The 55,797-nt window shown below is 72.0% G+C and carries 53 protein-coding genes (1 of these 53 running past the window's edge); 21 read left to right on the forward strand and 32 right to left on the reverse strand.

What is annotated here, in order from left to right:
* The 11 genes from OO62_RS06135 to OO62_RS06185 form a co-directional block, all read right to left on the reverse strand.
* Nucleotides 1–557 carry the 5' portion of a hypothetical protein gene (locus tag OO62_RS06135; RefSeq protein WP_033266188.1) on the reverse strand. It extends 28 nt beyond the left edge of the window, so only the first 557 of its 585 coding nucleotides appear in the window; its start codon is at nt 555–557; its stop codon lies off the left edge, out of view.
* A gap of 60 nt (nt 558–617) precedes the next feature.
* Nucleotides 618–1,334, reverse strand: a complete 717-nt coding sequence (locus OO62_RS06140) for a pilus assembly protein TadG-related protein (RefSeq protein ID WP_033266189.1) — start codon at nt 1,332–1,334, stop codon at nt 618–620.
* Nucleotides 1,335–1,354: 20 nt separating this feature from the next.
* Nucleotides 1,355–1,519 (reverse strand): membrane protein, encoded by a 165-nt coding sequence (locus OO62_RS39900; RefSeq protein ID WP_033266190.1) that lies wholly within the window; start codon nt 1,517–1,519, stop codon nt 1,355–1,357.
* Nucleotides 1,520–1,963: 444 nt separating this feature from the next.
* Nucleotides 1,964–2,857 (reverse strand): DUF5936 domain-containing protein, encoded by an 894-nt coding sequence (locus OO62_RS06150; protein WP_033266258.1) that lies wholly within the window; start codon nt 2,855–2,857, stop codon nt 1,964–1,966.
* An 8-nt stretch (nt 2,858–2,865) separates the two neighbouring features.
* Nucleotides 2,866–3,813 carry a type II secretion system F family protein gene (locus OO62_RS06155; RefSeq protein WP_033266191.1) on the reverse strand — a complete coding sequence of 316 codons (948 nt, stop codon included), beginning with the start codon at nt 3,811–3,813 and terminating at the stop codon, nt 2,866–2,868.
* Nucleotides 3,810–5,150 (reverse strand): TadA family conjugal transfer-associated ATPase, encoded by a 1,341-nt coding sequence (locus OO62_RS06160; protein ID WP_033266192.1) that lies wholly within the window; start codon nt 5,148–5,150, stop codon nt 3,810–3,812. The genes OO62_RS06155 and OO62_RS06160 overlap by 4 nt, the downstream gene beginning before the upstream one ends.
* Entirely contained in the window at nt 5,147–5,596 is a 450-nt protein-coding gene (locus OO62_RS06165; RefSeq protein ID WP_033266193.1) for a TadE family protein, read from the reverse strand. Before OO62_RS06165 ends, OO62_RS06160 begins: the two co-directional genes overlap by 4 nt.
* Nucleotides 5,593–5,976 carry a TadE/TadG family type IV pilus assembly protein gene (locus OO62_RS40470; RefSeq protein WP_033266194.1) on the reverse strand — a complete coding sequence of 128 codons (384 nt, stop codon included), beginning with the start codon at nt 5,974–5,976 and terminating at the stop codon, nt 5,593–5,595. The genes OO62_RS06165 and OO62_RS40470 overlap by 4 nt, the downstream gene beginning before the upstream one ends.
* A gap of 3 nt (nt 5,977–5,979) precedes the next feature.
* Nucleotides 5,980–7,422, reverse strand: a complete 1,443-nt coding sequence (locus OO62_RS06175) for a CpaE/TadZ family protein (protein WP_033266195.1) — start codon at nt 7,420–7,422, stop codon at nt 5,980–5,982.
* A gap of 13 nt (nt 7,423–7,435) precedes the next feature.
* Nucleotides 7,436–8,152 carry a Flp pilus assembly protein CpaB gene (gene cpaB, locus OO62_RS06180; RefSeq protein ID WP_173675780.1) on the reverse strand — a complete coding sequence of 239 codons (717 nt, stop codon included), beginning with the start codon at nt 8,150–8,152 and terminating at the stop codon, nt 7,436–7,438.
* Nucleotides 8,153–8,235: 83 nt separating this feature from the next.
* Entirely contained in the window at nt 8,236–9,783 is a 1,548-nt protein-coding gene (locus tag OO62_RS06185) for a hypothetical protein (protein WP_033266197.1), read from the reverse strand.
* Between the two features lie 311 nt (nt 9,784–10,094).
* Between OO62_RS06185 and OO62_RS06190 the strand changes: the two genes are divergently transcribed.
* Entirely contained in the window at nt 10,095–11,165 is a 1,071-nt protein-coding gene (locus OO62_RS06190; protein WP_078617035.1) for a chitinase, read from the forward strand.
* A 77-nt stretch (nt 11,166–11,242) separates the two neighbouring features.
* Here OO62_RS06190 and OO62_RS06195 read toward each other — a convergent pair whose 3' ends face one another.
* Nucleotides 11,243–12,118 carry a S1 family peptidase gene (locus OO62_RS06195; RefSeq protein WP_033266198.1) on the reverse strand — a complete coding sequence of 292 codons (876 nt, stop codon included), beginning with the start codon at nt 12,116–12,118 and terminating at the stop codon, nt 11,243–11,245.
* A 245-nt stretch (nt 12,119–12,363) separates the two neighbouring features.
* Between OO62_RS06195 and OO62_RS06200 the strand changes: the two genes are divergently transcribed.
* Nucleotides 12,364–13,713: a M14 family metallopeptidase gene (locus OO62_RS06200; protein WP_078617036.1), complete on the forward strand. Its 1,350-nt coding sequence runs from the start codon at nt 12,364–12,366 to the stop codon at nt 13,711–13,713.
* A gap of 82 nt (nt 13,714–13,795) precedes the next feature.
* Here OO62_RS06200 and OO62_RS06205 read toward each other — a convergent pair whose 3' ends face one another.
* Together OO62_RS06205 and OO62_RS06210 are read right to left on the reverse strand one after the other, a co-directional pair.
* Nucleotides 13,796–13,987, reverse strand: a complete 192-nt coding sequence (locus OO62_RS06205) for a hypothetical protein (protein ID WP_033266200.1) — start codon at nt 13,985–13,987, stop codon at nt 13,796–13,798.
* Nucleotides 13,988–13,997: 10 nt separating this feature from the next.
* A complete protein-coding gene (locus OO62_RS06210) occupies nt 13,998–14,849 on the reverse strand; it encodes a helix-turn-helix domain-containing protein (RefSeq protein ID WP_033266201.1) in 852 nt (283 codons plus the stop codon).
* 270 nt (nt 14,850–15,119) lie between these two features.
* Here OO62_RS06210 and OO62_RS06215 point away from each other — a divergent pair, with 270 nt between their 5' ends.
* The gene (locus tag OO62_RS06215; RefSeq protein WP_033266202.1) at nt 15,120–15,608 is read left to right on the forward strand and encodes a hypothetical protein; all 489 of its coding nucleotides are present in this window, start codon (nt 15,120–15,122) and stop codon (nt 15,606–15,608) included.
* 65 nt (nt 15,609–15,673) lie between these two features.
* Here OO62_RS06215 and OO62_RS06220 read toward each other — a convergent pair whose 3' ends face one another.
* From OO62_RS06220 to OO62_RS06235, 4 genes are all read right to left on the reverse strand, one after another.
* Entirely contained in the window at nt 15,674–17,137 is a 1,464-nt protein-coding gene (locus OO62_RS06220) for a GntP family permease (protein WP_033266203.1), read from the reverse strand.
* A 128-nt stretch (nt 17,138–17,265) separates the two neighbouring features.
* Nucleotides 17,266–17,676 (reverse strand): RidA family protein, encoded by a 411-nt coding sequence (locus OO62_RS06225; RefSeq protein ID WP_033266204.1) that lies wholly within the window; start codon nt 17,674–17,676, stop codon nt 17,266–17,268.
* The gene (locus OO62_RS06230) at nt 17,673–18,434 is read right to left on the reverse strand and encodes an IclR family transcriptional regulator (RefSeq protein WP_033266205.1); all 762 of its coding nucleotides are present in this window, start codon (nt 18,432–18,434) and stop codon (nt 17,673–17,675) included. Before OO62_RS06230 ends, OO62_RS06225 begins: the two co-directional genes overlap by 4 nt.
* A gap of 73 nt (nt 18,435–18,507) precedes the next feature.
* On the reverse strand, nt 18,508–19,590 hold the full coding sequence (locus tag OO62_RS06235) for a sugar kinase (RefSeq protein ID WP_063738977.1): 1,083 nt from the start codon (nt 19,588–19,590) through the stop codon (nt 18,508–18,510).
* Nucleotides 19,591–19,826: 236 nt separating this feature from the next.
* Here OO62_RS06235 and OO62_RS06240 point away from each other — a divergent pair, with 236 nt between their 5' ends.
* Entirely contained in the window at nt 19,827–21,116 is a 1,290-nt protein-coding gene (locus OO62_RS06240; RefSeq protein ID WP_033266206.1) for an amino acid deaminase, read from the forward strand.
* A gap of 97 nt (nt 21,117–21,213) precedes the next feature.
* Nucleotides 21,214–22,848, forward strand: a complete 1,635-nt coding sequence (locus tag OO62_RS06245; protein ID WP_033266207.1) for an N-acyl-D-amino-acid deacylase family protein — start codon at nt 21,214–21,216, stop codon at nt 22,846–22,848.
* Nucleotides 22,849–22,867: 19 nt separating this feature from the next.
* On the opposite strand, the gene OO62_RS37670 is transcribed toward OO62_RS06245, so the two are convergent.
* A complete protein-coding gene (locus OO62_RS37670; protein WP_078617037.1) occupies nt 22,868–25,405 on the reverse strand; it encodes a P-loop NTPase fold protein in 2,538 nt (845 codons plus the stop codon).
* Between the two features lie 188 nt (nt 25,406–25,593).
* Here OO62_RS37670 and OO62_RS06255 point away from each other — a divergent pair, with 188 nt between their 5' ends.
* Complete coding sequence (locus tag OO62_RS06255; protein WP_033266208.1) at nt 25,594–26,805, forward strand: pyridoxal phosphate-dependent aminotransferase; 1,212 nt, start codon at nt 25,594–25,596, stop codon at nt 26,803–26,805.
* A gap of 85 nt (nt 26,806–26,890) precedes the next feature.
* Nucleotides 26,891–27,334 (forward strand): SCO4983 family protein, encoded by a 444-nt coding sequence (locus OO62_RS06260; protein ID WP_033266209.1) that lies wholly within the window; start codon nt 26,891–26,893, stop codon nt 27,332–27,334.
* Nucleotides 27,335–27,383: 49 nt separating this feature from the next.
* Here OO62_RS06260 and OO62_RS06265 read toward each other — a convergent pair whose 3' ends face one another.
* Nucleotides 27,384–28,544, reverse strand: a complete 1,161-nt coding sequence (locus tag OO62_RS06265; RefSeq protein ID WP_051732792.1) for an L-talarate/galactarate dehydratase — start codon at nt 28,542–28,544, stop codon at nt 27,384–27,386.
* Between the two features lie 168 nt (nt 28,545–28,712).
* Nucleotides 28,713–30,551, reverse strand: a complete 1,839-nt coding sequence (locus OO62_RS06270; RefSeq protein WP_033266210.1) for a phosphoenolpyruvate carboxykinase (GTP) — start codon at nt 30,549–30,551, stop codon at nt 28,713–28,715.
* Between the two features lie 238 nt (nt 30,552–30,789).
* Between OO62_RS06270 and trhA the strand changes: the two genes are divergently transcribed.
* Nucleotides 30,790–31,506: a PAQR family membrane homeostasis protein TrhA gene (gene trhA, locus OO62_RS06275; RefSeq protein ID WP_033266211.1), complete on the forward strand. Its 717-nt coding sequence runs from the start codon at nt 30,790–30,792 to the stop codon at nt 31,504–31,506.
* 187 nt (nt 31,507–31,693) lie between these two features.
* Nucleotides 31,694–32,329 carry an acyl-CoA-like ligand-binding transcription factor gene (locus tag OO62_RS06280; RefSeq protein WP_397681593.1) on the forward strand — a complete coding sequence of 212 codons (636 nt, stop codon included), beginning with the start codon at nt 31,694–31,696 and terminating at the stop codon, nt 32,327–32,329.
* Here the strand turns inward: OO62_RS06280 and OO62_RS06285 are convergent.
* The 3 genes from OO62_RS06285 to OO62_RS06295 form a co-directional block, all read right to left on the reverse strand.
* A complete protein-coding gene (locus OO62_RS06285; protein WP_033266213.1) occupies nt 32,319–33,665 on the reverse strand; it encodes an amidase in 1,347 nt (448 codons plus the stop codon). The genes OO62_RS06280 and OO62_RS06285 overlap by 11 nt on opposite strands.
* An 87-nt stretch (nt 33,666–33,752) precedes the next feature.
* Complete coding sequence (locus OO62_RS06290) at nt 33,753–34,757, reverse strand: MDR family NADP-dependent oxidoreductase (protein WP_033266214.1); 1,005 nt, start codon at nt 34,755–34,757, stop codon at nt 33,753–33,755.
* Nucleotides 34,758–34,948: 191 nt separating this feature from the next.
* On the reverse strand, nt 34,949–36,994 hold the full coding sequence (locus OO62_RS06295) for a thioredoxin domain-containing protein (RefSeq protein ID WP_033266215.1): 2,046 nt from the start codon (nt 36,992–36,994) through the stop codon (nt 34,949–34,951).
* Between the two features lie 202 nt (nt 36,995–37,196).
* Here OO62_RS06295 and OO62_RS06300 point away from each other — a divergent pair, with 202 nt between their 5' ends.
* Complete coding sequence (locus tag OO62_RS06300) at nt 37,197–40,481, forward strand: tetratricopeptide repeat protein (RefSeq protein ID WP_033266216.1); 3,285 nt, start codon at nt 37,197–37,199, stop codon at nt 40,479–40,481.
* Nucleotides 40,482–40,750: 269 nt separating this feature from the next.
* Here the strand turns inward: OO62_RS06300 and OO62_RS06305 are convergent, their stop codons facing one another.
* Nucleotides 40,751–41,002 carry an RAMP4 family protein gene (locus OO62_RS06305; RefSeq protein WP_033266217.1) on the reverse strand — a complete coding sequence of 84 codons (252 nt, stop codon included), beginning with the start codon at nt 41,000–41,002 and terminating at the stop codon, nt 40,751–40,753.
* Nucleotides 41,003–41,006: 4 nt separating this feature from the next.
* Nucleotides 41,007–41,879 carry a mycothiol conjugate amidase Mca gene (gene mca, locus OO62_RS06310; protein WP_033266218.1) on the reverse strand — a complete coding sequence of 291 codons (873 nt, stop codon included), beginning with the start codon at nt 41,877–41,879 and terminating at the stop codon, nt 41,007–41,009.
* Between the two features lie 130 nt (nt 41,880–42,009).
* Between mca and OO62_RS06315 the strand changes: the two genes are divergently transcribed.
* A complete protein-coding gene (locus OO62_RS06315) occupies nt 42,010–42,420 on the forward strand; it encodes a DUF4307 domain-containing protein (RefSeq protein ID WP_033266219.1) in 411 nt (136 codons plus the stop codon).
* Nucleotides 42,421–42,676: 256 nt separating this feature from the next.
* Nucleotides 42,677–43,174, forward strand: coding sequence for a transcription elongation factor GreA (gene greA, locus OO62_RS06320; protein ID WP_033266220.1), 498 nt, complete (start codon nt 42,677–42,679; stop codon nt 43,172–43,174).
* Nucleotides 43,175–43,303: 129 nt separating this feature from the next.
* Here the strand turns inward: greA and OO62_RS06325 are convergent, their stop codons facing one another.
* The 3 genes from OO62_RS06325 to ilvA form a co-directional block, all read right to left on the reverse strand.
* Complete coding sequence (locus OO62_RS06325) at nt 43,304–44,182, reverse strand: ABC transporter permease (RefSeq protein ID WP_033266221.1); 879 nt, start codon at nt 44,180–44,182, stop codon at nt 43,304–43,306.
* Nucleotides 44,179–45,228, reverse strand: a complete 1,050-nt coding sequence (locus OO62_RS06330) for a daunorubicin resistance protein DrrA family ABC transporter ATP-binding protein (protein ID WP_033266222.1) — start codon at nt 45,226–45,228, stop codon at nt 44,179–44,181. Before OO62_RS06330 ends, OO62_RS06325 begins: the two co-directional genes overlap by 4 nt.
* A 291-nt stretch (nt 45,229–45,519) precedes the next feature.
* Nucleotides 45,520–46,797, reverse strand: coding sequence for a threonine ammonia-lyase (gene ilvA / locus OO62_RS06335; RefSeq protein ID WP_033266223.1), 1,278 nt, complete (start codon nt 46,795–46,797; stop codon nt 45,520–45,522).
* Between the two features lie 163 nt (nt 46,798–46,960).
* Here ilvA and OO62_RS06340 point away from each other — a divergent pair, with 163 nt between their 5' ends.
* The 3 genes from OO62_RS06340 to OO62_RS06350 all read left to right on the forward strand — a co-directional run bounded on the left by OO62_RS06340 (nt 46,961) and on the right by OO62_RS06350 (nt 48,586).
* Nucleotides 46,961–47,461: a MarR family winged helix-turn-helix transcriptional regulator gene (locus OO62_RS06340; protein ID WP_033266224.1), complete on the forward strand. Its 501-nt coding sequence runs from the start codon at nt 46,961–46,963 to the stop codon at nt 47,459–47,461.
* A 193-nt stretch (nt 47,462–47,654) separates the two neighbouring features.
* Nucleotides 47,655–48,167, forward strand: coding sequence for a sigma factor-like helix-turn-helix DNA-binding protein (locus OO62_RS06345; protein WP_051732794.1), 513 nt, complete (start codon nt 47,655–47,657; stop codon nt 48,165–48,167).
* Nucleotides 48,168–48,268: 101 nt separating this feature from the next.
* The gene (locus OO62_RS06350) at nt 48,269–48,586 is read left to right on the forward strand and encodes a hypothetical protein (protein ID WP_323135813.1); all 318 of its coding nucleotides are present in this window, start codon (nt 48,269–48,271) and stop codon (nt 48,584–48,586) included.
* 75 nt (nt 48,587–48,661) lie between these two features.
* Here the strand turns inward: OO62_RS06350 and OO62_RS06355 are convergent, their stop codons facing one another.
* On the reverse strand, nt 48,662–49,822 hold the full coding sequence (locus tag OO62_RS06355; protein ID WP_033266225.1) for a cystathionine gamma-synthase: 1,161 nt from the start codon (nt 49,820–49,822) through the stop codon (nt 48,662–48,664).
* 206 nt (nt 49,823–50,028) lie between these two features.
* Between OO62_RS06355 and OO62_RS06360 the strand changes: the two genes are divergently transcribed.
* The 4 genes from OO62_RS06360 (at nt 50,029) to OO62_RS40475 (ending at nt 53,012) form a co-directional block, all read left to right on the forward strand.
* Nucleotides 50,029–51,153, forward strand: coding sequence for a hypothetical protein (locus tag OO62_RS06360; RefSeq protein ID WP_033266226.1), 1,125 nt, complete (start codon nt 50,029–50,031; stop codon nt 51,151–51,153).
* 178 nt (nt 51,154–51,331) lie between these two features.
* Nucleotides 51,332–52,006, forward strand: a complete 675-nt coding sequence (msrA, locus tag OO62_RS06365; protein ID WP_033266227.1) for a peptide-methionine (S)-S-oxide reductase MsrA — start codon at nt 51,332–51,334, stop codon at nt 52,004–52,006.
* Nucleotides 51,999–52,337 carry a hypothetical protein gene (locus tag OO62_RS39480; protein WP_129322859.1) on the forward strand — a complete coding sequence of 113 codons (339 nt, stop codon included), beginning with the start codon at nt 51,999–52,001 and terminating at the stop codon, nt 52,335–52,337. Before msrA ends, OO62_RS39480 begins: the two co-directional genes overlap by 8 nt.
* Nucleotides 52,338–52,871: 534 nt before the next feature.
* Nucleotides 52,872–53,012 carry a hypothetical protein gene (locus OO62_RS40475; RefSeq protein ID WP_228332523.1) on the forward strand — a complete coding sequence of 47 codons (141 nt, stop codon included), beginning with the start codon at nt 52,872–52,874 and terminating at the stop codon, nt 53,010–53,012.
* 93 nt (nt 53,013–53,105) lie between these two features.
* Here OO62_RS40475 and OO62_RS06380 read toward each other — a convergent pair whose 3' ends face one another.
* Together OO62_RS06380 and OO62_RS06385 are read right to left on the reverse strand one after the other, a co-directional pair.
* Nucleotides 53,106–53,576 carry an NUDIX domain-containing protein gene (locus OO62_RS06380; RefSeq protein WP_033266228.1) on the reverse strand — a complete coding sequence of 157 codons (471 nt, stop codon included), beginning with the start codon at nt 53,574–53,576 and terminating at the stop codon, nt 53,106–53,108.
* A 3-nt stretch (nt 53,577–53,579) separates the two neighbouring features.
* Entirely contained in the window at nt 53,580–54,323 is a 744-nt protein-coding gene (locus OO62_RS06385) for a helix-turn-helix domain-containing protein (RefSeq protein WP_033266229.1), read from the reverse strand.
* 340 nt (nt 54,324–54,663) lie between these two features.
* On the opposite strand from OO62_RS06385, the gene OO62_RS41895 reads away from it, so the two are divergent.
* Together OO62_RS41895 and OO62_RS39485 are read left to right on the forward strand one after the other, a co-directional pair.
* A complete protein-coding gene (locus OO62_RS41895) occupies nt 54,664–54,909 on the forward strand; it encodes a DUF7848 domain-containing protein (RefSeq protein ID WP_033266231.1) in 246 nt (81 codons plus the stop codon).
* 274 nt (nt 54,910–55,183) lie between these two features.
* Nucleotides 55,184–55,465 carry a hypothetical protein gene (locus OO62_RS39485; protein WP_129322858.1) on the forward strand — a complete coding sequence of 94 codons (282 nt, stop codon included), beginning with the start codon at nt 55,184–55,186 and terminating at the stop codon, nt 55,463–55,465.
* Nucleotides 55,466–55,797: the final 332 nt, after the last annotated feature.

Raw genomic sequence — 55,797 nt, forward strand, 5'->3', positions numbered from 1 at the left:
GGCATGGTCGGCAGCTGGAAGTCGACCTCGGTCACCTTGGCCGGCGGCGCCGGGAACTGCGCGAAGATCGGGCGGCTGGCGCCCGGCATGAGGCCGCTCAGGCCGGTCGTGCACAGGCATTCGCCGTTGGTGTCGCGCAGCACCAGATAGCGCTTCTTCCCCGCCTTGTCGACGAGGGTGGCCCCGGAAATGGAGGAACGGGAGCGCAGCTCGGTCTCGTTGGAGCGCCAGTCGATGGCGTTGAAGGCGCGGCTGCCGTGGTTGGCGACCGTACCGCTGACGGTGACGAACCCTCCGGAGTCCCGGACGACGGAGTTCAGGGTGACCACGACGCCGTCGGGGCCCTTCATCTCGCCGATCACCTTGCTGGAGTCGGCCGCCGGGGTGCCGGGGCCGCCGTCCTTGGGGGTGGCGCTGCGGGACGGCGGGTTCTTGCCGTCCGTCTGCCCGCCGCCGTCACCGCCACCACCGCAGCCGGCCACGACGAGAGCCAGGCCGACAGCGCTCGCCATGGCGACCGCTCCCCTGGCGGCCTTCGTGGTGCGCCGAATGCTCATGGATGCGATTCCTTCGATCGTCGTGTGCCCGGTGAGGGTCGGTGTGGTGTCGGTGGGCGGTCAGTGGGCCAGCCGTACGGAGAACAGGTCGGAGGCGTCGGGCGGATCCTGGAGGTGGGCGGGGTCGAGGGTCCACTCCTTGCCGTCGCAGCGGAGCTTGACGGGGGCGGAACCGGGGCTGTCCTTGCCGCCGTCGCCGCCCTTGCCCCCCTTGCCGCCCTTGCCGTCTGTTCCGCCGCTTCCGCCACCGTCACCCTTCCCGCCGTCGTCGCCGGTGGCGGGTGCCGCGGTGCAGCGGGGGCCGACGACGGCCTTCGCCTCCGCCTCGCCGTGCGCGGTGCTGGTTGCGGGGATGACCGAAGGACCCACCGCCTTGCGGGTGGTGACCTTGACGGCGAACGACGTCGGCCAGGAGTCCGGGGTGCAGGCGTCGAGCCCGGCGTCGTTGCGCCCGGCGAACCAGCGCGCGCTGTCGCAGGCCGCCGGGGACATGGCGCCGCGCCCGTTCAGCAGGTCCTCCCAGGCGGCCCGGTCGCTCTGGTAACTCCCGTCGCGCAGCCCGTCGAGAAGGTCCTCGGTCAGCAGGTCGCGGTACTTCTGCCCGGCGGCGAGCGCGGCCGCGTCGGCGGCGGTCTGCGCGCCGTTGCGGGTGGCCGCCGCCTGCCCGACGGCGAAGAAGGCGAGCGCGAGAAAGAGCAGGCCCCCGACCGCCACGATGTAGAGCGGGAAAGCCTGCCCGGCGTCGCGCCCACTGCGGCGCGTGCGTGTGGCCGTCACGGCGGTGGCGGCGCTACGGCCTAGATTCCGACGACGTCGGAGATCTTGTTGGCGATGGCATTGGCGATCTGACTGCCGAAGTCCGTGGTCGACAGGACCAGAACGATCGCCACGACCACCGCGATGATGCCGAGGTACTCGATCGAGGTCTGTCCCCGGTCGTTCCCCAAAACCCGCTTCGCCATCGTCTTCCCCTCCATGGGCCGCCGTACCGCTCCGGTCCGGCTGGTCTGCCCCCGTGGTGTCGGCGCGGTCGGCCGCGCTCATGACACGAGAAAAGTACGCCGGAACGGTGGTCCTGGAACAGGGCTTCCGTACCCAATCCTCTTTCGGGGACACCGGCGGATCGCACAACGGCGCGTTTCGGCCACTCAGCCGCACCCTGTCCACCCCCGCTCCCCCTCCGGGACGCCGTCCCGTTTCCGTCGCCCATGCGGACGGCCGGCGCCGGGTACGTGGCGCTCGGCCGACCATCGGTCCACCCACTGTGACACAACTCGTTGCTCCTGCGAAGGCGTTGACGGGAAGCGGGCCGTACAGCGGCCGCATCCGGCCGGTCACCGAGCGGCCCGGCGGCCCCGCCGCACACCGCGCCTCAGGTGCCGTGCCCGGGCAGCGGGCGCGGCTCCTCAGTCGCCCATCAGGGACCCGAAGTTGGTGCCCGAGCCGAGGAAGAAACCGGCGATGAGCAGGATCATCGTGGCCGGGACCATGAACGTGGTGACCACCATGGTGGCCTTGGGGACCGCCCGGGCGGCGCGGCGCCGGGCGTTCTGGGCGTCCGTACGGCGCATGTCGTTGGCGATCTGGATCAGCGTCTCGACGATCGGCGAGCCCAGCTCCTCGCCCTGCTGGAGGGCGGTGACGAACTGGGCCACCTGCTCGGAGTCGTTGCGTTTGCGCAGTTCGTCGAAGGCGGCGCGGCGGCTGACGCCCATGTCCATCTGCCGGAGCGTGATGCGGAGTTCGTCGGCCCAGGGGCCCTCGTACTTCTCCGCGACCCGGTCCAGTGCCTGCCGGAAGCTCAGGCCCGCGCTGACGACGACCGCCAGCACGTCCAGAAAGTCCGGAAGGGTGCGTTCGATGGTGTCCTTGCGCTGGCGGATGGCCGCCCAGATGCCGACCTCGTTCCAGAAGAGGCCGAAGAGCACCATCAGGACGCCGAGAACCGGCTGGCCGCGCAGGAACATCACCAGCGCGCCGACGAAGCCGAGGAGGCCGTAGACCGCGCGGCGGGCGGCGTACCGGTCGACGGTCAGCCCGCCGGGGTTGCCGGCCAGGTCGATGCGGCGGCGGATGCGGGCGGTGCGCTTGTCCCCCATCAGCCGCAGGACCAGCGGGGCGTAGCGCATCCCGGCGCGGTCCACGGCCGAGCCGACGGCCGTCGTACGGGTCGCGCCGACCTCCAGCGACAGCGCCAGGTCGGGTGGCAGCCGGGCCTCGCGGCGGTAGAGGGCGATGCCGCAGCAGATGCCGACGACGGAGAGGGCGAAGGCCGCGGCCAGCAGAATTCCGATTCCCATACCCATGCCTAGACGTCGATCTTGGAGAGGCGGCGGATGAAGAAGAAGCCGAGCCCGTAGAGGACGAAGGCCGCCACGACCGCGAGCTGCCCGAGGAAGGAGGAGGTCATCCGGTCGATGGCGCCCGGAGCGATGCGGTTCATCAGCAGCAGGGTGCCGATGCCGAGCAGCGGCACGACGTAGGCGGTCACCACGACCTGGGAGAGCTGGGTGCGGACCTCGCGACGGGTCTCCTTGCGCTCCTCCAGGGTCTTGGTGAGGTTGCGCAGCGAGCCGACGACGGTGCCGCCGGCGCGGTTGGAGAGCACCAGGGTGGTGACCAGGACGACCAGTTCGCGGGAGGGCAGGCGCTCGGCCAGCTCGCCGAGCGCGTCGTCGACGGAGTGGCCGACCGCCAGCTTGTCGGAGACCATGGCCAGCTCCTCACCCGCCGGCGCCTCCAGCTCCTCGGCCGCCATGCCCAGCGCGGTCCGCAGCGCCAGTCCGGCCTGGGTGGCGTTGGCGAGGATCCGGGAGAGCTCGGGCAGCTGGTTGATGAACTTCTCGATCCGCTTCTGCCGTTGCCAGTTGAGGAAGGCGAAGGCCGCCCAGACCGCGACCAGCGCCGCGATCGGGCCGAAGAACGGGGCGAGGGTGGCCTGGGCGATCAGCCACAGCGCGAGGACCGCCCCGAGCATGCCGACGAAGAACTCACCGGGGGTGACGTCCAGGCCGGTGGCGGTCAGCCGCAGGGCGAGCCGGCGGCCGAAGCGGGTGGCGCGCAGGGTCCGGTCGACGGAGGGGAAGCGGCGGCGCCGGCCGGTCACCGGCAGCCCGCGCTCGTCGGCGAGCCGGTCCACGACGGCCTGCCGCTGGGCGCGCCCGGCCGCGTACGTCCGTACGCCGGCGATGGCGAGCACCCCGCACAGCAGCGTGGCCCCGACGGTGAGCAGGGCGAGGTGGCTGCCGCCGGTCATGAGGTGGCCTTCCGGGTGGCGAGCTGGGCTTCGGTGGCCGCCACCCCGAAGGCGGGCGGGACGGGCTCGCTGGCCATGAAGAGGCGTTCGGCGACCCGTCGGGGCAGCGGGAAGTAGCGGAAGCGGCCGTGCACGACGCGGTCGGCGCCCATGGGTTCGGCGTCGAAGCGGCCGACCGTCGCGATCCGGTAGTCCTCGTGGCCGCGCGAGTCGAGGAGAGCGATCTCGCTGATCCGGCGGGAGCCGTCGGCGTGCCGGGTGAGCTGGACGATGCAGTCGACGGCGCTGTTGATCTGGTCCCGCAGCGCCTCGAAAGGGATCTTGACGTCCGACATGGAGGCCAGGGTCTGCAGCCGCATCAGGGCGTCCTCGGCGCTGTTGGCGTGCACGGTGGCCAGCGAGCCGTCGTGTCCGGTGGACATCGCCTGGAGCATGTCGAGCGTCTCGCCGCCGCGCACCTCACCGACGATGATGCGGTCGGGGCGCATGCGCAGGGAGTTGCGTACGAGGTCGCGGATGGTGATCCGGCCCTTGCCCTCCACGTTGGGCGGGCGGGACTCCAGCCGGATGACGTGGGACTGCTGGAGTTGGAGCTCGGCGGCGTCCTCGACGGTGATGATCCGCTCCCCGTCCGGGATCAGGCCGGAGAGCGCGTTGAGGAGCGTGGTCTTGCCGGCGCCGGTGGCTCCGGAGACCACCACGTTGAACTTGGCGCGCACCAGTCCCGCCAGCAGCATCAGCATCTGCTCGTCGAGGGTGCCCATGCCGATGAGTTCGGCGAGGGTGTAGGCGCGGGGGAAGCGGCGGATGGTGAGCGTGGCGCCGTTCAGGGCGAGCGGCGGGATGATGACGTTGACGCGCTCGCCGGACGGCAGCCGGGCGTCGACCATCGGATTGGACTCGTCCACGCGGCGGTTGACGGTGGAGACGATCCGCTCGATGGTCTGCATCAGCTGCTCGTGCGAGGCGAAGCGGACGGGGACCAGCTCGACCCGGCCGGACCGCTCCACGTACACCTGGTCCGGGCCGTTGACCATGATCTCGGTGACCGAGGCGTCCTCCAGCAGCGGCTCCAGGACGCCCAGGCCCAGCGCCTCGTCGACCACCCGCCGGATGAGCTGGGCGCGTTCGGCGGTGGACAGGACCGGTCCCTCGCGGCTGATGATGTGGCCCAGCACCCGCTCCAGCCGCGAGCGGCGTTCGGCCGCGGCCAGCGAGGACATCTCGGCGAGGTCGATCTCCTCCAACAGCTTGGCGCGGTAGCTGGCGACCATATGGCTGTCGTGGCGCGCCTCCCCAGCCGGTTCGGGTGCGACGATCCGGGCTTTCAGACTCATCGCGGGGCTGCTCCTTCGTCCGTACGCGGTCCGAGCGCGCGGGGTGTGGCGGGGCGGGGCATGGTGGCACTGCGGGTGGCGGGGCCGAAGTCGTCGATACCGGGGACGATGGAGGGGATGCGCACCCGGGCGGTGGCCCGGGCCTCGTCGCCGCCCTCGCTCACCGTGATGCCCGCGCCGCGCGCGACCCAGCCGCTCATCGCGGCCAGGCCGGCGCTGCGCGGATCGGTCTCGCGGTCGGCCGGGTCCATCGAGGCGGTGCGGGCCGCGGCCCGGGCCCCGGTGCCGGCCTGCTGGACGGCGTACGCGGCCAGCCCGAGCTGGACCACGGCCAGCGCGACGACCAGCAGGATCGGCAGGAACCCGAGGAACTCGATGGACACCTGGCCGCGGTCGCGGCGGGGTGACCGCCGGCGGGGCCGGGCGGCGCTGCGGACGGTGCTCATCCTCGCTCCTCCTTGGCGGCGCCGGCCGTGCCGGTGACCTTCCCGGGGAAGGCGCCGGCGCCGGGGAACAGCACCGGCACCTCGAGGTGGACGGTGGCCTTCCACAGGCCGGCGTCGGGCACGCAGGAGGTCGTGGCACCCGCCCGCCAGGCGGACGGCAGCTGCTCCCCGGCGGCGGACCGGCAGGCGCCCTCGCCGCCGCCCTCGGTCGCGGTGGCGGCCCGCGCGCCCCGGTCCGCGGCGTGCGCGGCGAGCGAGTAGGTGTACCCGATCAGCACGCACTGCCAGAGCAGGACGAGGACCAGCAGGATCAGCGGGAGCAGCCCCATGAACTCCACGGAGACCTGCCCCCGGTCGTCGCCGCCCAGCGGGCGCCGCACCGCTCAGCCCTCCTCGTAGGGGCCGGCCGGGTCGAACGGCCCCGGGCCGCCGGCCGCCGCGGCGGAGCCCCGCCGCGCCCCGAACCGGGAGCCGGACCCCGCAGCGGACCCCGGGACCGCCCCCGGGGTCGGACCCGGACCCGTCCCGGAACCGGGAGCCGCCCCCGCCGCTATGGCCTTGCGCCTGCGCCCGGTCAGCGAGGGGCGCGCCCGGTGGCTGCCGCGGCCCTGGCGGGCGGCCGGCGCGTCGACCAGGCCCAGTTCGCCGGCCAGCGCCCACAGCGCCTGCTTGACCGTCGACCGGCCGTCCAGGTCCTGCATCCGGCCCGCGTCGACGCAGGGCTGGAGCTCCTTGAAGGCGGCCGGGACGTGGGTGCGGGCCACCTGGGTGCCGGTGGCCTTGGCGACCAGCGGCGGCTGGATCTCGGTGTTGCGGGTCAGCCGGTTGACGACCGTCGTGGTCTCCTCCGCCTTGCGGATCTGGAGCCGGTCCCACAGCCGCACCTGCCGCTTGGCGGCCCGTACGGCCACCACGTCCGGGGTGGTCACCAGCAGCGCCACATCGGCGAGTTCGACGGCCGCGGCGTTCGCGGACTGCATCTGCGAGCCGCAGTCGACCAGCACCACTTCGTAGCGGGAGCGCAGCGCGCCGATGATCTGGCGGGCCGCCCGGTCGTCGACCTCCTCGCCGCGCTCGCCCTCCTCCGGCGCCAGCAGCAGCCCGAGGCCGGTGTGGTGGTCGTGCACCGCGTCCTGGAGGACCCGTACGGAGATGTCCGAGATGCCGGCCAGGTCGACGACCGAGCGGCGGAACTGCACGTCCAGATAGGAGGCCACGTCACCGGACTGAAGATCGAGGTCCACCAGGGCGACGCTGCGGCCGGCGGCCCGCGCGGCCAGCGCCAGATGGACGGCGGTGACGGTGGTGCCGACCCCGCCCTTGGCGCCGGTCACGGTCACCAGCGTGCCGCTCGGCCCGGGCGCCGCGTCCGGGTTTCCCCCCAGGTGCACCCGTACGCCCGCGGACCACTGGGCGGCGGCCTGCACCCGGGCGGCCAACTCGTCGTAACCGAGCGGGAGTCCGACGATGCCGCGGGCGCCGGCGTCCATCGCCGCGGAGAACAGCGCGGGCCCGGCGTCGGCGGTGATCAGGACGACGCCGACGGCGGGGAAGCGCAGCGCCACCTCGCGGATCAGCTCCAGCGCCGGCGTGGGGCCGATCCGCTCGTGGACCAGCACGACCTCGGGCAGCGCCTCGACGGCGGCGGCCGGGCCCGCCGGGGACGGGGCGCCGGCCCCCTGGGCGGCCGCGGCCAGCGCGTCGACCAGTGCGGTCGAGTCGGCGACGGCGGGCGCGGGTTCGGCGTCCGGCAGCTGGCTCAGCAGCGCGGACACCGTGCGGGCGGCGTCCGGGTCGCCGACCGCCGGGAGGATACGGATGGTCACCTGAGCCTCCGGGTCACTTGTCGCCGTCGAGGGTGTACGTGCGCTGGCCGGGCGGGACGCCGGCCGCGCTGCCGGGGGCGAGCAGGGCAAGCCGTACGTGCGAGGCGAACGACTCGGCGTAGGCGACCCGTTGGGCGTCCTGGGTGTTCAGCGCGAAGGTGATCGGGACCGCCTCCCCGGCCTGCCGGCCCGTAGTGGTGGCGCCGGGATCCTTGGCCTCCAGCGGCGTCAGCTTGCCGACGTCGATGACCTGGGCCCCGACGACGATGACTTTGGAGACCGGCTTGTCCTCGGGGCGCTTGCCCTCGAAGGTGGCGTAGATGTTCACCCGCGCACCGGGGTTGATCTTTCCGGCGACACCGGTGGCCGCGTCGATCATGATGGCGATCTCCTGCTGCCCGGCCTTGAGCGCGGGCCGCTCGACGATCATGTCCTCCTGGAGCAGCGACCCCTTCTTCAGCGGCGTCACCGCGATCTTGCCGCTGACCTTGTCCAGATCGGTCACGGCGGTCGGCGGCAGCCAGCGCTGCGGCATCGTCACCTTCTCGAACTGCCCGGGATCCAGCGCTTTATAGGCGGCGACGTCCGTCTTCAGCCGGTAGGCGGTCTTTTCGGGACCGACCTTGGACTCGACGTTCTTGATCACCGACAGCACGCCGACGAACGCAGCGATCGCGCAGAGGACCGACAGGAGCAGCAGGATCACTCCGCGGCGCTGGCGTGAGTTCATGGGGGAGGAACCTCGATCGGGACGGGGGACGGTGGGGCGGGGCCGGGTGCCGGGGACGGTCGGCGCGGCCGGGCGGGACGGTCTCAGCGCACGCGGGCCACCGTCCGCGGGCGGCCGGCGGCATCGGGCTCGGGGGCGAAGTCGGGGTGGCCTGGCAGGTCCCGGTGGCCGGTGAGCTGGGGGCCGTCCGCCGCATAGGGGTTCCCGGGCACGGGGTGACCCGACCCGTACGGGTTCCCGGACACGGGATGACCGGGGCCGTACGCGTTGCCCTGCGCGGGATGACCGGGCCCGTACGGGTTTCCCGGAACGGACGGCAGCGGGCCGCCGAGGGTGAGGTCCGGTCCGCGGACGTCCAGGTGCCCGGGACCGCTGCCGCCGGGGCCGCGCTCGGCGGACCAGTCGTCGTCGGGACCGCTGCCGTACCCGCCCGGAACGCCCGCGCTGCCCGCCGCGTCCGTGGCGGAGGTTCCACCCGGCGCACCCGTCGCGCCCGTCGCACCCGGGACGCCCGGCGGGGCCACCGGTGCGAGCCCCCGCTCGGCCCACGGGGCGGGCGGCGGCGGACCCGCCTCCGGTTCGCCCGTCGGGCCGGTGCGCGGAGCCGGCGCCGGGCCGGGCGGCGTCGCGGCCGGCGGCTCGCCGTGCGCCGTTCCCCGCTCCAGTGCCTGTGCCGTCCCCCGCTCCGGCCCGTGCTCCGCCCTCCGCCCGGTCCCCGCTATGGCCGCGGGGCCGCGCTCGGAGGAGCCGCCGCGCGGGGCCCGGTCCCGGGCCAGCGGCGCCGCGCAGAACGCGCAGCGGTCGCCGAGGAGTTCCAGCCCGCACCAGCCGCACCGCTCACGCCGTACGGACGCCACCAGCTGGTGCAGGACCGCCGGGTCCGGGATGGCCGCGGCGAATTCGATCAGCTTCTGGGTCCCCCACCAGCGGGCGGACTCGGCCGGCAGCCGGGCCTCGTACGCCGCCTGCACCCGCCAGGCCGGGGCGAGCGCGCCGGTCACCCACTCGGCGCTGAGCTGGCCGCGGGCCACCGCGAGGTGGGTGGCGAAGCCGGGCGCCGGCAGGCCGGCCCCGGTGCTGTGCCGGTCCACGTGCAGCAGCTGCGGCTCGGGGTTGGCCAGCACCGCGAAGTGCGCCCCGGGCAGCCAGGACTTCACGTGGGAGCGCAGATCGACCTCGATCCGGTCCAGGCCGCTGACGCTGCCCAGCAGGGCGCCCGCGTGGATGTAGTGGGTCAGCAGCCGCGCCGCGCTGGCCAGCACCCCGGGGCTGAGGTCGTACTGCGACAGCTGCCGCAACTGGCGGGCGAGCAGCGCCACACCCAGCGGCGGCAGCGGCACCGGCAGGATGGCGAACCGGTCGCTTTCGAGGACGGCACGCAGGGTGTGCAGCCGGCGGATGTGGTCGGGGCGGCAGGCGGAGGAGTAGAGCACGACGAGATGGCCGTGGTGTTCCAGCACCGCGCTGGTCTCCGTCAGGGCGTCGTCCAGCGGCTGGAGGTGCGGAGCCGGCAGGACGACGGCGGCGGGGGTCTGCCGGTCGAGGGGGGCACCGCCCTGCTCGAACGAAGTTGAGAGCCCGGGGGAGGGCAGCGCGAGGTCAGGGCTGGTGACTGCAATCGCGGTCGGCACGTCGCTCCCCCACTTCCTCCGGCCTCCGGGGGCCCCGGGACCGCGGATCGGCACAGCTCTGCGCCATCGGCGCCATACGCTCAGCACTTTATCCACAGAGATACGTCCCGGAGAACACGTTCTGGGCTACTCGTCATCTCCCTCGTCCCGGAGGGAAATTCCGCTTTCTCCCACGCGTCCCTCCTGGGAACACCCGCTTCCGGCACGCCCCTTGACAGGATCAATGGTCTGGACCACGTTGTACGGCAAGCGCGGGGCCCCTGAGCGCGTATCCGTACCACCCCCCAACTTCCCCCCACACGGAGGCAGTCGTGGTTCGCGCACGATCAGGAAGAGCCGCAAGCAAAGGCGGCGGAAAAGCCGGACGGAAAGCCGGCAGAAGGCTGCTCGCCGGGCTGGCCGCCGCGGCGCTGACCGCGGCGGGCGTCCTCGCCGCCGGCACCGCCAGCGCGTCCGAGGAACGTCCCGCCCCGCCCACCACCCCCGCGGCAGGCGCCGCCGCCGTCCCGAAACACGCCCTCACCGGCTACTGGCAGAACTTCGACAACGGCGCCACCGTGCAGAAGCTGAAGGACGTCGACGACGCCTACGACATCGTCGCGGTCTCCTTCGCCGAGGCGGCCGGCCAGCCGGGCGCCGTCACCTTCACCCTCGACCCGGCCGTCGGCTACGGCTCCGTCGACGACTTCACGGCGGACATCAGGGCCAAGCAGGCGGCCGGGAAGTCGGTCATCCTCTCCGTCGGCGGCGAGAAGGGCGCGGTGTCCGTCAACGACGACGCGTCCGCCCGGAACTTCGCCGACTCGGTCGGCAAGCTCATGGACACGTACGGCTTCAACGGGGTCGACATCGACCTGGAGAACGGCCTCGACGCGACGTACATGACCAAGGCCCTCAAGGAGCTGCACGCCGCGCACGGCGACGTCGTGGTGACCATGGCCCCGCAGACCATCGACATGCAGTCCCCGCAGAACGAGTACTTCAGGACGGCCCTGGGGATCAAGGACTTCCTGACCGTCGTGAACATGCAGTACTACAACAGCGGCTCGATGAACGGCTGCGACGGCAAGGTCTACGCCCAGGGCTCGGTCGACTTCCTGACCTCGCTGGCCTGCATCCAGCTGGAGGGCGGCCTCGATCCGTCCCAGGTCGGCATCGGCGTCCCGGCGTCGTCCGGTGCGGCCGGCAGCGGCCACGTCGCGCCGTCCGTCGTCAACGCGGCGCTGGACTGCCTGACCCGGGGCACCGACTGCGGCTCCTTCAAGCCGCCGAAGACGTACCCGGGCCTGCGCGGCGCGATGACCTGGTCCACCAACTGGGACGCCGCGGGCGGCAACGAGATCGCCGGCCAGGTGGGCGCCCACGTCCACGGCCTCCCCTAGGGGCCCGCAGCGCCACCCCCCACCAGCCAGGTCCCGCGCACCCCGTGCGCGGGACCTGGCGCCCTGAGAGGGGCGGTTCAGTTACGGGTGGCCGCCGGCTTCGGCAGCGCGCACCCGGCCGCGTTCAGGTCCAGCTTGTTGCCGGCACCGAAGCACTTGGGGATCCCGTACGTCTCCTCTGCGTAGTTGGTGCCCTGGTGCACGGTGACGTTGCCGTTCTCGTCGACCTCGCACGGGTTGTTGACGGTGCACCGCTCGCCGTCCTCGTTGCCCGTGTTGTTGATCGCCGTGACCTTGCCGGTGGCGGTGTCGATCACCGGCGAGCCGGACGTCCCGCCTATGGTCTGGCACTCCGGGGTGTAGCGGACGGAGTCCTTCCAGGTCCAGTCGCCCTCCTTGAGGGTGGGCACGAACCCGTCGATCTTGCAGCTGTAGATCTTCTTCCAGTAGCCGGAGACCACGCTGATCCCGGCACCCTGGGCCGGGTGCGTGGTGGCCAGCTCCAGCGCCTTGATCCCGTACTTCTGCTCGATCTGGGCGTACGTCGAACCGGTCTGGTAGAGCGTCACATCGGTGTCGGTCATGGTGGCGTAGGCCACCTTGGTCGCCCTGAGGGTGCCCAGCCGGCGGGCCGACTTGTCGAGGAGCGTGAAGCTGCGGCTGGACGGCTGGTTGACGATCACCTCGCCCGGGCCGGGCATACCGCTTTCCAGACAGTGGCCGTTGGACATCACCAGGGCCGGGTCGTTCGGCTGCGAGGTGGGCATCCGCACGACGGAACCGGAGCAGTTGCTCAGTGCGACGGTGCCGGCGAAGTCCACCGCCTTCACCTGAGGCCGGGCGGGGTGCCCGGCCGTCTGCTGCGGCGCCGCCTGGGCCGATCCGACGGTGCCCACCAGGGCTGCGGCTCCCAGGACGGCCGTGGCCAGGGTGCCGACGAGAGGTCTGTTCATGTGGGGGTCCTCTCAACTCATGTGCCGAAGGCCCTTGAGAGCCTTCGGTTTTGTCGTGCGCATTGTCAGCGCCCGGACCCCGCACGGCAATGAATTTCCTTGAAACGATGGGAAGTTGCCGGATTCACCCGCCCCCGGGCCCCCGCCACCGCGGGCCGCACATGGCCGTGGAACGCCTTGACCCGACCATGCCAACGCTCGACACTGACGCCGTCGCTTCGCCTCACCACCCCACAGGAGAACGCATGCGACCACGTCTCCGCGGCGGACGGACCACCGCCCTCGCCGCACTCCTCTCCCTCGCGCTCGCCGCCCCGATAGCCGCCGCACAGGCACAGCCGGCGCCGCCCGGCGGACCCGCCACCGGCGCCGCAGGGGACACCGGACTCCCCCACCAGTACGAGGTGTCCGGCCCCACCACCCCCGCGGCCCGCACCGCCCTCGCCGCCACCGGCGCCACCGTCGACGAGGTGCACGCCCGGGCGGTGGTTCTCACCGCCGACCGAGCCCAGGCCGCCGCCGTCCGCCGACTCGGCTACCGGCTGCGGAAGTTGCCCGATCCGCCGGCCACCGCCCCGGCCGCGCCGGGCACCAGGGCCGGGGACTTCCCGCGCGGCTACACCGGCTACCACACCTACGCCGAGGCCACGAAGGAGATCGACGCCCTCGTCGCCAAGTACCCGGCCCTCCTCAGCAAGCAGGTCATCGGCACGTCCCACGAGGGCCGCGACATCCTCGCCCTGAAGCTCAGCAAGAACGTCACCAAGGACGAGAACGAGCCCGAGGTCCTCTTCACGGCCCACCAGCACGCCCGCGAGCATCTCACCGTCGAGATGGCCCTCTACCTCCTGAACGAACTCACCTCGAAGTACGGCACCGACCCCCGCATCACCAAGCTCCTCGACTCCCGCGAGATCTGGATCATCCCGGACCTGAACCCGGACGGCGGCGCGTACGACATCGCCTCCGGCTCGTTCCGCAGCTGGCGCAAGAACCGCCAGCCCAACGCCGGCACCAGCCGGGTCGGCACCGACCTCAACCGCAACTGGGACTTCAAGTGGGGCTGCTGCGACGGCTCCTCCGGCGACCCGGGCGACGAGACCTACCGCGGCCCCTCACCCGCCTCCGCCCCCGAGGTCCAGGTCGTCTCGAAGTTCGTCCGCAGCCGGATCGTCGGCGGCACCCAGCAGATCAAGACCGCCATCGACTTCCACACCTACAGCGAACTCGTCCTGTGGCCCTTCGGTTTCACCTACGACGAGACCGGCCCCGGCATGACCCAGGACGAGCACGACACCTTCGCCACCCTCGGCAAGAAGATGGCCGCCACCAACGGCTACACCCCCGAGCAGTCCAGCGAGCTCTACATCACCGACGGCGCGATCGACGACTGGCTCTGGGGCGACCAGCGGATCTTCGCCTACACCTTCGAGATGTACCCGTCATCCTTCGGCTCCGGCGGCTTCTACCCGAAGGACTCGGTGATCCCGAAGGAGACCGCCCGCAACCGCGAGGCGGTGCTGCAACTGGCGGAAATCGCCGACTGCCCCTACCGCGCGATCGGCAAGGAAGCGCAGTACTGCAAGGGCAGTTGACCCTCCCGGTGCCGTGACTCAAGGCGGGCCACGTCACCACGACGCGGCCCGCCGCACCCCGGACAGTTATGGGCACCCGCCCCTAGAGCAGGTGGTCCGCCTTGCCTGCCTTTATCTCGCGAATGAGCGTGCGGAGGGCCTCGCGGGTATCGGTCACATAGGCGTCCTCGGCGCCCGCCACCGCGATATAAGCGTTGCCCTGACCGTCGGTGCCTATGCGGAAGCAGTTGTTGCCTTCGGCGCAGAAGGGATCTTCCCAAGAGATCTGAGCCATGTGGCCCTCCTCAGAGCTGACGGACGATGTGATGAACAAAGTCGCGGGATTCGCGAACCCCGAGCGTACGAGCGTGCATCCAGTCCATGTGCTCCCGGTACTTGGCGAGCTGCGCATCGGCATGAGTGAATTCGGGACCGTGAGCCGAGTCCAACTGGACGGTGTCCAGTTGCGGCACCTCGCCTTCGGCGTACAGGACGGCATGCCCTGCGCCCGGGAATGCGCCTGCTTCAACCGGAAGCACGCGCACCTCAACATTCACCAGCTCGGATACCTCGCAGAGGTGCTGGAGTTGCTCACGGGCCACAGCGCGCCCACCGAACTGCATCCGCAGGGCGGACTCATGAACGTATGCGACACAGTTAACGGGGTTATCACGTTCCAGGATCTGCTGGCGGTGGAGCCGGAAGATCACGCGTAGCTCCACCTCCGACCTGGGCAGAGGGGGCAGCGCGGCGTCGAAGATGGCGCGCGCATACGACCCCACTTGAAGCGGTCCGGGCAGGTGCACGGCCTGCTCGGAGCGCAGCCGCGTGGCGTGCCATTCCAACTCGGCGACATCCAACAACCCTTGAGGGAGGCTCCCTCTGAACTGCTCCCACCAACCACGCTTGCGGGAGTTTGCCAGCTCAGCCAGAGCATCGACGTATCGCTGATCCGAGCATTCGTAGTTGCTGGCAAGTATCCGTACGCGCTCGGGGGAAGTGGAGCGAACACCCAACTCCATGTTGGAGATCTTCGTTCGGTCCAAACCGAGCAGACCTGCGGCGTATTCGGTGGTTCGACCTGCCGCGACACGCATCTTGCGCAGTTCGGCACCCAGGCGCTTCTGGCGCTCCGTGGGCGTGGCCCTGGTGGGCATCGGCGCCCCTCACTCCCCGTCAGTGACGTCAGTTTGCATGTCCCACGTGACGCCGGTCCAGCTCACGGGAGGCAATGTGTCAGATGAGGTGGCACATGAGCCACCTATGGCCCTACAGTCAGTAACGCAACGCTCACGCTCCATGCAGTCCGGAAGCGCATCGCGCGAGCCTGCCCGCGTCCTCCTGCCCTGGGAGGGGCGGGCCCGCGCCAGGGAGACAGGCCACCGGCTGCCGCAGCATCAACCACACTCAAAGCAAGGCGAGTTGTCATGCCCGAAGCCGTGTCCGCCTGTCCGCACCCCCTCGACATCCGCACACCTCGCGTGCCGGAGAACCTGGCCTACAGCCTCACTCTGCCCGCCGCGCTCGCCAGTCCGGCCGTCGCGCGGTCCGCCACCCGTACGATCCTGGAAGCGCACGGCCTGCACGACGTGACCGCCGTGGCGATCCAGGTGATCAGCGAACTCACCTCCTGTGCGTGCCTGTTCACGGCCTCCGACAGCGTCTACCTCTCGCTGCGTTATCGCGACGACGCGCTGCGCATCAGCCTCTACGACGGGCACCCGCGCCATGCCCACCGCCGTCTCGCGGCGGCCTGCGACGGCAGGCGGCGGTCTCTGCTTCTGTTGCTCGCCTGTGTGATGCACGCCTGTGACGGTGAGTGGGGGTTCGGGGCGGCGCAGGAGCCCGGCGACGGGACGCGGATGTGGGCCGTGCTGCCGCGTGAAGGGGCGCGGGCGTACGGGCGTGCGGCGTGACGCGCAGGGGCGCCTGATGCCGGGCGTCCCCTGCGCGTCGGTGGACGAGATGCCGCGCCCGGCGGCTAGACGACCAGGCTCACCAGTGCCGCCACCGCGAAGCCGGCGACCGAGAGGACGGACTCCAGCACCGTCCAGGACTTGAGGGTGTCCCGCTCGGTGATGCCGAAGTACTTGGAGACCATCCAGAACCCGCCGTCGTTCACGTGCGAGGCGAAGATCGAGCCCGCCGAGATCGCCATGATGACCAGGGCCAGGTGGGCCTGGGACATGCCCTGGCCCTCGATGAGCGGGACGACGATGCCGGCGGTGGTCACGATCGCGACCGTCGCCGAGCCCTGGGCCACGCGCAGCACGAGGGAGAGGAGGTAGGCGAGGACGATGACGGGCAGGCCGACGTTGTGGAAGGTGTCGGACAGGGCGGTGGCCACGCCGCTGCCCTTGAGGACGGCGCCGAAGATGCCGCCGGCGCCGACCACCAGGATGATGTTGCCGACCGGCTTGAGGGAGGCGGTGGAGACCGTCTCCAGGGACTTGCGCGACCAGCCGCGGCGGATGCCCAGCAGGTAGTACGCCATCAGCAGGGCGATCGTGAGGGCGACGAAGGGGTGCCCGAAGAACTCGATGACCGAGCGCAGGGTGGACTGGGCCAGCGCGATGGAGGAGAAGGTCGCCAGCAGGATCAGGACCAGCGGGGTGCCGATGATGGCGAGGACGGTGCCGAGCGGGACCGGCCGCTCGTGCGCGTCGGGCTTCTCGGCGGCCACCGCGGCCCTGGCCTCGTCGGCGGCCTCGACCATGTCGTGCGGCACCGCGACGAACAGGCGCTTGCCGATCCACGCCGCGTAGACCCAGGCGGCGAGCACGGCCGGGAGGCCGCAGACGAGGCCCATGAGGATGATCCAGCCCAGGTCGACCTTGAACAGGCCGGCGGCGGCGACCGGGCCGGGGTGCGGCGGCAGGAAGGCGTGGGTCATGGACAGGCCGGCGAGCAGCGGCATGCAGTACAGCAGGATCGACTTGCCGGACCTTTTGGCCGCCGCGTAGACGATCGGCGCGAGGACGAAGATGCCGACGTCGAAGAAGACCGGGATACCGAAGATCAGGCCGGTCATGCCCATGGCCAGGGGGGCGCGCTTCTCGCCGAAGAGCCGGAGCAGCCGGGCACTCAGCACCTCGGCGCCGCCGGAGACTTCGAGGATCGCGCCGAGCATGGTGCCCAGCCCGATGATGATGGCGACGTGGCCGAGGATGCCGCCCATGCCGGTTTCGATGAGCGAGACGGCGTCGGACTTCTGGACCGTGCCGAAGAGTTCGGTGACGGAGAGGCCGGCGGCCAGGCCCACCGCGATCGAGACACCGAGCAGCGCGACGAACGGCTGCAGCCGGACCTTGATGATCAATACGAGGAGGAGCGCGATGCCGAGGGCGGCGACCGTCAGCAGACCCGCGGTGCCCGGTATGAGGGCGAGCAGGCCACCGGTGTGGGGTGGCGGCGGTGGGGTGGGGGCCGGGGCGGCAAGCAGCATGGGCGGACTCCGTTGTCTGGCAGCTGGATGTTTCCGGGTAGGGGGGACCGCGGCACGGCGACCCGCCGGTGCGGGGCGCCGTGCCGTACGGCTGGTGGTGCGGACGTTCTAACGGCACAGGCGGTGGCTCAGCTCAGGACCGCGAGGGCGTCGATCTCGATGAGCAGGCCCTTGGGCAGACCGACGTAGACGGTCGTGCGGGCGGCGGGGGCCTCCTTGAGGCCCTGCTCCTCGAAGTAGGCGTTGTAGATCTCGTTCATCTCGGCGAAGTGGTCCACGTCCGTGAGATAGACGCGGATCATCATCGCGTCGTCCCAGGTGGCACCGCCCTCTTCGAGGATGGCCTGGACGTTGGCCAGGGTCTGCAGGGTCTGCTCGCGCAGGGTGGGGCCGGCCGGGGTGGGGGCCTGGCCCTCGACGGCGGGCAGGAAGCCGACCTGGCCGGCGACCTGGAGGACGTTGCCCTTCCTGACTCCGTGGGAGAACTTCGCCGGCGGAGTGGTGTGGGTCGTGGGGGTGAGCGCGATCTTGTCCGTCATGCGGTGTCCTTTGGTGGGGTCTTGCCGGAGTACTCCCGGCTGATGGCGTCGGCGGTGCGGCGCACCAGCGGGAGCAGCTTGAGGAGTTCATCGGCGCTGACGACGACGCTGGGCGCGGAGACCGACATGGCGGCGACCGCCCGGCCGTCCGCCCCGCGGATGGGTGCCGCGACGCAGTTGATGGACTCCTCGTGGCCACCGAGGTCGGTGGCCCAGCCCTGTTCGCGCACGGCGGCCAGCTCGGCGAGGAAGGCCGTGGCGTGCGGGGTCGAACGGGCCGTGTAGTGGGGGTAGTCGAGCTTCTCCGCGAGGGCGCGGCGCTCGGGCTCGGGCAGGTCGGCGAGGAGCAGCTTGGCGACCGCGGCGACGGTGATCGCGACGGGCTTGCCGATCCGCGAGTACATCCGGACCGGGTAGCGGCTCTCGACCTTGTCGATGTAGAGGACCTCGTTCTCCTCGTGGACGGCGAGGTGGACGGTGTGGCCGCACTTCTCGTTGAGTTCGACGAGGTGGGGGTGGGCGATGTCGCGTACGTCGAGGTTCTCGACGGCCTCCTGGGCGAGCGCGAAGAGCCGGGCGCCGAGGCGGTAGCGCTGGTCGGGCTGGCGGTAGACCAGTCCGTGTTCGTGCAGGGTGCGCAGCAGCCGCAGCGCGGTGGACTTGTGGACGCCGAGGCGGTCGGCGACCTGCCCCAGGTCGGCGGGTCCCTCGGCGAGCAGCGGCAGGATGCTCAGCGCCCGGTCGACGGTCTGGCTCATGCCGGCACCTCGTTCCGCCCGGCCCGGTCCGCGCCGGGGGCGGCCCTCTCGGCGGTGCCCTCGCTTCGCTCGTTCACGGCGTACGTACCTCCTCGACGGCCCGTTCGCCGACCGTGGTGTCGTTCGTCCAGCCCGGGCCGAGGTGCAGTGTCCCCCAGGCGGCGTCGCCGAGGGCGGACAGGCGGTCGGCGTGGCCGCGCGCGGGGGGTTCCGCGAGGTCGCCGGGGACGGTGAGGACGGCGGCGGCCCACAGGTGGCCGTACCGGAGGCGGGCCGGCACGGGCAGGTCGCGGAGGGCGGCGGAGAGGTAGCCGGCCGCGAAGGCGTCGCCGGCGCCGACCGCGGCGACCACGTCGACGCGCGGGGCGGGTTCGGCGTGCCGGCCGCCGTGGCGGTCGTAGGCGACGGCGCCGCCGGCCCCGCGCTTGACGACGAGGGTGGCGGGCTCGGGCAGTGCGGCGCGCACGGCGTCCGGTCCGCCGGTGAGGCCCCAGGCGTCCGCCGCCTCGTCCTCGCCGACGAAGACCAGGTCGGCGCCGCGGGCCAGGTCGAGCAGGACGCGGGCGTCGGCGGGGTCGCGCCACAGGCCGGGCCGGTGGTTGACGTCGAAGGAGACGAGCGGGCGGCCGGGCCGGCGGGCGGTCAGGGCGCGCATCAGGCCGAGGCAGTCGGCGGAGAGCGCGGCGGTGATGCCCGAGAGGTGCAGCACCCGCCCGGAGCCGGCCGCGGCCGGGTCCACGGTGGCGGCGGACATCGCGGAGGCGGCGGAACCGGCCCGGTAGTAGGCGACCTCGTGGGCGTCGGTGGCGCGGTCGCCGGCCGTGCGGAAGTAGATGCCGGTGGGGCGCCGGGGGTCGCGCCGGACGTGGGAGACGTCGACGCCGCAGTCGGCGATGGCGGCGAGGAGGTGGTCGCCGAAGCCGTCGGCCCCGACCCGGGAGATCCAGCGGGCGGTGTGGCCGGTGCGGGCGAGGGTACAGGCGACGTTGGATTCGGCGCCGCCGATGGCGCGGTCGAAGGAGGGCACGTCGGCGAGCCGCCCGGGGTGCCGGGGCAGGAAGGTGACCATGGACTCGCCGAGGCAGACGACGTCCACGTCCGGGGCGGGGGCACCGCCCGGGCCGGGGGTGTCGCAGGCAGTCGAGGACAGGGTCACGATCGGGTGCGCTCCTTCGCTGTGGGGCTCGCCGGGGCGGCGTACCGCGGGGTCCGGTGCGAGGGTGCCGGCGCGGCGCCGGGGCGTGTCCGGGGCGGTGTCCGGAGCGGTTTCCCGCCCCGCTCCCGCCGCGTTTTGCGTCCATTGACCGGGCGGTGGCTCGGATGTTAGACAGCTGCAAGCGATATGCGCAATGAACGTTGCAGAGGATGCAACAGGATCTTGGAGGAGGCCCCATGGCCGGCGAGCGGCTAGCGCAGGGACTCGCGGAACTCGCGGACGAACGGGTCGATCACCGCTTCAAGGGGCTCCCCCCGGACGCCGAGGGGCTGACCGTCGGCGCGCTGGCCGCCGAGCGCCGCAATCTCTTCGACGGCGGGTTCACCACCCCCGTCCTGGCCCTCTCCGCCGAGTCGGTCGAGCACAACCTCGCCCTGATGGAGACCTACTCCGCCCGGCACGGCCTCGCCTTCGCCCCGCACGGCAAGACCTGCATGGCCCCGCAGCTCTTCGCCCGCCAGCTGGAGCACGGCGCCTGGGGCATCACCGCGGCCGTCCCCCACCAGGCCCGGGTCTACCGCCGCTACGGCATCCAGCGCATCTTCCTCGCCAACGAGCTGGTCGACGCCGCCGCGCTGCGCTGGCTCGCCGGCGAACTGGCCGACGACCCCGACTTCCGCTTCGTCGCCTACGTCGACTCGCTGCGCGGCATCGAGCTGATGGACCGGGCGCTGCGGGAGGCCGGCGCGGTCCGCCCGGTGGACGTGGTGGTCGAGCTGGGCGCCGGCGAGGGCGCGCGAACCGGCATCCGCACCGAGACCGAGTGCCGGGAACTCGCCGACGCCATCGCCGGGGTGGACACCCTGCGCCTGGTGGGCGTCGCCGGGTACGAGGGCGAGGTGCCGGACGCCGACCCCGAGCGGGTGACCGCCTGGCTGCGCCGGCTGGTCGCGCTGGCCGTGGAGCTGGACAAGGCGGGCCGGTTCGCGGACCTCGACCAGATCATCGTCAGCGCCGGCGGCAGCGCCTGGTTCGACGCGGTCGCCGAGGTCTTCGCCGAGATCCCCGAACTGTCCGCCCCGGTGCTCAAGCTGCTGCGCTCGGGCGCGTACGTCTCGCACGACAGCGGCCACTACCGCCGCCTGACCCCCTTCAACCGCATCCCGGAGGAGGGCGAGCTGGAGCCGGCCTTCCGACTGTGGGCGCAGGTGGTCTCCCGGCCCACGCCCGGACAGGCGTTCCTCAACGCGGGCAAGCGCGACGCCGCCCACGACCTGGATCTGCCGCAGGCGCAGGTCGTACGGTCCGGCCGGGACGGCTCCGAGCGGCCGGCGGACGGCGTCACCGTCACCGGCCTGTCGGACCAGCACGCCTGGGTCTCCACCGAGCGCAGCGGCGACCTGGAGGTCGGCGACTGGGTGGGTCTCGGCCTGTCGCACCCCTGCACGTCCTTCGACAAGTGGCAGCTCATCCCGCTCGTCGAGCGGGACGGCACGGTCACGGACTTCGTCCGCACCTTCTTCTAGTCCGCACCCGTTGCCGGGGCGCCCTCCCCCGACCCGGGGGGGGCGCCCGCGGCCCGTATCCCCCAAGGCCCCGGCCCGGCACCGAGAAAGGCCCCTCATGGACACCGTGCTCCGCGACGTTCGCGTCATCGACGGGTCCGGCGGTCCGTCCTACCGTGCCGATGTCGCCCTGGCCGGCGGCCGGATCGCCGCGATCCGGCGGGAGGGCGACGGCGGGCCGCGGCCGGACGCCGCGCGCGTGGTGGCCGCCGACGGGCTCGCCCTCGCCCCCGGCTTCATCGACATGCACGCGCACAGCGACCTCGCGCTGCTCCGCGACCCGGCGCACGAGGCCAAGGCCGCGCAGGGCGTCACCCTCGAAGTCATCGGCCAGGACGGCCTGTCGTACGCACCGGTCGACGACCGCACCCTGGCCGAGGTCCGCGCCCAGATCACCGGCTGGAACGGGGGCGGCCCCGGGGACACCTCCGTCGACTTCGACTGGCGCACGGTCGGTGAGTACCTCGACCGCCTCGACCACGGCTTCGACGGCCGGGGCATCGCCGTCAACGCCGCCTACCTCATCCCCCAGGGGACCGTCCGGATGCTCGCCCTCGGCTGGGACGACCGCGACGCCACCCCCGACGAGCTGATGCGGATGAAGCAGCTGGTCGCCGAGGGCCTGGAGCAGGGCGCCGTCGGGCTCTCCTCCGGCCTGACCTACACCCCCGGCATGTACGCGTCCGACGCCGAACTCACCGAACTGTGCCGGGTGGTGGCCCGTTACGACGGCTACTACTGCCCGCACCACCGCTCCTACGGGGCGGGCGCCCTGCGGGCGTACGAGGAGATGCTCGCCCTCACCCGCGAGGCCGGCTGCGCGCTCCACCTCGCCCACGCCACCATGAACTTCGGCGTCAACGAGGGCCGCGCGCCCGACCTGCTGGCCCTCCTGGACAAGGCCCTCGACGCCGGCGCGGACCTCACCCTCGACACCTATCCCTACACGCCGGGCTGTACGACGCTGGTCGCGATGCTGCCGAGCTGGGCGAGCGAGGGCGGCCCCGAGGCGATCCTGGCCCGCCTGAAGGACGACGCGACGGCCGCGCGCATCCGCCACGCCATGGAGGTCGACGGCGCGGACGGCTGCCACGGCGTGCCCATCGACTGGGACGCCATCGAGATCTCCGGCGTCGCGGACCCGGCGCTGGCCGGCCACGTCGGCCGGACGGTGGCCCGCACCGCCGCCGCCCGCGGCGAGGAGCCCTGGGTGACCGCCCGCCGGCTGCTGCTCGACGACCGCCTCGGCTCGACGATCCTCCAGCACGTCGGCCACGAGGACAACGTCCGCGCGATCATGCGGCACCGCGTCCACACCGGCGGCAGCGACGGCATCCTCCAGGGCGACAAGCCGCACCCCCGCGCCTACGGCACTTTCCCCCACTACCTGGGCCACTACGTGCGCGAACTGGGCGTGCTCTCCCTGGAGGAGTGCGTCGCCCACCTGACGGCCCGCCCGGCCGCCCGCCTGCGTCTGCCCGACCGGGGCCTGGTCCGTGAGGGCTACCGCGCCGACCTGGTCCTCTTCGACCCCGACACGGTCGCGGCCGGCGCCACGTACGACGCGCCGCGCACCCTGCCGACGGGCCTGCCGCACGTCCTGATCGACGGCCGCTTCGTCATCGAGGACGGCCGGCGGACGGATGTCCTGGCGGGGCGGGCGGTGCGGCGGACACCGGCGCGGCGGGGCTGAGCAGCCCCAACTCCTGCCGCTACCGCAGCTCCTGCGCGATCTGTTCGACCCACCGCCGCACCACGACGGCATCGGTGGTCACCCCGAGCGCCCCGACCGCCCGCGCGCGTGCCTCTCGGTCCGGATTGATCCGGCCGGCGAAGAAGCCCAGCGGCCCGAGGTAACGGCCCTCGTCGCGCAGCTTCTTGGCGAAGACGAACCCGGCCTCGCCGTCGCCGTCGCGGGTGATGTCGGAGAGCAACAGATCCACCCGGTGTGCGGCCAGCCAGTCGAGGGCGTCCCGCTCGGTGTCGGCCAGTTGGACGGTGGCCCCTTCCCGGCGCAGATCCGTGGCCAGCTCCCGCACGCCGGCCACGACATCGTCCACCCACAGGACGGACAGCCCGTGCAGGCCCGTCGTGACGACGCGCCGTTGCCGGGCGGGGGCCTGGGAGCGGACCACGCTCGTGGCCTCGGCCGCCGACGCCGCCGTGTTGACCGGGAGGGCGGTGTGCTCACGGAGCACGGCCAGTGCCAGATCCCGCAGCTCCTGCGCGTTGTTGGTGAGCGAGGCGCCCAGCGCGGCGGCCCGCTCCTCACGGTCGGTGGAGCGACGGATGGTGAAGAAGACCACGGGACCGTCGTAGTTCCCGTCCGCCTTGAGCCGCTCCACCATCTCGAAGCCCGCGGAGTGGTCCGAGCCCCGGCTGATGTCGGAGATCAGCAGGTCGGGGGTGCGGTTGCGGAGGGCCTGCACGGCGGCGGCGCTCTTGGGCACATGGTTCACCTGCGCCCCGAGCGCCTCCAGCACCTCGCGCACCACGCCCTTCCGGTCGGGCTGGTCGTCGACCCAGAGGACGTCGAAGGCCGGCACCGGGTACAGGCCCGGCGCCGGATACGGGCCCGGCACCGGCGGACCGGCTTGTGCCGGGTAGGCGGCCTGCTGCTGCCCCGGGGGGTACGGCGTCGGCTGCGGGTAACCGCCGTACAGCGGCTGCGGGTCGGGGTACGGCGACGGTGGAGAGGGGTACGACGACTGCGGAGCAGGCTGCTGCGGCACGCCGGCCTGGCCCGGGTACCCCCCGTACGGCCCGTCCCCCGGCCACGCCAGGGGCGGCCCGAACCCGGTGGTGTAGCCGTCCACGCGGGCGCCCTGCACCCCCTGCCAGACGGGGGCCCACTCCCGGGACATCCGGGTCGGCTCCCCGTCGGAACCGGGCGGGCCCTCGCGCAGCCGCAGCAGCAGCCGGTCCGCGTCCTGGCGGGCGGTCAGCTCATCGACGAGGGAGGTGAAGGCCGGGTTGACCACCAACCCGGGGAACTCGTTGGGCAGTTGGCGCTCCAGCACGGCCAGCACCGCTTCGCCGGAGGCGCCGAGCGGGTCCGGCAGCAGCAGGTCGTACCGCGCGAGGAAGTCCCGCGCCGCGCGCAGTTCGTCCTCCCCCGGGCCGGCCCCGGCCGCCAGCAGCGTCCGCCGCACCTCGCGGTAGGCCCGGAACTCGGCCACCACATCGCCGTCGACCGTGCCGGACGGACCGGTCATCATGCGGTAGAAGTCGGGATAGAAGTACTGGAGCAGCAGCGTCCTGATCACCGCGCCGGGGCCGAAGTCGCGCCAGACGGGGTTGAGCGTGGCCTCCAGGACGAACCCGTTGACCAGGCGTTTGATGCGGCGCGGATTCCGGTCCGAGCGCTGCGCCAGCAGCTCCACCAGGGCGTCGTCGAGCAGCGGCGCCACCCCGGCGGTCCGGGCGCACCAGCGGATGTAGTCCTTGACGCCGTAGTTGTCGGCCGCCGGAATCCGGTAACTGGTCTGGAAGATCTTCTCCATGAACGCCGAGCCGGCCGGCGACAGGTCGTGCAGCAGCCCGTTCGGCCCGAGCGCCGAGCGGTCGCAGCCGACCACGAACGCCAGCCCCGGCACGTCCAGATAGACCTTCACCGCCTCGCAGACGGCCAGCACCGTCTCCTCCGAGCACCGGTCGAGGTCGTCGATGAAGACCACCAGGAGCCGCCGGGGCCGGAACTCGGCGGTCTCGGACCACTCCTTGACCAGGTCGCCGATGGCCCCGCGCATCTCGTTGCGGGCCTGGGAGTTGACGGAGAGGCTCTTCCACAGCTCGTCGACCAGGCCCGCCACGCCCAGCGGCCCGGCGGCGACCGTGCTCACCGCCCGTACGGCGCGCAGCAGAGCCCGCCGCTCGGTGACCCGCGCGAGGCCGCGGCGCAGCACCCGCCGGTCGAAGCGCATCAGGACGGACTTGATCAGCCCTTCCAGCGCGTCGGCCCCGGTCGAGGTCCAGGCGTTGTACCAGACGGTGTGCACCTCGGGCGCCTGCGCCAGCTCCGTGTCGACCAGCCGCATCAGGCTGCTCTTGCCCATGCCCCAGCCGGCGTCGACGGCGAGGGTGAAGGGGGTCGCGTCGCGGGAGGCGACCAGCAGGCCGGCGAGCTGGCGGGCGGCGGCGCCGGCGCCCAGCAGATCGGCACCCGGCTCGGCGACCGGCTCGTCGTTGAGCAGCGCGAAGGGACCGTGCTGCGGGGTCGCGGGCGGGGGTAAGTCGGACGGGGCGGCCATGCGCCCGGAGCGTACCGGGGAGCGCCTCGGGGCGCACCGTCGGACGCTCCCGCCGCGCCCGCACCGCGGAATCAGCACCCCGCCGCCGCCCGCCCCGTCACCGTCCGTGAGGAACCCCACACCGTGTGCTGACCGACGTGGGGAAAAACACCGGGCGGGCACCGAAACACGGCCGTAAGGTTGCGGACATGCAGGTGATCCAGTCAACGAAGCTCGCCAACGTCTGCTACGAAATCCGTGGCCCGGTGCTCGAGGAGGCCATGCGGCTGGAGGCGGCCGGTCATCGCATCCTGAAGCTGAACACCGGCAACCCGGCGGCGTTCGGCTTCGAGTGCCCGCCCGAGATCCTGGAGGACATCCTCCGCTCCGTCGGCACGGCACACGGCTACGGCGACGCCAAGGGCCTGCTCTCCGCCCGCCGCGCGGTGATGCAGCACTACCAGACCAAGGGCATCGAGCTCTCCGTCGACGACATCTACCTCGGCAACGGCGTCTCCGAGCTGATCCAGATGTCGATGCAGGCGCTGCTGGACGACGGCGACGAGGTGCTGGTCCCGGCCCCGGACTATCCGCTGTGGACCGCGTCGGTCTCGCTCTCCGGCGGCACGGCCGTGCACTACCGCTGCGACGAGCAGGCGGACTGGATGCCGGACCTCGCCGACATCGAGCGCAAGATCACCGACCGCACCAAGGCCCTCGTCGTCATCAACCCCAACAACCCCACGGGCGCGGTGTACGACGACGAGCTGCTGCGCGGCCTCGCGGAGATCGCCCGCCGGCACAACCTGATCGTCTGCGCCGACGAGATCTACGACAAGATCCTCTACGACGGGGTCACGCACACCCCGTTCGCGTCGCTCGCGCCCGACCTGCTGACCCTGACCTTCAACGGGCTGTCCAAGGCGTACCGGGTGGCGGGCTACCGCAGCGGCTGGATGGCGGTCTGCGGACCGAAGGCGCACGCCGCCTCGTACATCGAGGGCCTGACGATCCTGGCCAACATGCGGCTGTGCGCCAACATGCCGGCGCAGCACGCGGTCGCCACCGCGCTCGGCGGGCGGCAGTCGATCAACGATCTGGTGCTGCCCGGCGGCCGGCTGCTGGAGCAGCGCGACACCGCGTACGAGCTGCTGACCCAGATCCCGGGCGTCACCTGCGTCAAGCCGAAGGGTGCGCTGTACGCCTTCCCGCGGCTGGACCCCGCGGTCTACAAGGTCAAGGACGACCGGCAGATGGTGCTCGACCTGCTGCGCGCCGAGAAGATCATGATCGTGCACGGCACCGGCTTCAACTGGCCGGAGCCGGACCACTTCCGCCTGGTCACGCTGCCCAGCAAGGACGATCTGACGGATGCGGTCACCCGGATCGGGACCTTCCTCGACGGTTACGGACAGTACTGAACCACCGCGACTTCTATACGAGCCACAACTTTAGACAGTGTCTAAGCTAGGATGGCCTCCTGGACGTTTTTCAGGAGGCCACCCCATGTACGAGCCGATCCGCACGAAGTCGGTCCACACCATGGCCGCCGCCCCGGAGATCCCGCACCGCTCCCGCGAGGAGGAGCTGGACATCCGGCTCGCCGGGCAGCTGACCGCGCTGCTCACCGTCACCGACGAGCTGCGCGCACTCGCGACGCGCACCGACACGCCGGAGGCCCGGGGGCTGGACGGCACCGAGCTGGCCGACGCCGCCGAGCGCATCGCCGCACAGGTCGCCCGGCTCAGCGGTGGCCACTACCCGCTGCGCGCCGAGCCCTCGGACAGCGGGGCCGCGTCCCGGACGGCGGCCCTCCAGCAGCGCGCCCACACCCTGGCCGGGAACGCCCTGGCGGTGGCCACGTCCCGGAACGACGCCGAGGCGATGGCCCTGGCGACGGAGCGGATGGCAGCCCACGCGGGCCCGGTGCGGGACCTGGCGTCGGCGTAGCACCGGCCGGCGCCCCGCCCCGTCACTCCAACGGCCCCTTCGGGGCGCGTCAGCCCGGTACGGCGACCGCCTCACGGTCGGTCACCGAGAACTCGCACCGGTCCACGGTCCAGGCCGCGGCCCGGTCGCTCAGCGACAGACCGAGACCCGGCCGGTCCGGTACGCGCATCCGGCCCCCGCTCAGCTCCAGCCGCTCGTTGAACAGCGGCTCCAGCCACTCGAAGTGCTCGACCCAGGCGGTCCTGGGGTAGGCCGCGGCCAGATGGAGATGGACCTCCATCGCGAAGTGCGGCGCGAGGCTCAGCGCCTTGTGGTCGGCGAGCGCCATCACCCGCAGGAAGGGCGTGATGCCGCCGACCCGGGGCGCGTCCGGCTGGACGAAGTCGGCGGCGCCCGCGTCGATCAGCCGGGTGTGCTCCTCGGCGCTGGTGAGCATCTCGCCGGTGGCCACGGGGGTGTCCAACGAGGCCGCGAGCGCGGCGTGACCCTCGGCGTCATGGGCGTCCAACGGCTCCTCGATCCAGGTCAGCCGGAACTGCTCCAGGGTCCGCCCGAAGCGCTGGGCGGTGGCCCGGTCCCACTGCTGGTTGGCGTCCACCATGAGCGCGGTGTCCGCGCCGAGGTGCTCGCGGACCGCCTGGACGCGCCGCAGGTCGGCCGTCGTGTCGGGCTGCCCCACCTTGATCTTGATACCGCCGATGCCGCGCGCCAGAGCCGCGTCGGCGTTGTCCAGCACCTGCTCGATCGGCGCGGAGAGGAAGCCGCCGGAGGTGTTGTAGCAGGGCACGGCCGAGCGGTGGGCGCCGAGGAGCTTGGCCAGCGGCAGGCCGGCGCGGCGCGCCTTGAGGTCCCACAGCGCGATGTCGAATGCGGCGATCGCCTGCACGGCCAGTCCGCTGCGGCCCATCGACGCGCCGGCCCAGAGCAGTTTCTGCCAGAGCCGGCCGATGTCGCTGGGGTCCTCGCCGAGCAGTTCGGGGGCCGTCTCGCGGGCGTGGGCGTAGAGGCCGGGACCGCCCGCCCGCTTGGCGTACCCGAAGCCGAGTCCCTCGTACCCGGCGTCGGTGACGATCCGCGCGAAGACCAACGCGACCTCGGTGAGCGGCTTCTGACGTCCGGTCAGCACCTTGGCGTCACTGATCGGCGCGGTCAGCGGGAGGCGGACGAAGGAGAGATGGACAGCGGCGATGCGGTCAGTGGTGAGGGCCATGGGGCTCAGGGTGGTCCGGCGGCCACCCCCTGGTCAAGAGTCCGAACGATGTTCATGTACGCGAACTCCGCGGGGCGGGTGGGCCGGTGCCGTCGGCCGCGCACAACGGGCCGGGGCCCCGCACCTGTCGGTGCGGGGCCCCGGCCGTCGGTGAGGCTGCGGCGGCGGTCAGCCGAGCCGCTCGACCAGCGCGCGGTACTCGTCCCACAGCTCCTTCGGCGTGTGGTCACCGAAGGTGTTCAGGTGCTCCGGCACCAGCGCGGCCTCCTCGCGCCAGACCTCCTTGTCGACCGTCAGGAGGAAGTCGAGGTCGGAGTCGGCCAGTTCGAGGCCCTTGGTGTCCAGGGCCTCCTTGGTCGGCAGGATGCCGATCGGCGTCTCGACGCCTTCGGCGCGGCCGTCGAGCCGGTCGACGATCCACTTCAGCACGCGGGAGTTCTCGCCGAAGCCGGGCCAGACGAACTTGCCCGCGTCGTTCTTGCGGAACCAGTTGACGTAGTAGATCTTCGGGAGCTTCGCCTGGTCCTTGCCCTTGGCGACGTCGACCCAGTGGCCCATGTAGTCGCCCATGTTGTAGCCGCAGAACGGCAGCATGGCGAACGGGTCGCGGCGCAGCTCGCCGACCTTGCCCTCGGCGGCGGCGGTCTTCTCGGAGGCCACGTTCGCACCGAGGAAGACGCCGTGGTTCCAGTCGAAGGACTCGGTCACCAGCGGCACGGCCGAGGCGCGGCGGCCGCCGAAGAGGATCGCCGAGATCGGCACGCCCTTGGGGTCCTCCCACTCGGGCGCGATGATCGGGCACTGCGAAGCGGGCGTGGTGAAGCGGGCGTTGGGGTGGGCGGCCGGGACGCCGGACTCGGGCGTCCAGTCGTTGCCCTTCCAGTCGGTGAGGTGGGCCGGGGTCTCCTCCGTCATGCCCTCCCACCAGACGTCGTTGTCGTCGGTGAGCGCGACGTTGGTGAAGACGGAGTTGCCCCACAGCGTCTTCATGGCGTTGGCGTTGGTGTGCTCGCCGGTGCCGGGCGCGACGCCGAAGAAGCCGGCCTCGGGGTTGATCGCGTAGAGGCGGCCGTCCTCGCCGAACCGCATCCAGGCGATGTCGTCACCGATCGTCTCGACCGTCCAGCCGGAGATCGTGGGCTCCAGCATGGCGAGGTTGGTCTTGCCGCACGCGGACGGGAAGGCCGCGGCCACGTACTTGGACTCGCCCTGCGGCGGCGTCAGCTTGAGGATCAGCATGTGCTCGGCGAGCCAGCCCTCGTCGCGTGCCATGACGGAGGCGATGCGCAGCGCGTAGCACTTCTTGCCCAGCAGGGCGTTGCCGCCGTAGCCGGAGCCGTACGACCAGATCTCGCGCGACTCGGGGAAGTGCGAGATGTACTTGGTGGAGTTGCACGGCCACGGAACGTCGGCCTCACCCTCGGCCAGCGGGGCGCCCAGGGTGTGCACGGCCTTCACGAAGAAGCCGTCCTCGCCCAGCTCGTCCAGGACGGCCTGGCCCATGCGCGTCATGGTGCGCATCGAGACCGCGACGTAGGCGGAGTCGGTGATCTCCACGCCGAGAGCGGACAGCGGGGAGCCGAGCGGGCCCATGCAGAACGGGACGACGTACATCGTCCGGCCCTTCATCGACCCGCGGAAGATGCCGCCGGCACCGTTCGCGCCGGTGAAGATCTCGCGCATCTCCGCCGGGGCCTTCCAGTGGTTGGTCGGCCCGGCGTCCTCCTCCTTCTCGGAGCAGATGAAGGTGCGGTCCTCGACACGGGCCACGTCCGACGGGTCGGAGGCGGCGTAGTACGAGTTGGGGCGCTTGATCGGGTCGAGCTTCTTGAAGGTGCCCTTGTCGACGAGCTCCTCACACAGCCGCTCGTACTCCGCCTCCGAGCCGTCACACCAGACGACCCGGTCGGGCTGGGTGAGCGCTGCGATCTCGTCGACCCAGGAGACGAGTTCCTGGTGACGGGTCGGGAGGGGCTGGGAAGAGGGAGCCGCGTTGTCGCGCGCCACGATTGCTCCTAGATGAGGGTGTGGACGGATATATGCCCGGTGTGCCGGGAAAATCCGCTTCTTTTAGTTGTTGCCCCTTGGGGGCCGCGACCCGGATGCTTCGTGACCGCTCATCCGGTGCCGTCCGCACTCATTTGATCATCCGACCCGAATACCGTTCTGTCCAGAGGGCGCCTTCGTGACCGTCACCACTCGTGGACGAATCGGTAACCTACGGTTGCGTAGGTAGCATTGCGCCATGACTTCCGCGCCCGACGCCGCCGAGAGCAAGCCCTCTTCCGCGCCGCCCGCGATCACGACGGTCGCCGCCGCTGCCGCGCCCCTCAAGCCGAAACTCCGCGGCTGGCTGCACGCCGGGATGTTCCCCGCCGTACTGCTGTCCGGCGTCATCCTCACCGCACTCGCCGACAGCCCCCGCGGCCGCCTGGCCTGCGCCATCTACACGCTGAGCGCCTGCCTGCTGTTCGGCGTCAGCGCGCTGTACCACCGCGGCAACTGGGGCCCGCGCGCCGACGGCGTGCTGCGCCGGCTCGACCACGCCAACATCTTCCTGATCATCGCCGGCACCTACACCCCGCTGACGATGCTGCTGGTGCCGGGCTCGCGCGGCCAGACGCTGCTCTGGGCGGTCTGGGCGGCCGCGCTGGCAGGCATCGCCTTCCGCGTCTTCTGGGTCGGTGCCCCGCGCTGGCTCTACACGCCCTGCTACATCGCCATGGGCTGGGCCGCCGTCTTCTTCCTGCCCGACTTCCTGCGCTCCGGCGGGGTCGCCGTCCTCGTCCTCGTCATCGTCGGCGGCCTGCTCTACAGCGCCGGCGGCATCATCTACGGCCTCAAGCGCCCCAACCCCTCGCCCCGTTGGTTCGGCTTCCACGAGGTCTTCCACTCCCTCACCCTGGCCGCCTTCGCCGTCCACTACGTCGGCATCTCGCTGGTGGCCTACAGCCACGCCTGAGCCACCACGGCAGCGGCGCGGGCGGCGCTCACCGTCCGCAACCTCCCCACACCCCAGGGTGACACGCGCGACCGACAGTCAGGACTTCGTCAAGGTTCGTTCAGGGGGCGGCAAGGGCGGTGCGCCGGCGCTCGCCGGCCGTTCGCGGCCGTGCCCCTGGGACGTCCGATGCCGGACAATGCTGCCCATGGTCTCCGCACGTACGACTCCCCCCGCCGTGGCCGGGCCGGCCAGGCCCGGGCTGCGGGAGCGGAAGAAGCTCCAGACCCGGCGGGCGATCCGGCGGGCCGCCTACCGGCTCTTCGAGGAGCAGGGGTACGACGCCACCCCCGTCGATCAGATCGCCGAGGCCGCCGAGGTCTCGCCGAGCACCGTCTTCCGCTACTTCCCCACCAAGGAAGACATCGTGCTCACCGACGCGTACCACGCGGTGCTGGAGGCCGGCATCAGGGCCCGCCCCGCGGACGAGCCGCCCGTCGAGTCGATCCGGCAGGCCACCGTCGCGGCGCTCGGCACGGTCGACCCGGAGGACCGCGGGGAACTCCTCCAGCACATCCGGCTGATCCCTGAGGTGCCCGCGATCCGGGGCCGCACGGCAGAGCACACCGCACGGGACGCCGCCATGATCAGCGCGGTGCTGGCCGAGCGCTCCGGCCGGCCCGCCGACGACCTGGAGCTGCGGGTCGTCAGCAGTGCCGTGCTGGCCGCCCTCCAGGAGGCGATGCTGAGCTGGGCGGAGCAGGGCCGGCCCGGCGACCTGGACGGGCTGGCCGAGCTGATCCACCGGACGATGGAGGTCCTGGCGCGGGGGCTCACGCTCTGACGCTCAGCGGCCGTCCGCGCCCCGCGCCGTTCAGCGCGTCCTCGACGCCCGCCGCGGCCGCGAGCAGCGCCTCGTCCGCACCGAGGCCGCCGACCAGCTGGAGGCCCAGCGGCAGCCCGTCGGCGGCGCGGCCGGCGGGCAGACTCAGCGACGGCAGACCGGCGTTGCTCCAGGGAAGACACATGATCGACGTCCCGGTGGTGCTGAGGTCCGCGGGCGCCGGGCCCGTCGCCGACGGGGCGATCCAGAGGTCGACACCGACCGCGGCGCCGGCCGCGGCGAGCCGCTCGCGGAACGCGGCGCGGCGCGTCCGGGCCGCCTCGTAGGCGGCGTCCCCGATCTTCTGCCCCTCCTGGACGGCCGCCGTGGTCTGCTCGCGGTAGCGGTCACCGAAGCGGGCGAACCAGTCGGCGTGGGCCCGCGCGACCTCGTAGCGGTTCATCGTGAAGAGCTGGTCGACGACCTGCGCGAAGTCGTCCATCACCGGGACCTCGCGCACCGGGTAGCCGGCCTGCCGCAGCAGCTCCCGCTGTTCCCCGAAGGCACGCAGGGCCTCCGCGCCGGCGCGCTCCAGATAGGGCCCGACGGGGACGCCCAGCACCGGGCGGCCCGCCCCGGCGGCCGGCCGCGGCGCGCGCCATCCGTCGAGCAGCACCGACGCGGCCAGCGCGACGCCCGCCACGTCCGTGGCGTAGCACCCCAGGGTGTCGAAGCCGGCGGCGTTGGGGATCACCCCGTCGACCGGAATCCGCCCGTAGGTCGGCTTGAACCCGACCACGCCGCAGTACGCGGCCGGACGGATCATCGAGCCGACGGTCTGCGTCCCGATGGCCAGCGGCACCATGCCCGCGGCGACCGCGGCCGCCGAGCCGCTGCTCGAACCCCCGGGCGTGTGCGACAGGTTGTGCGGATTGCGGGTCGGTCCGGGCGCGGTGACCGCGAACTCCGCGGTCACGGTCTTGCCCGCGATCAGCGCGCCGGCCGCCACCAGCCGGTCGACGACGGTGGCCTGCGCACCGCCCAGCACCTCCGGAGGCAGCGCCGAGCCCGCGCGGGTGGGCAGCCCATCCACGTGCACGATGTCCTTGACGCCGACGGGGATGCCGTGGAGGGCGGGCCGGGCGGCGGGGTCCGGCGGGGCCCCGGCCGCACACCGCCGTGCCGCCTCCACCAGGCGGGCACGGCGGCCGGGCTCGGGCACGAAGGCCCGGACCTGCGGGTCGACGGTGTCGATGCGGTCGCACGAGCGGAGCGCCGCGGCGACGGGGTCGTCGGTGCCGTCCCGTAGCGCCGCGGCCTCCTGGACCAGGGATCGGTGCCCGAGCAAGGTCGTCATTTCGGCAGGCTACAACCGGACGCTGACAATGGCCGGTTGGTGCTCTCCGGACCGCTACGGGCGCCCGGGTCCGGCGGGGGCGGCGCCTCACAACTCCACGACGACCGCGCCCAGATGACGCCCTTCGGTCAGCTCCCGCAGGGCCCGCGGTGCCTGCTCGATGCCCTGGAGCCGGGCGTGCGGGAACGTGAGGGTGCCGTCGCGCAGCCCCTCGGCGAACATCCGGTGCCACTCGGGGATCAGGTCCAGGTGGTCGTACAGGGCGACGCCCCGCAGGGTGATGCCGCGGGAGAGCAGCGAGAGGGTGTCGATCTCGGTGGTGGACCGCCCGCCCGGGGAGAGCTGGGTGGCCAGGGCGCCCACGACGGCCAGCCGGGCGCCCCGGTTGGCGACGGCGAGGGCGGCCGTCAGCTGCTCGCCGCCCACGTTGTCGAACAGCGCGTCGATACCCTCCGGGGCGGCCTTGCGCAGTTGCTCCTCGATCGGCCCGGCGCCGCGGAGCACCACCGCGTCATAGCCGAGTTCCCCGATCAGCCGGTCGGCCTTCTGCCGGGAGCCGGTGCTGCCGATGACCCGGGTGGCGCCGTAGCGGCGGGCGATCTGACCCGCCAGCGAACCCACGCCGCCCGCCGCCCCGGTGACGAACACCGTGTCCCCCGGGCGGACTTCGGCACCCCGGGCGACGCCCATCAGGGCGGTGGGGCCCTGGGAGAGGTAGGCGGCCGGGTCGGGCATCAGGGCCGGGTCGAGGCGGTGCGCCTCCGCGGCGTCGAGCAGCGCGTACTCCCGCCAGCCGAGCCGGTGCTCCACCAGGTCGCCGGGGCTGAGGTCGGTGCCCGGGGCGGCGACCACCTCGCCGACGGCGGAGCCGTGCAGCGGCGCGCCGATCCCGTAGGCGGGCATCGGTACGTCGCTGTGCTCGTCCATCAGGGTGCGCATGACGGCGGCGACGCCCATGTGGGTGTTGCGGACCAGCACCTGGCCGGGCGCGGGTTCGGGGACCGGTACGGTCACGACCTCGAAGAGGTCATCGGTGACCGGCCCCTGGGGGCGGGCGGTCAGGCGGACTTCGCGGTGTGTGCGATGCGTCATGCCCCGAGGCTAGATCGGGACACACCGGGCTCGTTCAACCCGGTCTGTGGTCCTAGGACTTGGGCCTCAGGAGGGCGTACGCCAGGGGGGAGTACCGGGCGGGTGGAGCGCCGGGCAGGCGGAGAACCGGACGGGCGGAGTCCCGTACGGGCGGAGTCCCGTACGGGCGCCCCGCCCGGCCCGGCCGCGGCTCACCCCCGGAGCCGCTCCGCCAGCTCCTCCGGGTCCGTGGTGGGCCGCTCACAGGTGAAGTGGCGGCAGACGTAGGCGGCGGGCCGCCCGTCGACCAGGGGGCGGTCCCTGAGGAGCGGCACCTCCCCGGAGTCGTCGGAACCGGGGGAACCCAGCGCGACGACCGCTCCCGGGGCGGTGCCCAGCAGCGCCACGCGGTGCAGTGCGGCGGTGGCCGGATCGTCCTGCGCGCCGACGACCGCGATCTCCCGCGGCCCGTCCAGGGCGGCCTCCGCGACGGCGAGCCCCCAGCCGATGAAGCGCGGGGCGCGGCCGCCGAGCGCGGTGACGATGCCCAGGGCCCGTTCGGCGGCCGTGCGGTGCAGCTCGCTGCCGGTCAGCGCCGCGTACGACAGCAGGGCGCCGGCCGCCGCGGTCCACCCGGAGGGCGTCGCGTTGTCGGTCGGGTCCTGCGGCCGGCGGATCAGCGTCTCGGCGTCGGCGGCGGTGTCGTAGAGCGCGCCGTCCTCGGTGGTGAACTGGAGCAGCACGGTGTCCAGGAAGAAGCCCGCGAACTCCGTCCAGACGCCCTCCCCGGTGACCGCGGCCAGCGCGAGGAACCCCTCGGCGACGTCGGCGTAGTCCTCCAGGACCCCGGAGTTGGCGCCCGGTGCGCCGTCGCGCGAGGTGCGGTGCAGACGGGCCTGCCAGTCCATGTGCACGCGGACCAGCAGGTCGGCGGCGTCGGTGGCGGCCTGGACGAGGTCCGGGCGGTCGAAGTAGGCCCCGGTCTCGGCGAGCGCGGCGATGGCCAGCCCGTTCCAGGCGGCGACGACCTTGTCGTCCCGCCCGGGGCGCGGCCGCTCGGCACGCGCCGCCAGCAGCCGCTCCTTGACGGACGCCATCCGCTCCGCGTCCACCGGGCCGTGCGTGTCGGGGAGTTGGAGCACCGAGGCGCCCTCCTCGAAGGTGCCCTCCTCGGTGACGCCGAAGCAGGCGGCGGCGAACTCCGCGTCCTTCTCGCCCAGTACGGCGCGCAGCTGCTCCGGCGTCCATACGTAGTACGCGCCCTCGACGTGCTTCCCGGAGCCGTCGTCGCTGTCCGCGTCCAGCGCGGAGGCGAAGCCGCCCTGGTCGGTGCGGAGTTCGCGGACCATGAAGTCGGCGGTCTCCAGGGCGACCCGGCGGGCCAGGTCCGAGCCGGTGGCCCGCCACAGGTGGGCGTAGGTCCGGCACAGCAGGGCGTTGTCGTAGAGCATCTTCTCGAAGTGCGGCACGGTCCACGTGGCGTCCACCGCATAGCGCGCGAAACCGCCGCCGAGCTGGTCGTAGATGCCGCCGCGGGCCATCGCCGCGCAGGTCGCCTGCACCATCTCCAGGGCCGCCGCGGAGCCGGTGCGGGCGTGGTGGCGCAGCAGGAACTCCAGCGCCATGGACGGCGGGAACTTGGGCGCGCCGCCGAACCCGCCGCGCACCGCGTCGAAGTCGCGGGTCAGGCCCATCAGGGCGGTGTGCAGCTCCTCGGGGCGCGGCGGCCGGCGGTCGGCGGGCAGCGACTCGGTCAGCGAGCGCCCGGCCAGGTCGGCGACGATCCGGCCGGCCACCTCGCCGACCTCGTCGCGGCGGTCCGTCCAGGCGCTGCGCACGCCTTCCAGGACCTGGCCGAAGGACGGCATGCCGTGGCGGGGCGCGGGCGGGAAGTACGTACCGAAGTAGAACGGCTCGGCGTCGGGGGTGAGGAAGACGGTCATCGGCCAGCCGCCCTGGCCGGTGGCGGCCTGCACGGCCTCCATGTACACCGCGTCGACGTCCGGCCGCTCCTCGCGGTCGACCTTGACCGGCACGAAGTGCTCGTTGAGCAGCGCGGCCGTGTCCGGGTCCTCGAAGCTCTCGTGCGCCATCACGTGGCACCAGTGGCAGGAGCTGTAGCCGACGCTCAGCAGCACCGGCACGCCGCGCCGCCGGGCCTCCTCGAACGCGTCGGCGGACCACGGCCACCAGTCGACGGGGTTGTCGGCGTGCTGGAGCAGATACGGGGAAGTCTCATGGGCCAGGCGGTTCGGCATGTCTCCATCCTCTCCCAAGGAGGCGCGGCGGCGCGGGAGCGCGGGGAGTTATCCACAGGGCTGCCGGAAAGCGTGTGAACGCGGAACACTGTGCGTACGGCGAAGATCACCGCCGGAGACCACCGGAGACCGCCGGAACCGATGGAACTGCCGGCACGCCGGAGACTGCTGGAACTGCTGGAACTGCTGGAGGGGGAGGGGCATGCCGGGCACACCGACTGTGCTGCGCGACAGCCACCGGGCGGAAGCCGAAGCACTGTTGACCAGGGCCGTGGAGGAGGAGGTGCGCCGCTCGGGGGGCCGGCTCGACCGGGAGGCGCTGGCCGGCCGGGCCCGGGGGGCGCTGGAGGAACTGGCCGGCAGCGCCTCGGAGGAGTACACCGCGTACGTCCGCGCGCTGGACGAGGCGGCCGCCGGCCGGTCGTCGCTGGGCGGCCGGCTCTCGCGCAAGGAACTGGGCACCCCCGCGGTGGCGACGGCCGTGGCGGCGCTGGCGGCCTTCGGCACGGACCTCTCGTACGGCACCGGCGCGGGCCCGGCGCTGGCCGTGGGCGCCTCCGTGCTGGTGGCGGGCGCGACGGCCACGGTACTGAAGCTGACCGCGGGCCATTTCCCGGCCGCGCACCACGAGGCCGGCCGGCGCGGCCAGCCCGGCGGGGCGGAGCAGCTGCGGCTCCAGTGGCTGACGGCTCTGGAGGTGCGCGGCATCCGGCCGTTCCTCGACCAGCAGCGGATGCTGACGGCGGCGGCCCGCGGCAGCGGCCCGGCGGCGAGGTCTGTCGCGTCTGCCGCGTCGAAGACCGGGCGGGGGCCGCAGCTGCGCGGCGCCGACCGGAGTGCCGCGGCCCGCCAGCGGTCCGTACTGGAGCACTCGTTCACCCAACTCCCCAGCCCGGACGGCCTGTTCGCCGGGCGGCGGGCCGAGCTGACGCAGATCGCGCAGTGGGTGCACGCGGCCCGCGCCAGCACCGAGACCAAGCCGACGGTGGTGGTGCTGCACGGCGAGCCGGGCTCGGGGCGGACGGCTCTGGCGGTGCGGGCCACCCACCAGCTGCGCGACCAGTTCCGTGGCGCCTGTGTGGTGGATCTGCGCGGGGAGACGCCCGGTGAGGCGCCGCTGCCGACCAGAGACGCGCTGCTGCACCTGCTCAATCGCCTGGGCGCGCCGCGCGAGCAGCTGCTGTTCCGCGAGCGCCCCTCGCAGGAGCAGCACGTCAAGCGGCTCGGCGAGCTGTACCACCAGCATCTGACGGGCCTGCCGGTGACGGTGCTGCTGGACGACGCCGCCGATCCGGAGCAGGTGCGCACCCTGGTGCCGGAGCGCTCCGACAGCCTCGTGCTGGTCACCTCCCGGACGCCGCTGGAGCTGCCCGCGGACCTGGAGGCGTGGGTGCATCAGCTGCCCGTCGGCCCGCTGGACCCGGCGGGCACCGAAGAGCTGCTGCGCGCCGCCGCGGACGACGAGGCGGCGGGCGAGGCGGTGCCGTACGACGCCCGGGCGATCGAGGAGATCTCCGCACAGTGCGCCGGGCTGCCGCTGGCGCTGCGGGTGGCGGGCTCCGCGCTCGGCCCGCGCAGCACCGCCGCGCTGGCCGGGGACCTCGCGGCCCACGGGGCGCTGCCCCCGGTGGAGCGGGCGCTGGCGCTGCGCTACGCCGACCAGCCGGAGACTGCCCGGCGGCTGCTGCGCCGGCTGGCACTGGTGGGCCGGGCCAGCCTGGGCGCGGCGGCCGCGGCCGCCCTGCTGGGCGTCGAGAACGCGGAGGCCGAGCGGCAGCTCACAGCGCTGGCCCGGGCCGGGCTGATCGAGCACGTCCGCGGCGAGCGCTACCGCATGCACGCACTGGTGCACCACTTCGCGCACGACCGGCTGATGGACGAGGAGGAGCCGGAGGAGCGCGGCGCGGCCCAGGAGCGGCTGATCCGCGGCTACGCGGAGCTGGCCGACTCCGTCATCCGGCTGGTCGACGGGCGCACGTCCACGCGCGCCGACCGCTTCGGCTCGCACGGCTTCACCTCGCTGGACGCGGCCCTGCAGTGGCTGGACGACGAGACCAGCTTCATCACCGCCGCGCTGCGCCACGCCGACCAGGGCGTGGACCGGGCGGCGGTCTCCCATCTGCTGGGCGCGCTGGCCGACTACTGCCTGCTGCGCGGGGACCTCTACCGCCTGGGCGAGCTGAACGAGCTGACCCGGGCCGTCGGCGAAGGGCTGCTGGTCCGCTCCGTGCAGTGGCGTACGGGTGTGGCGGCCCGGCAGCTCGGCGAGCTGGACAAGGCGCGCACGACCCTGTCGTCGGTGGTCGACCTCTACTTCGAGGCGCAGCATCCGGCGGGCGCCGCCCGTGCGCTGCGCGATCTGGGCATCACACTCCAGCAGCAGGGCAATCTGGCGGAGGCCGCGGCCAAGCTCCGCGAGGCGCTGGATCTTCAGTCGGGCCCCGACATGCACGGTGACCGGGCCTGGACGCTGCACGCCCTGGCGGCGGTGGAGCGGGACCGCGCCCAGCTCGCCGACGCGGTCGCCATGCTGCGCGAGGCGCTGGACCTGCACGGGGAGAGCGAGAGCATCCACGGCCAGGCGTGGGCGCACTTCCAGCTCGGCCAGGTGTATCTGCGGCTGGGCGAGGTGGCGCGGGCGGAGAGCGCCCTGCACGCGGCGCTGGAGCTGTACGGCCGTACGCACGACGAGCGCGGTGCGGCCTGGGCGATGACCCAGCTGGCCCGGGCCCGGCTGGTGGACGGCGAACCGGGCCCGGCGGTCGACCGGCTGCGGCAGGCGCTGCCGCTGCACCATCAGCACGAGGACGCCCGGGGTGAGGCATGGACGATGTACTACCTGGGCCAGGCGCTGGAGGAGCGCGGCGAACACGACGCGGCGCTGCGGCAGCTGGAGCGTTCGCGGACGATGTTCAGCCGGATGCAGGACGGCTACGGCCTGGCGTGCGCCCGGCACCACTCCGGGCGGGTCACCCGTGACATGCGGGCGGAGCAGACCGGTTCGCTGCGCAACAGCGGCTTCGCCCGGCAGCTGCTGCAGGACGCCCGCAAGGACTTCCAGCGGATCGGGGTGCCCCACGGGGAGGCGTGGTCCTGTCTGGAGCTGCTGATCATCGACGCGGGCAACGGCCGGGCCGCGCAGGCGCTGGAGCTGGCCGACGAGGCGGCGCGGATATTCGCCGGCTACGGCGACCGGCGGGGCGAGGACTGGGCGCGGTTCCTGCGCTGCACGCTGCTGCCGTTCGCCTCGCCGGGCGGCTCCGTGGTGGGCGCGGCCGTCGCCCAGGAGGAGCTGGCGCAGCTGGTGCGGGAGAAGCATCCGAGCCGCGACTCCCGGCTGGAGGACTGCGCGGAGGCGTTCGGGGTACTGCTGGACCGCGGAGTGGAGCCGGAGACGGGATGGCAGGCATGGCGCCTGGGCATGGTGCCGAACCGCCATGCGCGCGAGGTGATGGGGGTGCTCGTCGCGACGGACAGCACGGAGTGACCCGCGGCGCCGGAGTCGTTCCGGGCCTGCGGGGCAGAGGCTGACGGGCCGGGCCGCGGCTCGCTGACCGCTCGGGCCAGCGAGCCGCCGGGGCGGTCAGCCGGCCGTTGCCGTGCGGCCGGCCGTCGACCGGCACCCGGTCCGTGCGCCCACCGGGAGGGCACCGGCGGGCCGGCGGCGGCGAACCACCGCCCGCCGCGGTCCCGGGACCTCGCCGTCAGCCGGTCGTCGCCGGCCGGCCTTCACCGGCCGGCCTTCACCGGCCGGCTTCAGCCGGTCTTCGACCCGGCGGCCGTGGAGCCGGCCGGGGCGTCGGCCGCGGGCTCGCCCTCCTCCGGCTGCTCCGCGAAGTCCACCTTCTTCATGTGCTTGTTCATGGACTTCATCAGCAGCCACACGGCGCCGCCGATGACCGCGAAGACGATGAAGCCGAGGACGCCGGGCGTCACCTTGTCCTTGTCGAAGCTGTCGGCAAGGGTGACGAAGTGCGTCATGGCGAGGGTGCTGGTCGCGCTCATCATGGGGTCAATTGTTGCGGATGCCCGCGAAGAGGTCGTCCTCGGGGAGGGAAGTGTCCACGAGCGACTTCGCGAGCTCGTACTCCTCCGTCGGCCAGACCTCGCGCTGGATGTCCATCGGGACCCGGAACCAACCGCCGTCGGGGTCGATCTGGGTGGCGTGCGCGATCAGCGCCTTGTCCCGGATCTCGAAGAAGTCGGCGCACGGAACGTAGGTGGTCAGGGTGCGCTCACGCTGCTCGAACTGCTTCCAGCGCTCCAGCCACTCCCCGTACGGCGAGTCCATGCCGCGCTCCAGCAGCGCCTCGTGCAGCGCGACCGTGCGCGGCCGGTTGAAGCCCTGGTTGTAGTAGAGCTTCTGGGGCTGCCAGGGCTCACCGGCCTCCGGGTACTTCTCCGGGTCGCCGGCCGCCTCGAAGGCCACCATCGTGATCTTGTGGGTCATGATGTGGTCCGGGTGCGGGTAGCCACCGTTCTCGTCGTAGGTCGTGATGACCTGCGGCTTGAACTCGCGGATCAGCTTGACCAGGCGTCCGGCCGCCTCGTCGACGTCCTGAAGCGCGAAGCAGCCCTCGGGCAGCGGCGGCAGCGGGTCGCCCTCGGGCAGCCCGGAGTCGACGAAGCCCAGCCACTCCTGCTTGACCCCGAGGATCTCCCGGGCCTCGTCCATCTCCTTCTTGCGCACCTCGTGGATGTGCTCCTCGATGTACGGGTCCCCCTGGAGCTTGGGGTTGAGGATGGAACCTCGCTCACCGCCTGTGCAGGTGGCGACCAGCACGTCCACCCCCTCGGACACGTACTTGGCCATGGTGGCCGCACCCTTGCTCGACTCGTCGTCGGGGTGGGCGTGGACCGCCATCAATCGCAGCTGCTCAGTCAAGACTCGATCCTCAGTTAAAGGCCGGAGAAGATGCCTCCTATAGTGACCGAAGCGAGGGGGCGCTGTATTCCCTGGGGCGGGGACCCCCCGGGGGTTCACGGCCCGGGTCCCCGTACCAGGAGGAACGATCATGACCGCGGTGCGCGAAGGGCTCCCCGACGGACGCTACGGCCGCTCCGCGGACCAGCGCGCGGACCGCAAGCTCAAGATCATCGGCGCGGTGCTCGGTGCCGTGCTGCTGGGCGTGGTCGCCTGGTCCGGCGTCTCGTACATCGCGGGGCAGGACCTCAGCGGCCGGGTGATCACCTGGGACGCGGTCTCCGACCACGCCGTCAAGGTGCATCTGGAGATCGTCAAGGGCACGGACGACAAGGGCGTGTGCACGCTTCGCTCGCAGGCCGACGACGGCTCCGAGGTCGGCCGTAAGGACGTCACCGTCGACCAGCGCACGGAGCAGGTGGACACCGAGGTCACGGTGCGCACGACGAAGCGGGCGACCAACGCGGTACTCGTCGGCTGCACGGCGTCGGCCGGCGGCTGAGCCCGTACCGGGCCCGCCGGCGGCAGACCCGCGGCAGGGCCGTCACCGCCTTCCGGTCCGACGCGCGCCACGTTCGTCACAGGGCGTGTCGCGACCGCCTCTGATCAGCGATGATGTGTTCCTGTGCGGTCCCTGTGAATTTCCTCTTCCCCGTTTTGTGCCGGAATTGTTAGGCTCGTGGTTTCGCCCACCTGTGAAGGCGCAAACCTTCCTGGTAGGGCGTTTGATTTATCCCCAGTACCGACGAGGAGCACCTGTGACCCAGACCAGCGAGAACGTCACCTGGCTGACCCAGGAGGCGTATGACCAGCTCAAGGCCGAGCTGGAGCACCTGTCTGGTCCCGCACGCGCCGAGATCACCCAGAAGATCGCGGCGGCCCGCGAGGAAGGTGACCTGAAGGAGAACGCCGGGTACCACGCGGCCAAGGAGGAGCAGGGCAAGCAGGAGGCGCGCGTGCGCCAGCTGACCCAGCTGCTGCAGGCCGCGAAGGTCGGCGAGCCCCCCGCCGCCAACGGCGTCGTCGCTCCCGGCATGGTCGTCACCATCGCGTTCGACGGCGACCCGGACGACACGCTCGAGTTCCTTCTGGCCTCGCGGGAGTACGCGAGCTCGGACATCGAGACCTACTCCCCGCAGTCGCCGCTGGGCACGGGCGTGAACGGCAAGAAGATCGGGGCCGACGCGGAGTACGAGCTCCCGAACGGCAAGAAGGCCAGCGTCAAGATTCTCGACGCCAAGCCGTACACCGGCTGAGAGCCGACACCGGCCGGTGCCGCACACCGGCCGGGGCCGCGTCCCACGGCCCCCCACACCCCACGGATCGCGAAGCGGCCCGGAGCACCAGGCTCCGGGCCGCTTCCGTGTGCCGTAACGCTCAGTGGTTCAGGCGGTGGCCGAGCGGTACTTGCGGACCGCCAGCGTCCGGAAGACCGCGATGATCAGTACCGACCAGATCACCGACGCCAGCACCGGATGCTCCATCGGCCAGGCGCCGGTCACCGACGTGGTCCGCCCGCCGATGGTGTTGCCGAACAGCTCCCGGGCCGCGGCCACCGTCGCACTGAACGGGTTCCACTCCGCGACGTGCTGGAGGAACGCCGGCATGCCGTTGACCGGGACGAAGGCGTTGGAGATGAAGGTCAGCGGGAACAGCCAGATCAGCCCGCCGGAGGTGGCCGCCTCGGGCGTCCGCACCGAGAGCCCGATCAGCGCGCCGATCCAGGAGAACGCGTAGCCGAGCAGGAGCAGCAGGGCGAAGCCGGCCAGCACCTCGGCGAGGCTCTCGTGGGTGCGCCAGCCGATCAGCAGCGCGACGACGGCCAGCACCACCAGCGTCAGCGCGGTCTGTACGAGGTCGGCGAGGGTCCGCCCGGTGAGCACCGCGCCGCGCGACATCGGCAGCGACCGGAACCGGTCGATGAGCCCCTTGTGCATGTCGTCGGCGATGCCGGCGCCCGCCCCCGCCGTGGCGAAGGTGACGGTCTGCGCGAAGATCCCGGCCATCAGGAACTCGCGGTACGCCTGGGCGTCGCCGACCGGGGCGCCGGGGATGTTGATCGAACCGCCGAAGACGTACGTGAACAGCACCACGAACATGATCGGCTGGATCAGCCCGAAGATCACCACCTCGGGGATCCGCATCATCCGGATCAGATTGCGCTTGGCGACCACGAGCGAGTCGCGCACGGAGCGGCTGACGCCGCTGCGGGCCTGCGGGGCCGGGGCGGGGGCGCCGCCGGCCGTTTCGGTCACCGTGGTCACTTCACGCCCTCCTTCTGCCGCCCGAGGCCGGCCGTGCCGCCGCCCTCGTCGTCACCGGCACCCTCCGCAACGCCGGTCCCGCCGTTCGCGCCGTTCCCGTCCGCGGCCTCGGCGGCGTGCCCGGTCAGCGCTATGAAGACGTCGTCGAGGGTGGGGCGGCGCAGTCCGATGTCGTCGATCTCCACACCCCGGATGTCCAGCTCGCGGATGACCTCGGCGAGCAGCTTGGCGCCACCGGCCACCGGAACGGTGAGCTTGCGGGTGTGCGGCTCGACCGTCCCCTCGCCCTTGCCGAAGCCCCGCAGGACCTCCTCGGCGACGGTGAGGTGCTCGGGGGCATGCACCACGACCTCGACGCGCTCGCCGCCGGTGCGCGCCTTGAGCTGGTCGGAGGTGCCACGGGCGATGACCTTGCCGTGGTCGACGACGCAGATGTCGTGTGCGAGGCGGTCGGCCTCCTCCAGGTACTGGGTGGTGAGCAGCAGGGTCGTGCCGCCCGCGACCAGTTCCTGGATGACGTCCCACAGTGCCTGGCGGTTGCGCGGGTCCAGGCCGGTGGTCGGTTCGTCCATGAACATCACGGGCGGGCTGACGACCAGCGCGGCCGCGAGGTCGAGCCGGCGGCGCATCCCGCCGGAGTAGGTCTTGGCGGTGCGGTCGGCGGCGTCGCCCAGGTTGAAGCGCTCCAGCAGTTCGACGGCCCGGCGCTTGGCGTCCCGGCCGCTCATCTGGTAGAGCTGACCGACCATCATCAGGTTCTCGCGGCCGGTCAAGTACTCGTCCACGGCGGCGAATTGGCCGGACAGTCCTATCGAGCGGCGCACCTTGTCGGGGTGGGCGAGGACATCGATGCCGGCAACCCGCGCCGTGCCCCGGTCGGGCCGGAGAAGGGTCGTCAGGACCCGTACGGCGGTGGTCTTGCCGGCACCGTTGGGGCCGAGCATTCCGAGGACGGTTCCTTCGGGAACGTCGAGGTCGACGCCGTCCAGTGCCCTCACGTCGCCGAAGGTCTTCACCAGACCTTCGGCGTAAATGGCGCCTGGCATATGGGTACTCCCATGGCTTGGGTCAGTTCCAGGTCGAATATTACGTTTGGCGGCTCATGCCTGCTCTGCAGGCATGTGTCGCTTCCGGAACGCCGTAGCCGATCGCCGAACGCGGTCGGCGGCACCCCGTCACCGGGATGCTACTCGGAAACGCGATACATCGCGATATGAATGTCGGATTCCGTCACGTCATACGGCAACCACTCCGCCGGGGCTCCCCCGCGCGCCCCGCCGTCACCCCGCCACGGCCCCTGCCGGCACGCCCCACCGGCACTCCCCGCGGGTCCGCCGTCACTCCGCGACCACGTATCCCGCGTCCGCGAGCGCCGCGCGCACCTCGTCGCAGTGCTCCGGGCCCTTGGTCTCCAGATGCAGCTCCACCTCGACCTCGGTCAGCCCGAGCCGCGGATCGGTCCGCACATGACCGATGTCGAGGACGTTCGCATCAACCGCCGTCAGCACCGTGAGCAGTGTCTCCAGCGCCCCCGGCCGGTCCGTCAGCCGCAGCCGCAGCGACAGGTAGCGGCCCCCGGCGGCCATGCCGAACCGCAGGATGCGCTGGAGCAGCAGCGGGTCGACGTTCCCGCCGGACAGCACCGCCACCACCGGCCCCTCGAAGGACTCCGGGGCGGCGAGCAGCGCCGCCACCGAACTCGCCCCGGCCGGCTCCACCACCAGCTTCGCCCGCTCCAGACACAGCAGCAGCGCGCTGGAGAGCTGGTCCTCGGAGACCGTACGGACCTCGTCCACCATCCCCTGGACGATCCCGAAGGGCACCTCGCCCGGCCGCCCGACCTTGATGCCGTCCGCCATCGTCGACAACTTCTCGACCGCCACCGGCCGCCCGGCCGTCAGCGACGGCGGATAGCAGGCCGCGCCCGCCGCCTGCACCCCGACGACCCGCACGTCCGGCCGCAGCGTCTTGACCACGAGCGCGATGCCCGCCGCGAGTCCGCCGCCGCCCACCCCGACGACGATGGTCCGCACCTCCGGGCACTGTTCGAGGATCTCCAGGCCGACGGTGCCCTGACCGGCGATGATGTCGCGGTGGTCGAAGGGGTGGATGAAGACCGCGCCGGTCTCGCGCGCGTACTCCTCGGCGGCGGCCAGCGTCTCGTCCACCACCTGTCCCTGGAGCCGTACCTCCGCGCCGTATTCGCGGGTCGCGGCCACCTTGGGCAGCGGGGCCCCGACCGGCATGAACACCGTGGAGCGCACGCCCAGCAGGGACGCCGCGAGGGCGACGCCCTGCGCGTGGTTGCCCGCGCTCGCGGCCACCACCCCGGCGGCCCGCTCCTCCGCGGACAGCCCGGCGATCCGCACGTACGCGCCGCGGATCTTGAAGGAGCCGGTGCGCTGGAGGTTCTCGCACTTGAGATGCACGGGCGCGCCGACCAGCCCGGACAGATAGCGGCTGCCCTCCATCGCGGTGGCCCGGGAGACCCCGGAGAGCATCTTGTGCGCCTCGCGTACGTCATCGACCGTGATCGGGGCGGCGGCCGGCGGAGCCGCGGCCAGGTGGGCGGAGGCGGAGGTCTCGTGCGGCGTGCGCGGCGATTGAGCGGCCATGCCGCCAGTCTCGCAGTTCGCCACGCGGCGGGCCCGCCCGGCCGCGGGCACGCCCCAGGGGTTACGGCGCGTTATCGGAATGGACAGCGCAGGTACACGGTGCGCCGCGTCCGCGTACGCTGTCCCCCAATCCGTACGCATCCCATGAAGCGAGCACCCGGCCATGCCCACCTCTTCGGACATGACGACCCACACCGACCCCGCTCTTCTCGACGCGCTGCAGCACCAAGTGGCCGTCTTCGCCCGCCGCGCAGAACAGAGCCGGCTCGGCGGCGTCGGGCAGGCGCGCAACTCCATGGACCGCGCCGCCTACCTGCTGCTCAACCGCCTGGACCAGGAAGGTCCGATGGGGGTCAAGGCGCTGGCCGCCGGCATGGGCATCGACTCCTCGACGGTCACCCGGCAGGTCGCCCCGCTGGTCGACTCCGGGCTGGTCAACCGCGCCACCCACCCCGAGGACGGGCGGGCCGTGGTGCTCCAGCTGTCCGAGCGCGGGCACGCCCGGCTGGACGAGGTGCGCGCCTCGCGCCGCGCGCTGATGGCCCTGGTGACGGAGGAGTGGTCCGAGGAGGAGCGCGCGGCCTTCACCACGCTCCTGACGCGCTTCAACGCCTCCCTCTCCGACATCACCGCCTCCTTGACGCCTACCGGGCAGACCTCCTGAAGGACGGCGGCCGGACTCCGGCCGCCCCGCAGGCAGGACAACGGACGCCGGGTCGCGTGGCCGGGAGCACGCCGCTCCCCCGCCACGCGGCCCGTCACGTCTTCTGACCAAACCGTCACGCCTCTTGACCGGGTGGCCGCGCTGCCGTGCCATAGGAGCCCAGGGGTCGGGTGTCCGTCATCCGGGAGGCGCGGTGCGAGAGCGGCGGCCGGCGCGGCAGCGCCGCCAGGCCCGGGAGTTCGAGTCGTTCGTGGCAGGCACGGCGGGCCGGCTGCTGCACGCCGCCGCCCTGCTGACCGGTGAGCCGCCGTCCCGCCCCGCCCCGGCGGCCGAGGAGTTGCTGACCTACGCGCTGGCGCGGACATACGCGGCCTGGGACCGGCTGCGCGGCGAGGATCCGTACGTACGCGTCCGCGAGGAGATGGCCGCCCGCTTCGCCCGCACCGCCCGGCGGCACCGCGGCGCCCGCGGCGGGCTCACCGGCCGACTCTCCCCGCAGGAGCGGCTGGTGCTGGTCCTGCGGCTGCACGAGGGCGAGGCCGAGGAACAAACCGCGGCCCAACTCGGCCTGCCCACCGACCGGGTGCATGCCCTGTGCCTGCGCGCGCTCGCGGAACTGCGCAGCCGGCAATCGGAGCCGGCATCGGCGGGCGGAGCGGGGGCGGGGCGGCGGGAGGCCGGCGGATCCCAGCCGGCGGTCCCGTGACCCCGTCCGGCTCTCCCCGGTCCGGCACGGGATCGCCCGACCCGGGGGCTTCCGATGCGGGCTCTCTCGGGGCGGGGCCTCACCACCCGAGGTCTCCCGACATGGGGCCGCCCGACGTCGGGTCTCCCGGTCCGCCCGCTCTCGACCCGGAGGCCGTCGGCCTCCCCGAGGCGGGTGTCCCCGACCGTAAGGAGACCGAGGTACGGCGGATGCTGGCCGGGCCGCATCCGCCCGTGCCGCCCGACCTGGCCGCCCGGGCCCTCGCCCGGGGCCGCCGGTTCCTCGCCCACCGCCGGCTGCTGCGCCGCGTCGGCTGCCTGCTCGCGGTGCTGGCGCTGGCGGCGCTGGCCTGGCTGGCGATGAGCCGGCCCTGGCTGCCGCCGCCGGCGCACACCACCCCTCCCGCGGAGGGGTGGTGAAGCACGGCCGCGGCGCCGGTCAGCCCGCCGGTCGGGCGGGCCGACCGGCGCCGGGGTTCAGACCACCTTCCGGGTTCAGCCCAGCGCCTGGGTCAGGTCGGCCAGCAGGTCGTCGGCGGACTCGATGCCGACCGAGAGGCGCACGAGGTCGTTGGGGACCTCCAGCGCGGAACCGGCCGTCGAGGCGTGGGTCATCCGCCCCGGGTGCTCGATCAGCGACTCGACGCCGCCGAGCGACTCGCCGAGGGTGAACAGCTGGGCACGGTTGCACACCTCGACCGCCGCCTGTTCACCGCCCGCGACCTGGAACGACACCATGCCGCCGAAGGCGCGCATCTGCTTGGCGGCGATCTCGTGGCCCGGGTGCTCGGCCAGTCCCGGGTAGTAGACGCGGGTCACCTTCTTGTGGGAGGCGAGCAGCTCCGCGACGCGCGCCGCGTTCGCGCTGTGCCGGTCCATGCGTACGGCCAGCGTCTTGATGCCACGCATCACCAGCCAGGCGTCGAAGGGGCCGGCGATCGCACCCATCGCGTTCTGGTGGTAGGCGAGTTCCTCGCCGAGGGCGTCGTCGTTGACGACCAGGGCGCCACCGACCACGTCCGAGTGACCGCCCATGTACTTGGTGGTGGAGTAGACCACCACGTCCGCACCGAGGGCGAGCGGCTGCTGGAGGTAGGGGCTGGCGAAGGTGTTGTCGACGACGAGCCGGGCGCCGGCCTCGCGGGCGATGCCGGCCAGCGCCTCGATGTCGGTGATGCCGAGCAGGGGGTTGCTGGGCGTCTCCACCCAGACCACCTTCGTACGGGGCCGCAGCGCCTCGCGTACGGCCTTCGGGTCGGAGGTGTCGGCCACCGACCACTCCACGCCCCACCGCTCGACGACCTTGGCGAAGAGACGGAACGTGCCGCCGTAGGCGTCGTTCGGGATGACCACGTGGTCCCCGGGGGACAGCAGGGTCCGCAGCAGGCAGTCCTCGGCGGCGAGGCCGGAGGCGAAGGCGAGGCCGCGGCGGCCGCCGTCGAGGGCGGCGAGATTCTCTTCCAGGGCGGTACGGGTCGGGTTGGCGCTGCGGCTGTACTCGTAGCCGCCGCGCAGCCCGCCCACGCCGTCCTGCTTGTACGTGGATACCTGGTAGATGGGCGGCACCACCGCGCCGGTGGCCTGGTCGGGCTCCTGACCTGCGTGGATGGCGAGGGTCTCAAAGTGCTGGTGTCGCTGGTCGCGCTGATCGCTCATGCCTGCCGAGGGTAGTCGCCCGCGCGGCCGGCCTTCCCGGAACTTTCTGGTTCGCTTGATAGTGGATACATACAAGAAGCCGCACCCCTGTTCCCACCACGCCCCGACGCCAGCCCCACTCCCGCCCACCGACGCCGGCCCACCGCCCACCAACCACCGGTGGCTCCAGCTCACTGATCTCAGATCTCAGGTACAGGACACCCCTCATGGACGCACTGCTGGTTCTCCTCGCCGCGCTCGCGCTCGGCGGCCTCGTCTTCCTCCCCTGGATGCGACGCCGGCGGGCCGTCCGGGACACCCGGCAGGGCCTGATGGTGGCCTCGGACCCGATGGCGGGCTACGGCTTCGTACCGCTGGACCAGCTCGACGTACGGCTGCCGGGCCCCGACCAGGAACTGGAGGACGCGCTCGCCGAGATCCGCCGGACGCACGACTGGCGCCCGGCGGCCGCGCTGCTGAAGTCCACCGGCGACGACTGGGAGCGCCGCTGGCAGCGGGTGCAGACGCTGGCCGGCGCCGCCGCCTTCGAGCTGGCCGAGGGGGCGCAGGAGGGCGGGCGCCGCACCGGCGGCATCTGGCTGCGCACCTGGCGTTCGGAGGCGCCCAAGGACCCCGGCGGCGCCCAGACGCACGCCCAGTTCCTCGTCGTCCAGGCGCTGCGCGACCCGGGCTCCCAGGACTTCCGCATGATCCTCGAAGAGGCCCGTACGGTCTGCCACGAGGCGGGGCTGCTGGCCCCGGGCAGCCCGATCCCGTACATCATCGAGCTCGCCGCCGCCCGCGGCCTGGGCGACCGCCCCGCCGACTACGAGGAGCTCTGGTCCAAGGTCGTCCAGCGCGCCCCGCAGCACATGGGCGCGCACCTCGCCGCCCTCCCCTACTGGTCGCAGAAGTGGCACGGCTCCCGCCAGGAGGCCGAGGAGTTCGCCGAACGCGCCGCCGCCGGCGCCCCCTCCGGCACCCTCCTTCCCGCCCTCCCCCTCTTCGCGGTGTACGAGCACCTTCCCGAGGCCAACATGGTCCGCAGCCTCTATCAGAGCGCGGTCGTCGAGCGCGCCATCGAGGGCGCCCACTTCGCCCTCCGCGAGGCCCCCGCCGACCACCCCATGGCGCCGCACGTCCGCCACCTGCTCGTCTGGTTCCTGGTACGCGCCGAGCGCTACGCCGAGGCCATGGAGCAGCTCCGCCTCGTCGACGGCCACGTGGGCGCGGTCCCCTGGTCCTACGGCCGCAGCCCCGCCGCCGAGTACGCCGCCTACCGCGCCCTGGCCATCGCCGGCTGGGAACAACTCGGCGGCACCTCCACCGGCTTCCCCCAGGACCGCCCGTAAAAAACGCCCCGCAAAAGGCCCCGGAGCACCACCCCCTCCCCGGAATGCCACCCCCACCCCCAGCGTTGCCCCAATGACCGGCGCATCATCCACTCACCACCCACAGCTCACCACCTACGGCTCACCGCTCACCCGCTGTCCTCGCTCGCCCGTTCGCCGCCCCTGGAGCTTGATCCTGATGCTGTTCTCCCGCTTCAAGACCCACCTCCCCACCCCCGAGGAAGCGCTCGAAGGCCGCCCCGAGCGGGCCTTCACCGTCCCCGACCGGCACACCGTCCTCGGCAACCCGCTCCTCGGCCCCTACCCGGACGGCCTGGAGATCGCCGACTTCGGCCTGGGCTGCTTCTGGGGCGCCGAGCGAAAGTTCTGGCAGGCCGAGGGCGTATGGACGACGCTCGTCGGCTACCAGGGCGGTCACACCCCCCACCCCACATACGAAGAGGTCTGCAGCGGCCACACCGGCCACACCGAGGCCGTACGCGTCGTCTACGACCCGGCCGTCGTCCCGTACACGGCCCTCCTGAAGCTCTTCTGGGAGTCCCACGACCCCACCCAGGGCTTCCGCCAGGGCAACGACGTCGGCACCCAGTACCGCTCCGCGATCTACACCCACTCCCCCGCCCAGCAACAGGCCGCCGAGTCCTCCCGCGACGCCTACCGCACCGTCCTCCAGAACTCCGGCTACGCCGACATCACCACCGAAATCCTCCCCGCCGACACCACCCGCCCCTTCTACCCGGCCGAGGGCTACCACCAGCAGTATCTTTCAAGCAGCAAAAACCCGAACGGGTACTGCGGGATCGGGGGGACGGGCGTCTCTTGCCCGATCGGCGTGGCCAAGGCGGATGGCTGAGCAACTGTCACCGGAAGACACGGCGACGCTGCGGGCGCTACTGGCCGGCTCGGATCCGGTGAGCAACGCCCTGCTGGCCCAGATTCCCCACACACAGGTAGTGGGCAGGTGTGGCTGCGGCTGCGTGACGGTCGATCTGGAGGTGGACCGTGCGACGGCGGCTCCTGCGCCGCCGCATGACAATCCGGCCGTGGATGCCTGGTACGACGCCCCGTACTTGGCCGGCGTCATGGTCTGCACCGAGGGCGGCTACCTCTCCCTCCTGGAGATCTACTCAGTCTCCGACGAACCGATCACCGCATGGCCGGACGTACGCTTCATCGAACGATGAGCAAGTGAGCACCCGGACCAGCAGTATCTTTCCGAAGGCGGCTGGGGCTCGTGTCTGACCGGCCCGCGCCCGTCGAGGAATGACCTTGGGAATCTCGGCCGGAACAGGACGTATGGACTAACGCCCCGCTTGGCACGGATGACATAGCAAGGCAAAACCCACAACCAGCACTCATCCGCCTACCTGAGCCGCTTTCCAGCCAAGGAGAGGCAGTACCGTACAGACGGCGGGAGCAAACCCACCAAAATGCAGGCTATGGCAACCTCGGGGGCAGCAGGAAAAGGGCTTGGTGGTCTTGGCAAGTGGTGGGGGGTCCTAAGTGGCCTTCTGCTAATCGCCGCGTGGATCAACCATGCGGCAGGACCAGTCGTGGTGATCGTGCTCTCAGCAGTCACTACCGCGTGGTGCTTCTTCCGAGCTCCTGTTACGTGTGGCGCTCCGGTCCGCGGGAGAGATGACGGTTGCCGGAACAATGCTTCGGGACTTCTCATGGGATGTCCGCAGGTCCGCCAGCACCGCTGGGAGAGGCTTAAGGTGTTGGTCCTCCGACGCCAGCTACGCGCCTTCTGCTCGGGCCTGTTCTCGGACGGCAAGGCCATCATCGTCACGCTCGCAGGCGTAGGGAGCTTTGTCTCCGGCCTCGTCGCCCTTGTCCCGGGCGTCGTCATCCACTGACCGACCGAGCCAATCACGAGGCAACACAACCCGTTAGGGACGACCGTGAGCTGCCCAGTGGGCGTGGCACCGACGGGGACTGACTCAGAGGCGTCACCCCAGGTAGGGGCGCTCCCGATTCTCCAGGAAGTGCCGAATGCGGAGCTTCTGCGTGTGGTGCATCGGGAGGTCGCCGATCTCATCGGGGTGGATGAATCGCAGCTCCGTCGACTCATCCGAGATGGCAAGCTGCCCCCCGACGAGGCGCGCGGTGAAGCACACGTTGAACTGCCGCCGCACCTCCCCGTCCGTATAGGCGATCACGTGACGGGGATCGGTGTACGTCCCCACTAGCCCCGTGATCTCCACATCCAGCCCGGTCTCCTCCTTGACCTCCCGGACCGCGGTGCCGGGAAGCGAGTCGGTCATCTCCATGCCGCCGCCGGGCAGGGCCCAGAGGTCGTTGTCCCGGCGTCGCTGGAGCAGGATGCGGCCCTCGTCGTCGGTCACCACTGCTGAAGCGGCAACGACGAGGCTGTTGGGCTCGGGGGCATCGGGATCGTCGTAGTACTCGGTGCGCGACAGGGTTCACTCCTCGGGTGCAGGCTTCGCCGTCGTCCAGACCGCGTCGAAGCTCTGGGCGTAGGTGTCGAAGATTCCACCATCCCCGTTGCGACGAAGGTGCCATACCGGTGCCCCATAAGCGTTCACGCCCCAGACATGGGCATTGGCCAGAAGCTGATCGTCCGCCCGGTAGATGGAGTTGTACAGCGTGGTTCCGTGGGTCCGGATCTCGACTCCGGGTACCCCGAGGAGCGGCCGGTAGTGCATGAGGGCGAGCCGGCATCGGGATTCGATGCCGTGCCCGAACCGTTCTTCCTCGCCGCGCTGCCGCACGTTTTCGCTCTCCGCATCACCCAACGCGATGCGGACGGAGCACCCTTCGGCGGCGCGCTCACGAAGCAGGTCGTTCAGGCGGGGAAACCCCTCGTGCAGGAAGACCGCCGCGTAGACGAGTACGTCGATGGTCTCGCGGGCCTCCGCCAGCATGTCCGTGAACGTGGATACGGGAACGTCCGCCCGCTGGTCGTACAACGCGACCAGCTCGAAGCTGACAGCGCGGGCAGAGCGTGCTTGCCTGAGCGCCGGCCAGAGTGCATGCACGTCTTCTCCTAACGTCTCAGCCGCCAGCAGGGCCGTCGCCCGTCGCGGGGTCCGGCCCAAGTTGACCCATCGCTCAACGGACTTGGGGTCTACCTGAGCCCTGGCTGCGAGGGTGGCATGGGTCCACCCTCCGGCTGCCATGGCGGCTCGAAGCCTCTCGTTCGGCATCCGCAGTCTCTCCCTGGAAGTTGGGACGTTGCTAGGGACGTTCTACCTCCTCTGGGACGTCCCAAAATGGGTTTTGGGCGAGGTTCCTACGTCCTGGGCACCGCCGTGATCCTCCTTGCATGAGCGACAAGAAAGCCCCCGCAGTGGGCACTTTGACGCTGGACACCAGGAGCGGCCGAGTCGGCCGGGTCATGGACTTCAGGTGGTCGCACGTACAACTGCGTCCACCCCAAGGCGGGATCGAATGGGACGCGCGCCCGGAGGATCTACGTCCGCTCGGTTCCTGTGACGAGCTGAGTTCGCGGGTGGCCGAGCTCAACGCTCACAGCAGGAGCGGGCTGTGACCAGGTCCGTCTTCCGCTATCTCAGATGGACGATGGGACCGGAGACCGCTCCGGAAGCCCCCGAGATGGTGCACGAGTTGGAGTGCATGTCCTGCGACGCCGCAGCAGACCCCTCGGAAGAGTTTGAGACCGCACGCGACTGGGGCTTCTCGCATACCGGACAACACCCCTCGCACCGCGGGTACCGCGAGACCGTCACACGGTTCTGGCGCATGACGCCGACGGACAGTGAGTGCCTGTGAGACAGCGACTATTCAGCGTTCTGATCGTGGCGTTCTGGGCGGCGATAGTCGTGCCGCTTGTCGTCATCAGCACCCCTGACAACGGCTGACCCAAGACATGTGAGACCGGACCACCCCTCGCCTGGACAGCATCCGGGGTGGTCCGGTCCGGAGCCCTCGCGGACCCCGGTGCCGATGGTACTGGGGCCGCAGTCATGCCCGTTGACCGGCGGGTGACCGGCCCCAGGTAATCAACTACTGCTCCTGGGAGTGACGTTCTGTGCAGCACGATCCGATGGATCCGAACTTCGACGGCGAGGCTCTGGAACCGGACGGCTGGATGTGGGTACGCGGAGTGGACTACGTGGCCGGCTGGCGGAGCGCGGTGGACGCTGCGACGGAGCTGAAGGGCGCCATGGATGAGGCGGGCATCGACACGACGGAGGTCATGTCGACGGCATCGACAACAACTGATGGTTCGGGAGTACTCCGGCTGTCGCTTCCTGTGGAGGCTGCGCTAGCTCTGGCTAATGCAGCGCGAGAGGAAGCGCTCAGGTGGCGAAGGGCCGGAGCTTAGGCGATCGAAGCTGCTGAAGCCGCCTTCACGATCACTGCTTTGTAAGCCTGGAGGTGGCCTCCAAGACATCTGTGGTGGTCACACCACGCGCCGTCGTTTCCGGCACTCGACGCAGTCTCTACACTGCCGTCCACCCCAGTTGACCGTGGCTGACCGCCCGAACTGGCACGCATCTGGCACGCGTCGATCACCGCCTTAAGAAGTTCGATCCAGGTTCCGGGTGTGGCCTCTCTCCGCCGGCCCCTTCGCATTGGGCGCCCCCTTGTCGCTGTCGCGATCCGCCCCGTTGATGTCACTCGTGGATGTCGGAGATGCGGAACGTGCGCGGTCTG

The organism is Streptomyces lydicus (assembly GCF_000717345.1).
Lineage (GTDB): Bacteria > Actinomycetota > Actinomycetes > Streptomycetales > Streptomycetaceae > Streptomyces > Streptomyces lydicus.

Coding starts and splice junctions, on each gene's coding strand:
- OO62_RS39900 (WP_033266190.1), bottom strand. CDS start 1,519: ATGGCGAAGCGGGTTTTGGGGAACGACCGGGGACAGACCTCGATCGAG.
- OO62_RS06150 (WP_033266258.1), bottom strand. CDS start 2,857: ATGGGAATCGGAATTCTGCTGGCCGCGGCCTTCGCCCTCTCCGTCGTC.
- OO62_RS06155 (WP_033266191.1), bottom strand. CDS start 3,813: ATGACCGGCGGCAGCCACCTCGCCCTGCTCACCGTCGGGGCCACGCTG.
- OO62_RS06160 (WP_033266192.1), bottom strand. CDS start 5,150: ATGAGTCTGAAAGCCCGGATCGTCGCACCCGAACCGGCTGGGGAGGCG.
- OO62_RS06165 (WP_033266193.1), bottom strand. CDS start 5,596: ATGAGCACCGTCCGCAGCGCCGCCCGGCCCCGCCGGCGGTCACCCCGC.
- cpaB (WP_173675780.1), bottom strand. CDS start 8,152: ATGAACTCACGCCAGCGCCGCGGAGTGATCCTGCTGCTCCTGTCGGTC.
- OO62_RS06195 (WP_033266198.1), bottom strand. CDS start 12,118: ATGAACAGACCTCTCGTCGGCACCCTGGCCACGGCCGTCCTGGGAGCC.
- OO62_RS06200 (WP_078617036.1), top strand. CDS start 12,364: ATGCGACCACGTCTCCGCGGCGGACGGACCACCGCCCTCGCCGCACTC.
- OO62_RS06205 (WP_033266200.1), bottom strand. CDS start 13,987: ATGGCTCAGATCTCTTGGGAAGATCCCTTCTGCGCCGAAGGCAACAAC.
- OO62_RS06210 (WP_033266201.1), bottom strand. CDS start 14,849: ATGCCCACCAGGGCCACGCCCACGGAGCGCCAGAAGCGCCTGGGTGCC.
- OO62_RS06215 (WP_033266202.1), top strand. CDS start 15,120: ATGCCCGAAGCCGTGTCCGCCTGTCCGCACCCCCTCGACATCCGCACA.
- OO62_RS06220 (WP_033266203.1), bottom strand. CDS start 17,137: ATGCTGCTTGCCGCCCCGGCCCCCACCCCACCGCCGCCACCCCACACC.
- OO62_RS06225 (WP_033266204.1), bottom strand. CDS start 17,676: ATGACGGACAAGATCGCGCTCACCCCCACGACCCACACCACTCCGCCG.
- OO62_RS06230 (WP_033266205.1), bottom strand. CDS start 18,434: ATGAGCCAGACCGTCGACCGGGCGCTGAGCATCCTGCCGCTGCTCGCC.
- OO62_RS06240 (WP_033266206.1), top strand. CDS start 19,827: ATGGCCGGCGAGCGGCTAGCGCAGGGACTCGCGGAACTCGCGGACGAA.
- OO62_RS06245 (WP_033266207.1), top strand. CDS start 21,214: ATGGACACCGTGCTCCGCGACGTTCGCGTCATCGACGGGTCCGGCGGT.
- OO62_RS37670 (WP_078617037.1), bottom strand. CDS start 25,405: ATGGCCGCCCCGTCCGACTTACCCCCGCCCGCGACCCCGCAGCACGGT.
- OO62_RS06255 (WP_033266208.1), top strand. CDS start 25,594: ATGCAGGTGATCCAGTCAACGAAGCTCGCCAACGTCTGCTACGAAATC.
- OO62_RS06260 (WP_033266209.1), top strand. CDS start 26,891: ATGTACGAGCCGATCCGCACGAAGTCGGTCCACACCATGGCCGCCGCC.
- OO62_RS06265 (WP_051732792.1), bottom strand. CDS start 28,544: ATGGCCCTCACCACTGACCGCATCGCCGCTGTCCATCTCTCCTTCGTC.
- trhA (WP_033266211.1), top strand. CDS start 30,790: ATGACTTCCGCGCCCGACGCCGCCGAGAGCAAGCCCTCTTCCGCGCCG.
- OO62_RS06280 (WP_397681593.1), top strand. CDS start 31,694: ATGGTCTCCGCACGTACGACTCCCCCCGCCGTGGCCGGGCCGGCCAGG.
- OO62_RS06285 (WP_033266213.1), bottom strand. CDS start 33,665: ATGACGACCTTGCTCGGGCACCGATCCCTGGTCCAGGAGGCCGCGGCG.
- OO62_RS06290 (WP_033266214.1), bottom strand. CDS start 34,757: ATGACGCATCGCACACACCGCGAAGTCCGCCTGACCGCCCGCCCCCAG.
- OO62_RS06295 (WP_033266215.1), bottom strand. CDS start 36,994: ATGCCGAACCGCCTGGCCCATGAGACTTCCCCGTATCTGCTCCAGCAC.
- OO62_RS06300 (WP_033266216.1), top strand. CDS start 37,197: ATGCCGGGCACACCGACTGTGCTGCGCGACAGCCACCGGGCGGAAGCC.
- OO62_RS06305 (WP_033266217.1), bottom strand. CDS start 41,002: ATGATGAGCGCGACCAGCACCCTCGCCATGACGCACTTCGTCACCCTT.
- OO62_RS06315 (WP_033266219.1), top strand. CDS start 42,010: ATGACCGCGGTGCGCGAAGGGCTCCCCGACGGACGCTACGGCCGCTCC.
- OO62_RS06330 (WP_033266222.1), bottom strand. CDS start 45,228: ATGCCAGGCGCCATTTACGCCGAAGGTCTGGTGAAGACCTTCGGCGAC.
- ilvA (WP_033266223.1), bottom strand. CDS start 46,797: ATGGCCGCTCAATCGCCGCGCACGCCGCACGAGACCTCCGCCTCCGCC.
- OO62_RS06340 (WP_033266224.1), top strand. CDS start 46,961: ATGCCCACCTCTTCGGACATGACGACCCACACCGACCCCGCTCTTCTC.
- OO62_RS06350 (WP_323135813.1), top strand. CDS start 48,269: ATGGGGCCGCCCGACGTCGGGTCTCCCGGTCCGCCCGCTCTCGACCCG.
- OO62_RS06355 (WP_033266225.1), bottom strand. CDS start 49,822: ATGAGCGATCAGCGCGACCAGCGACACCAGCACTTTGAGACCCTCGCC.
- OO62_RS06360 (WP_033266226.1), top strand. CDS start 50,029: ATGGACGCACTGCTGGTTCTCCTCGCCGCGCTCGCGCTCGGCGGCCTC.
- msrA (WP_033266227.1), top strand. CDS start 51,332: ATGCTGTTCTCCCGCTTCAAGACCCACCTCCCCACCCCCGAGGAAGCG.
- OO62_RS39480 (WP_129322859.1), top strand. CDS start 51,999: ATGGCTGAGCAACTGTCACCGGAAGACACGGCGACGCTGCGGGCGCTA.
- OO62_RS06385 (WP_033266229.1), bottom strand. CDS start 54,323: ATGCCGAACGAGAGGCTTCGAGCCGCCATGGCAGCCGGAGGGTGGACC.
- OO62_RS39485 (WP_129322858.1), top strand. CDS start 55,184: ATGGATCCGAACTTCGACGGCGAGGCTCTGGAACCGGACGGCTGGATG.